This is a genomic window from Acidicapsa acidisoli, from assembly GCF_025685625.1.
In the GTDB taxonomy this organism is placed as follows: Bacteria; Acidobacteriota; Terriglobia; order Terriglobales; family Acidobacteriaceae; genus Acidicapsa; species Acidicapsa acidisoli.
The window spans coordinates 57,672-115,342 of the sequence record NZ_JAGSYI010000005.1 but is presented as its reverse complement, the minus strand read 5'-3'; the positions used below and the strand labels follow the sequence as shown (position 1 = coordinate 115,342).

Sequence of the window (57,671 nt, the reverse complement as noted above, 5' to 3'; positions counted from 1 at the left end):
CGGCCTGTCAACCACCGGCCTCAATACCAACGATTATTCGGTGCAGGCGCCCTTCACCGATAACGCCGATAAAGGCGATCTCCGCCTCGACTACCAGCAGAACGCCAACAACTCCTGGTTCCTGCGCATCAGCGACCGCAAGGAGACCGGCGTCAATCACGTCACCATCCCGCTGCCATTGGACGGCCAGACCAACGGCACCATCCGCATCCTCGACCAGCAGGTTGCCCTCGGTTACACCCACCTCTTCGGTCCCAACAAGGTCCTGGATGCCCGCGTCGGCATCTCGCGCACCAAGGCCGGCAAATTCAACCTATCCATCGGCGACAACGCGTTCCAGATTCCCGGACTCCCCACAAACCCAATCGTCGCCGGCGGTCTCCCATCCGTCGGAATCACCGGCTTCAGCGGCTTCGGCCGTCAGAGCACCAATCCCCAGTGGCAAAACCCGGCATTGCTCGATCCCAAAGTCAACTACACCTGGGTCAAAGGCAACCACTCCCTCAAGTTCGGCTACGAATACGAGCACATCTGGATGGCCGTCAACGACAACAACCCGCTCTACGGTTCCTGGACCTACGGCAGCGGCTACAGCCTCTGTGACGCCGCCACCTCGGCGCTTTGCTCCACCACCAGCACCGGCACCGCAGCCCCAACCGCGCCCGTCTCCGATACCTACTGGGCGGACTTCCTCTTCGGCACCACCACCAGCTACCAGCTCGCCAACTACTTCGTAGCGCACCTTCGCCAGACCCTCGACAGCGCCTACGCTCAGGACGACTGGAAGGTCAGCCCCAAGCTGACGCTCAATCTGGGCGTTCGTTGGGAATACGGCTCACCCTACTCTGAGTGGAAGAACAACATCTCCAACTTCGACCCGACCTCTCAGACCGTCCTCACCACCACCCCCGGCGCAGTCGCGGCCAACGGAATCACCCCCGTCAACTACGGCGGCGTCTACGGCAAGACGCTCGTCGATCCAGACTACGCAGACTTTTCCCCGCGCATTGGCTTCGCCTTTGCCGCGACTCCCAAAACAGCCATCCGCGGCGGCTTCGGCACGGGCTTCGTCCACTACACCCGCGCTGGCTCGGGCGACATCCTCGGCATCAACGCCCCTCAGGCGCAGTTCGCCGCTGTCACCCAGATCAAGCCCAGCACCACCGACCAATGCGCTTCGCCGCTTCCGTCGCAGATCATCGCTGTGGGCTCAACCACCCCAAGCTGCTACGCCACGGCCAGCCAGGGCTTCCCTTCAGGTCTCGTAACCACCTTCAACAAGGCCACCGACAACATCACCTGGGTTCCCAAAAACACCCGCGACAGCTACGTCGAGAGCTACTTCCTGAGCATCCAGCAACAGCTCGCCAAGAACTCCCTCATCGACATCGCCTACGTCGGCAACCACGGCGTCAAGCTGCAAGGCTTCCTCAACGGCAACCAGAAGAACCCGTCGCTCGGCTTCACCCGTCCTTACGGCAACTGGCCCAGCGACATCACCGAAGCGCTCAACGAATTCTGGTCCAACTACAACGCCCTCCAGGTCCGCTACGAACAGCGCATGGTCGCCGGCCTCACCCTGCTCAACTCCTTCAGCTGGGAGCACTCGCTCGACAACGCCAGCGCCTCGCTCGAAGGCAACACCCCCTCGCCCCAGGACGCCAACAACATCAAGGCCGACTACGGGCAATCGGATTACAACCTGCCCATCGCCAACGTCACCAGCCTCGTCTATGAGCTGCCCTTCGGACACGGCCGCAAGTTCCTCTCCGGCATCAACGGAGCCGAAGACACAGTCCTCGGCGGATGGCAGATCAGCGCCATCAACACCGCCCAGGCAGGCACCCCATTCAATCTCACCTACACGCCCAACAGCGCGCAGCAGGTCTCGCAACAGATCTCAGCCACCTACCGCGGAGCCAACGAGTATCGCCCCGATTTCGTGCCTGGCCAAAAGGTCACGCAGGGCCGTTCCAGCCGCGCCGCCAACACCGGCTACGTCAACTACATCAACTACAACGCCTTCGTGCTGCCGCCTATTCACGACGCAACCGGCGTTACCGTCCTCAGCCCCTTCGGCAATTCATCCCGCAACCAGGGCCGCACTCCGGCCTTCAATGAAACCGACCTCGACATCAACAAGAAATTCAGCACTCCCATCGAGAGCCTGAAGATCGAGTTCCGCACCGAGATCTACAACCTCTTCAACCACACCAACCTCTATCTGCCCAGCACCATCAGCGGCACCCAGGGTACCACCGGCGACACCCTGAGCACCGGCGCAACGCCAGGTCTCTCCGCGATCACCGGCGGCCTGCCCACCAGCGGTGGCCAAATCTCCAGCACCTTCGAGCCGCGCATAGTCCAGTTCGGCCTGAAGATCATTTACTAACAGAACAGCTCACAACAACCCGGCAAGACCACAACAGCCTGCGGCATCCGCAGGCTGTTGTGCATTGCAACCGTTGTTGCTTTTGCCGTTGCCTTTCTGTCTGTCATTCCCGGAGGGAATCTGCTTTTCCCCGTTACACGGAGCCTGTAAGTCGCCAGTACCCTCATGCAGCGCGTTCCTCTTTCGTCGCGCTGTTCCGGGCCTCGATTGCCTTGACACTGTTTACAAACGCCTTTTCCAAAACGCCCTTGCCGATGCTCCCAAGCACGAAGCCTAGCAGCCACCCCTTGAGGTTCTTGCCGTCGCGAACGACAACCACGTCAATATCGGTAGTGCCGTTGGGGCGGCGCGTGAAGGTGTAAACGTGGCCCGAGGCGCCTCCCCACACGTTGGAGTCTGTCGTCGTGAGAACGACGCGGCGAGGATCGGACCAGTCATAATGCAGTCGCTCCCAGACGCCGCCAGAGCCTTCGGTGACGTCAGCATGCGTGCGGTCTCGCTGATGCACCTCCAGGTACTCGTCGGCGCTGTTGCCAAACAGCTTCGAGCGGCCCGGTCCGAAGTCAGTGAGCCCGGCTATGTACTGCTCGGGCATGAGGGTAGTTGTATGGTGCAGATGAATCGTAGACATTGCTTCTCCCTTGTTGGTGAACACAGTTTGTCAGACGGCTGAGAAAGCCGTCCTCCGAGTAAATGAAATAGCACCGCCGGATTCTTTCGGCGACGCACTGATAATCAGGCGATCAGCGGGTTGCCGCGTTGCCCAATGGTTCCTTTGTCAACAAGCCATCGAAGACGTAGCGCATGAAGGTTTCGAGCGATGCGTCACTCTTTTCTGCCTGAGAACGTAAGAGCGCTCCTTCCCAGCTGTTGAGTAGAAAACCAGCCAGCAACTCGGGATCTGTATCCGCGGGAAGCTCTTTCTGTTCGACCGCCTGTTGTACGACGGCCGCGATCTTGTCTTGCCAACGCGCGAAAGAGACGCTGATCTGTTTCCTCAACTGTGGACTTTCCGCCGCCATCTCCAGAGTGAAGCGACCCATCATGCACCCGGGAATCCGTCCCTTCTGGCCGTAGGTCTTCACAAGATCGCTGAAATAACGCTTCAGGCGTTTCAACGGCGGCGTCTTCGAGTCGTTCAGAACGGTTGCCGTATGTTCTCCTTCGTGCGCGACATACCTTTCCAACGCAGCCGCGGCAAAGTCTTCTTTGCTACCGAAATGGTGATAAAAAGAGCCCTTCGGCACATCTGCCGCCTTCAGAATGTCGCTCAGCCCGATGGCGTTGTATCCGTTCTGATGCATCAGCGTAAGGCCCACGTCGATTAAACGATCACGCGTCGATTTTTCTGTCATAACAGGCTCCTCGCGGCTCTTCCTTGAGTGGCGTGGAAAGACCGAATGGCCCTCGCGGCGCAGCAGCGAGAGCCAGAACGGCAGAAGGCATCCTGAACAGGCTCAGCACTGAATCCCATAACGAGCCGCCGGTTTCTGACGGGAAAGGTTCGGACCCAGGGCTTTGCGTGCCGCCTCGTACTTCTCCCAGTCCGCAACATCAGGTAGAGATGGAATGGTAATCAGCTCATGCCGGTCGAGGCCGGCGAGGGCTGCATTCACCATATCCTCAGCCGTCATCACGATCTCGCTCGGCAGATGCTCTACCGGGCGGCCGGCCTTTTCCCACAAAGGCGTTGCAGTCGCTCCCGGTAACACCGCCTGCACGGTCACGCCCTTGCCTTCCACTTCGTTCTTCAGTGCTTGCGTGAAGTTCACAACGTAAGCCTTGGAGCCGCTGTAGCTCCCGTTCAGAAGCTCCGGCGCAAGGGCGACGACAGAGGCGATGTTGATGAGAAGTCCGTTTTTGCGCGCCACGAAACCCGGCAGAGCGGCATGGGCCAACCGCGTCAACGCGATGACATTTAGATAGATCATGTCCTCGAGATCGTCGATCTTTGCGTCGAGCAGCTTCGCTACGCTGGCCGCACCGGCGTTGTTAACTAGCGCAGTGATTGTGGGATCGGTGCTCAATCGCTCTGCCACGCGCTGAACGTCTTCCTTCTTCGTTAGGTCGGCAGAGATCGTCTCGATCCTGCGGCCGGTGGACTTCAATCGTGCGGCAACTTCAGCGAGCTTCTCCTCGCTGCGAGCAACAAGAATAAGATCGTAACCGCGTTTTGCAAAGCGATCAGCGTAGACAGCGCCGATGCCGGTAGAAGCGCCCGTGATAAGCGCTGTGCCTTTGAGTGCTGACATGGTGTAATACTCCTGAATTTCCGGGATTTTTTTCGTGCCGCATTGATAGAGTAGACCGGTCGGTCTAGCGATTCAGAAAATCCTTCTTCTCTGGCGCCTAATTTCTCAAGTCACACGCAATCCGTTGCCTCTGTTGACTTTCTGGATAAGGACTTTAGAAGCGATCTCAAATTCCGATGTCCTGAGCTCCCCCTGTCACTCATTCAGGCACAATCCAATCACGGCTCAAGTTGCGCCACGCAGAGCTCAGAGCGTTTTCAGCCCCAGACCCAACTTGCGTAGAATTACTTGCCAATCGGGCACACTGAAGTCAGGCGCCAGTATTTCGCGGGCCTGATCTTCGACCGAACTGCCCTGCCAATATCTTCAGGGAGGGAATTTTATTGTGCTTTTTAAGCGCATTAAACGCCCATAAAACGGCATTTTAGCGGCATAATTTGTTGTACAACTGGCAGAATACAAATGGCTTACGAGGAAAAATGTAGTACCCCCCTACCCCCGGGTAGTAGCATTCCATGTTTCCGCGCCAATATCCCGCTGGATCGCCCGCTCAAAACAACCCGGCCGCAGTCTCCTGCGCCATGTAGTCAACCACAGCTTTGAGGTCGCCAGTTTTTGCAAACACCTCTAGCTGCCGGTCAGCGCCAGTGCCGGTTTCCAGTATGTGGCGAACACCATTGATCGCGGTGCGGCTGCCCAACTCATCCACCACAGGATCTATCAGGTCGAGATATTCACGGATCAGGTCACGTTCCGGCACCTCGGCCTCTTTGCCGAAGTCGATCAGATTGCCATCCAGTCCATAGCGCACCGCGCGGAACTTGTTCTCCATCAGCAAGGGCCGTGCGTACTGGCGAAAGTCCTGATTCGACTCATGCAATCGATAAAGATACGCAGCCGTAGCCTGGATCAACGCGGCAACGGCAATCGACTCCGACGCGCGCAGCGGAATATCGCAGGCCCTCACCTCAATCGTGCTGAAGTAAGGATGCGGACGAATATCCCACCAAATCTTCTTCCCGTTATCGATGCAGTTCGTCTTCACCAGCAGATTCACATAGTTGTCGTACTCCGAATAACTCGCAAACGCGTCCGGAATGCCAGTGCGCGGGAAGTTCTCGAATACCTTCGCCCGATAACCCTTGTACCCGGTATTAAGCCCAAGCCAGAAGGGAGAATTGGTCGTTAGCGCCATGATATGCGGCAGAAAGTAGCGCATCGAATTCATGATCCGAATCGCCACTTCGCGATCCTCGATCCCCACATGCACATGCAACCCAAAGATCAGGTTGGACCGCGCAACTAACTGCAGATCCTTCACCACCTGGCGATAGCGCGGATCGGGATAAATCTCCTGCGTCCGCCAATCCGCAAAAGGATGCGTCGCCCCAGCCACCAGCGTCAGGTTGTTTTCCTTCGCCAGCCGGATCATCTCCCGCCGCAGGTCGTACAGATCCAGGCGGGCGCACTCGATGTTCTCGCAGACCCGCGTGCCGACTTCGACAACGGACTGGTGCATCTCAGCCTTGACCCGCTCCTCCAGCCGCATCTTGCCCTGCGAAAGCATCTCCGTCGCAATGTGAGAGCGCAGATCGCGGGTCACCGGATCGATAGTCTGGTACTCCTCTTCAATGCCGAGCGTGAACGATGGCCGCATTGCATCTCCCGAAGAACATTTTTCAGAGCTTTCGCCAATTGTAATGCCGCAACAGGAAAATTCTCCGCTAACGCCGCGTCAAAAGCCCGGCAACTGGGAACTCCACCCGACGATGCCCGTCCCGCATTTCGTCCTGTTTCGCAGGCGCGAGTGTTCCCAGAAGCGAACCGAGGAATGGTTGGTCAAGATGCTCGTCTGGGAATAACCCGAGTATCGACAGGAAACTCAAATCTGTCATCACATCAGCACTTGCGCGACACTGTCATAACTATGTAATATTTCGACTCACCCATCAAAGCTAGAGGGAAATAACTCTATCAGGGGGGTACTCGTGACTGAACTGTATGCTGTTCTGAAGTCTTTCTTTGCCTGGTCGTCCGAACCTGTTGTTCAATGCGCAATGTGCGGAAAGCATGACTTGAAATCAATCATGATTCTTCAGAGCAACGCCTTCTATATCTGTAAGCGGGATTGCTGTGAAGAAAAATATATGCGCCTGAGGGTCGGGTAGTCAGCCATCGTCTTCGTCGAGCATCCCGTCTCTTGGCGGCGGAGGCTAGGTCTCTGACCTATTAGGTCGCTCACCAAAGCCAGAGGGCCATGACTTTCCAGTAATTTATGGTTAAAGTGTGTTCTGGTTGGCAGTATTTCTTTGCCCGGTTTTCCTGCGAGTCAGCGAAATGGATGAGCTGCAAAAGATGACTGTCCGGTAGCTCAGTTCACCCCAGGCGTAAGCTCTGAAATTGTGACGCCCAGAGCCGCGGCCAGATCATAGATTGTCCGCAAGCCGGGCCCCGCTTTCCAGTTCTAGACCTCGACAGATTGATCCTCTTGACCCGCTTGATCCGCGCAATATCCGCCCGTCCGGAAGGAACTTCGTGGGGACGCAGCAGGCCGCCCTCAAATCACGAATCCTCTGACGTAAATTATTTTCGCCTAATTTTCGCCTTTTGGTTTATTCTTAAAGAGTGAAGCGATGAACCTCTTCTCCCAGCTCGAAGTGGAGCCAACACACGAGGAAGTCTTTCCGGGCGCGGTCCTGATGCGCGGATTGGCTCTCCCCGAGGACAAGGAGTTCTTCGCCGCAGTCGAAACCATCATCGCTGCAGCGCCTCTACACCACGCTGTAACTCCAAGTGGTCTGCCGATGGGGGTTATGGTGACAGATTGCGGCGATCCCCGCGCCTTCGCTAACCGCTGGGACCCGAACAATCCCCAGCGCGTCCTCTCATGGCCGCCCATGCCCCGATTGCTCTATGATTTCGCGATCCGGTGCGCAGTGCGCTCGGGCTTTCCGCGCTTTCGCCCAGATGCCTGCCACGTCAATCGCTATCAGGCAGGCACCAAGCTCGGCTTGCATCAGGACCGGCACGAATGCGACCTGCAGCAGCCAATCGTCTCTGTCTCCTTCGGGCTCGAATGCATCTTCCTGCTTGGCGGCCTGCAGCGCATCGACAAGCCCCGCCGCATCCTGCTCGAACATGGCGACGTGATCGTCTGGGGAGGCCCATCGCGGATGCGCTTCCATGGCGTACAGCCGCTAAAACCCGGCTGCCATCCACTTACTGGTCCATATCGCTATAACCTGACCTTCCGCAAAATCGCCTAGCTAGTTTCATGCGACCTAAGTAAAACGTTTGACTACGCTATCTACCGCTGCTAAGATTCCCGATCCATGGAGAGGTTTTCATGGATCAACTTGATCAACTGGATCGACGCCGCTTTCTTGCCGCTTCTTCAGCCTTAGCCGCTGGTTCGCTGTTGTCGCGCCATGCTTTCGCTGAATCCAGAGCGCAATTTCCGAAGGATTTCCTTTGGGGCATGGCGACTGCTTCCTATCAGATCGAAGGCGCATGGGATGAGGACGGTAAGGCCGAATCGATCTGGGATCGCTACACGCATACTGTCGGCAAGATCAAAGGCGCAGCGACCGGCGATGTCGCCTGCGACTCCTATCATCGATACCGCGAAGATATCGCCATTCTGAAACAACTCAATCAGAAGAGCGGCCGCTTCTCTATCTCCTGGTCGCGCATTCAGCCATCGGGCACAGGCCCAGCCAATCCAAAGGGGCTGGATTACTACAGCCGCTACGTCGATGCTCTGCTGGAAGCGGGCATTCGGCCATTCTGCACGCTCTATCACTGGGACCTGCCGCAAGGCCTCGAAGACCGTGGCGGCTGGCCCAACCGCGATCTTGCCGGCTACTTCGCTGATTACGCCGGAATCTTAGCCAAAGCTCTCGGCGACCGCATCGCTGTTTGGGCTCCATTCAATATGCCGTGGGCCTTTACTTACTATGGTTACGGAATCGGCATTCATCCGCCGGGCCGCGCCGAATATGGGCTGTTTATCAAGGCCGCGCACACCGTGGCGCTGGCGCAGGGCGAGTGTTCGCGAGCTATCAAAGCCGCTTCTTCCAAGGCAACAGTAGGCAGCGCCTACAGCATGGCTCCGGGTTATCCAAAGACCGACAGCGAAGCCGATATTGCGGCGACTGCGCGTTACCACGCCATGAATAACCTCTATTTCCTCGAAGCCGCGATGAAAGGCGAGTATCCGAAGGCGTTTGTGGGCGAAACTCCATTTGAACTGATGGGATATAAAGCCGGCGATGACAAGATCATGAAGGCGCCGCTGGATTGGGTTGGATTCCATTACTACACCCGGCGAGTTATTTCGGATGCTAAGAACACCGGCTCCGCAGGCCCGGCGCGATTTGGCACCGAGACGGAGTCGGACGCACCGGATGCAAATGGGCGCGATCCCTACACGCGCTTTCACGCGATTATGCCAACCGACCATCCACTAACTGAAGCTGGGTTGGAAATCTATCCTCATGGAATTTATGACTTAGTGATGCAGATTACCCGCGAATACAACAAGCCGATTATCGAAATTACAGAGAGCGGCTGTTGTTACAACGACACTCCTTACGACGCTGAGGGTGGGCATGTGCCGGATACGCGAAGAATAGCATTCTTTCGCGGGCACTTGAGCGAGCTGGCGCGCGCCATTCACGATGGAGCCAGGGTGCGTGCCTATCATGCATGGAGCCTGTTGGATAACTTCGAATGGACGGATGGTTACACCCAACGCTACGGGCTGACTTATGTGGATTACCGCAGCCAGAAACGAGTCGTCAAAGACTCCGGCCTCTGGTACGGGCAGTTAGCGGCCACGGGCCAGTTATAGATCACACCGTTATCCAACGCCGACTTCGGCTCGTTCGGCCTTGGCTTTCTTCTTCGCGGGCGACTTCTTTTTCAGCTTTGGAGCAGGCGCTGGAGTGGCGCCGAGAAAAGCTGACCAGCGCAGTTCGAGAACGTGAGGAGCCTTTTGGGCCTTCGCGATAGCCAGCGCTGCAACCTCTGAAACGATCCACTCGAAGTTTGCTTCACCGACTGAGTGCAGGTCGGCATCGGGTGCAGGATTCATGAAGTCGATGGCGTAGGGAATGCCGTTTTCGACGGCGAACTCGACGGTGTTCAGGTCATAGCCGAGGGCCTGGCAGAGTTTCAAGGCATCCTGCTCAACCCGCTTGAGCAGCTTCTTGTCGTACTTTGGCGGATTCAGGATGTAGCGTTCGTGGTGCGGATTACGCGGGTCGTAAGGCATGATGTGGACCTTCTTCTGGCCGACGACGTAACAGCGGAAATACTCTTTGAAATCGACGGCCTTTTGATACAGCATGCAGAGGTCGCGCGACTGGTCGTAGGCGTGGAAGAACTCTTCGCGATTGTGGATGTGATAGACGTCGCGCCAACCGCCACCATCGACTGGTTTCATGAAGCCGTGTTCGCCGACGTAGTTGAAAACAGCATCCCAGTTGAGCGGGTATTCGAGGTTGCGCATCGACCGATCCGTCGTGCCCTCGGGGTGTTTCTTGTGTGGCAGGATTACGGTTGGAGGAATTGCGACACCCATCTTATCGGCGAGCGAATAGTTGAAGAACTTGTCGTCGGCGGACCACCAGAAGGGATTGTTGATGATCACCGTTCCGTTGAGGGCGGCGTGCTTGAGATAGGCACGATAGAAAGGAATGTCGTGCGAGATGCGGTCGACGATCACGGAATAGGGTGGGGCTTTGTCGAGATGGACGGCGCTGGTCTCGACAAACTCGGCTGTGATGCCGTCGACGTGCAGGGAGTTGATTCGCTCTACCAATGCACCGGGAAAGCTGTTTTCCATTCCAAACAGAACGCCTATTTTTTTCATCGTTGCCGCCTCCGTGCCTCTAGTCTATGGCACGAAATTGGAAATATTGGGCAATTTGAGACGTGTGGAAGAGTGGCGTTGCTGGTGCGGAACAATGCGATGTTCCACGTGGAACAATTTGAGAGGTTGTTGAGGGGCGAAATAAGTCAAGCTGGAAGGGTTGTATGTGGTTTGTTTTCCTTGAGTTCTATTTGCGTAATATATGGCTGTTTGTGCCTAGGATTCTGGCGCGAATCCGGGAGATAGCGCTGGCGCTATGTCACGGATTCGCGTCTTGGATTGTGGAGTTATCGAGTAGCTTCAGGTTTATTGGGCTGCTGGGGTTGCGGCCGGGGAGTTCCACGCTATGTCTACGGTGAGAAGAGTCTGGCGGAGGGATTCTACTGCGGCTTTTTCTTTTTCTGTGAGGGCGGCGATTTCTTTTTGGGTGGATTGCAGGTTGTCTTCGGCTTGATTCAGTTCCTCCACGAAGCGCTTGGCGGCGTCGTTGCCTTTGAGTGCGGTGAGATTTTCGCGGGCGCGGGTTTCGTCGCTGGTGAGCGAGGTGCTCTTTTGCTCCAGTTCGTGGAGTCTGGCCTTCATTTCGATGATGGATTGCTGGGCGGAATAGAGCGGCTTCAGTTTGTCCTGCAAAGCCGGGACTTCTTCGGAGAGACGTTGGAGCGGGACGACCTGGTCGATGTCTTCGTTGATTTGCCAGTATTCGTACTCAGGGCCTTCGTCGGCGAAGAGGAGCGACGCGGTCTGATGCGATGCGACGGGCAGGCGGAACCTGTAGAGGCTGGGAGCTGTCTCGGCGGCTTTGCATTCGGGCGAGAGGTTGCGGTTGGGGCGGCGTTGTACTTCGATGACGACGACGCGTGGGTCTTCTGCAGAGTTGATGGCGTCATAGGTCATCCGGCTCTCGGCGGCGTAAGTCTTCTTGACGAGGCCGCGCGTGGTGATGCTGACGCTGCGAATTTCGCGTTTGCCTTCTTCGGGATGCTGCTTGACGCGGATGGGCTGATCGGCGGCGTAGGAAAGCAGGCGCTTTTCGCCGGGGTGGATGGGGTCGAGGAGGCCTTGGCCGGCGAAGACGCCGCTCTCGAAGATGGAGAAGCTGCCGCGGTCGAAGGTGAGTTTGGAGGTGTTTTCTAGCCAGATGGCGCGGAATGGGGTTCGTTCGGATTGGCTCCATAGGGTGACGCGCTCGGCGGGAAGGTTTTCCTGGAGGATGGGGACCATCGCGGACTCGTTTTTGTGGATGGTTACGGGTTGGGCGAGGTTGTACTGGAAGAAGTCGTCGAAGGTGTTGGTGTTGACGTCGCCTTGCGTCAGGGCGCTGGTTACGTCATATACGCCGCTTCCAATCCGGCGCATGCCGCCTCCAGAGTTGCCACCGTAGCCTGAGCTGACGGTGACGGGGGGTGCGTTGCTGAACAAGGAGCCAATGACGCCTCCCGCTGAGCCGGAGCCAATCCCTTGCATGCCTGCTACGCCGACTGAGGCTGGCGGGGCTGCATCCATCCCCATCTTGACCATATTGGGGACGACCTGCATCTGGTTCATCTCAGCGGCTTCGTGGGTTTGTGGGGTGGTCATGGCGGTGGTGGAGATGGCGATTTCCGGGCGACGGAGGTACAGGGGTTGGCTTAGAGGCTGGATGAAGCTTTGCGGTGCTCCGGCGACGAGCGAGAGTTGGACGTTGTCCCAGTCGGAGCCGATGGTGTTATCGACTACGGCCCAGCCTTGCAGGATGGCGTTGCTGGTGGAGTCGCGGGGAAAGACGATGCGGTAGGTGGATTTCCAGACCGGGACTCCGCTGATGTAGCTGACGCGCAGTTCGCGCTGACCCTCGCCGCGATCTTCGAGCGTGAGGTGGCGCACCTGCTGGTTCTGCGTCGAGGCGATGATGCCGAGGTAATCGGCAAATTGCTTTTGCAGGGATGGGTCGATCATGCGCACGGAGACGGAATCGGTGAGCTCGGCGGTGCGCAGCGCTCCCGAATCGGTCGCGACGATCAGGAAGTGATGATCCTCGGAGGTTGCGCCGTTCTTGTCCGTCTCCCTGCGAAATTCAATGTTCACGAGCCTGCCTGTCAGAGGCGTGCCTGCGCCGGTGACTTCGACGCGCTGCCCGCGAAGCGCGTGGTAGACAGCGATTGTGGGAGGATAATCCGGCAGGCCGAGGGCGAGCGTCTTCAATTGCTGGTCGATGGGCATCGTGGAGTTGTAGCTGACTGCGCTTACTTTTCCGTCTTTGCTGTCGAGGGCGGTCAGGGATTGCAGCACGTCGTTCAACTGTTCGGAGGTGAAATCGATGGCCACCTGCTGGTTGCCGGTGATGGCGCCGGAGTGCTCGAAGTAGCCGATGCCGTTTTTATAGAGGACGACCTGGTGAACTGGAAGGTCTTTGACCGTTGCGGGGGTGGCAAGCGCGTTTGCGACTAAGGAAGATTTGGTAATTGGAGCGGGCTGTTGGGCGATGGCGCAAGTTACTGATAAGGCGCACAAAAGGGCGAGAGCGTGGCGCATGAGGCCTCCTCGACAGCGGTTCGGCGATGTGGGTGAAACGAGCCTGGAACTGCTATTGGCTTGGACAACGCGCGACGAAAAATGGTTCCCGCTGGTGGAGATTTTCCTGAGTTGTGGGTGTGGTGGTTATGTTCTTCGCGGAGATAAACAGGGAATCCTAGCCGGTATTCCCTCAGGGGCTAAAGCCCGGCAGGTTTTGTGGTCTTTATGTACGGGCTGAAGCCCGTACCCTTCAAAGCTGAGGCCCGTACCTTGCAAAGCTGAAGGCCGTACTCCTCACAGCGTTACGCACACCCTTGAATGCGCTTATAGGACCTTTTCTGTGATGAACCCCTGTTACGACTCTCCGAACTAGACTTTTGCGGAGGTGATGGGGACGAGCTTTTGGAGTTGGGCGATGTGGTTCAGGTCGTGGCCGGCCATGGTTTCGATGAGGGTGGAGAAGGTCATGGTGCCGCGTTCGGGGTGGGTGACGGGCTTTTTGGCAGAGGATTGCGGGGCTTTGCGAATGAGGATCAGGTTCCACTCGCGCATGGCGGTGAATGCGTTGAGGGCTTGCCGCGCGGTGACGCCGTGGTAGGTGGCGGCCCATTTGTCCTGGTCGAACGGTTGGAGGATGTGGTGATCTTCGGCGAGGGTCTGGCGAAGGCGGAAGCCGAAGGCTACTTCGGTGTCGGCGAGATGGCAGAGGATTTCGGCCGGGGTCCATTTGCCGGGCGCGGGTGGGAGGGCGATGCGGTCGGGTCCGATGGATTCGGCGAGGGCTTCGAGGATTGCGGGGGTGGAAGCGATGATTTCAGGGACTGGACGGGAGTCGAGGAACTTGGCGTAGGGGTTGAGTTCGGGCATTGTTGGTTCTCCGCGATCGGCCTGATTTTAGAGTAACTCCGGGTGCGAGGGTGTGGATTTATAGATTCTGAGCCATTTCGGCGAGCTTGGCTACGGTGTTCATGTTGCGGGCTGTGCCGGTTTTGGCTGCGGGGATTTTGAGTTTGGAATTGCCCTGGCCGTCGGGGTAGTAGGCGTAGATTTCGCGCAGGCCGGGCTGGAGTTGCTCGGTGGTCTGGTTGGAGATGGTTTCGAAAGCGTTGGCTGGGGGTGGCGTGTCGAGGAAGATTGCTACGGTGCGGTTGCCGGGCATCTGCGCGAAGGGATTGGCGGCGAGGACGGCGGCCATTTCGGGGGCGGTTCGGACGAGGACGCCGACGGGTTTTCCAGCGTAGCCGGCGAGGGCGGCTTCTAGGGTCGATTTCACCTTTGCTTCGGTGAGTTTGCTTTGGAAGACTACGTTGCCGCTGGCGATGTAGGTCTTCACTTTTGTGAAGCCGGCTTGCTCGCACATGGATTTGAGTTCGGTCATGGGGAGCTTGCCGGTGCCGCCGACGTTTACGGCGCGAAGAAGGGCGATGTAGGCGGGCATGGCTGCTCCTCGTTGCGAGAGATGGTCCGAGATTATGCAAGCCGGGATGGGATGGTCAACCTCTGAATTGGCAGTGGATCATTTGAGGATATTGACCCTCAGGGGCTAAAGCCCCGATGATTGGCGATGGTTATGTACGGGCTAAAGCCCGTACCCTTCACTAAAGCCGGTATCTTCACTAAAGCCCGTACCCTTCAAAGGACTTTGCTGCGCCAAGACGGAGATCCTCTGATGTTTGACTTGCGGCTGGATGCAGTGGGTTCAGGTTAGCGCCACAGGCGGAGTCCGAAGACGAAGGTGGATGAGCTGGTGGGTTCTCCGGACTGACGCGTGTAGGTGGCGGTGTCGCCGTATTCGCCGGTGTAGACATAGCCGATGTAGGGAGCGAATTTGCGGTTGATTTCGTAGCGCAGGCGCAGGCCGGAGTCGAGATCGGAGAGGCCTGATCCGAGCTTGCGGCCGGGATCGTCTTTGCTGTAGAAGTTCAGCTCCGCCTGGGGTTGGAGGATCAATCGCTGCGTGATCAACAGGTCTTTGGAGCCTTCGATTCTTCCGCCGATATGGCCGCCGTCGCTGATGTAGAGAGTGGGCGCGATTTCGAAGGAGTACGGAGACAGGCCTTCGATGCCGAATGCGGCCCAGAGGCGGGTTGGGCCTGAGTCGAGGTCGGCGCGGAGGCCGGCTTGTGCGTCGAAGTAACGCATGTGCGGGATGGGACGGTCGTAGAGGGCTTCGTGATCGCCGTCGCTCATGGAGCCCTTGTCGATGGTGCCTTCGGACTTGATCCAGAGGCGGTTCATGTCGGTGCCGGTCCAGGCTTCGCCGTCCCAGCGGAATGCGGTGCTCTGGGTGTTGGTGCGGCCCTCGAACTGGTCGAGCATGGCGTGCAGGAAGACATGATTCTCCATTTCGGGCATGGACTTCATGGGCTGCGTGATGGCTGGCGTTGGTCCTGTGTCGGGGGCGTCGGGGGGTGTTGCCTGCGCGTTTGCGTGTTGGTTGAAGGCGGCCACGAAGAGGATGAATGCAGTTATCCGAAGGAGCTTGATCGCGTTCTTCACGAGACCACCACTTTTCTGAACATGCCTGAGGTCATGTGGAACAGAAGGTGGCAGTGGTAGGCCCATTCTCCCGGTGTGTCTGCGCTGACGAGATAGCTGACGCGCTCGGCGGGCTTGACGATGATGGTGTGTTTATAGGGGTTGAATTCGCCGTGGCCGTTTTCTAGTTCGCTCCACAGGCCGTGGAGGTGAATGGGGTGTTCCATCATGGTGTCGTTGATGAGGATGATGCGGACTCGCTCGCCGAGCTTCAGATTGATTGGGTCGGCGTTGGGGTAGGTCTGTCCGTTGAAGCCCCAGATGAAGCGTTCCATGTTGCCGGTGAGGTGCAACTCGATTTCGCGGTTGGGCGGTCTTTGATCGACGCCGCGGTAGCGGGCGCGCAGGTCGGAGTAGGTGAGGACGCGGCGGCCGTTGTTGTCGAGTCCCGCGCCGGGGTTGCTCAACTGACCGGAGGTGCTCGTTGCTACCATTGCGACTTTTGGCCCCGGGTGCATTTTCACTGGGGTTGAGTTGGCAGAATTCATGTTGGTGGCAGAGGTCGCGGCATCGGGGATGATGGGCATGGTGGATGGGCCGGGTTGCGGGAATGGCGTTTTGCCGTCTCGGCTGCCCATCTTCATTCCGGGCATCATTCCTAGTCCGGCGTTGTTTTGCATCTTCTTGTCTGGCATGTCGTGGCCGTCCATCTTCATGCCTTGCATGGAGGACATATCCATTCCTTGCATGTCTGCCTTGCTGTCCTTCTTCATGCCGGGCATCGATGACATGTCCATACCTGCCATCTTCATGCCGGACATTCCTGACATCCGCGCCATTTTTGACATGTCCATTCCCATGTCCATCATGGTTCGAGTCGGGCGGGGGTCCATTGCGGGAACGGGTGCGATCATGCCTTCGCGGGTGGCGAGGGTGCCGCGCGCGTAGCCGCTGCGGTCTTCGGTCTGGGCGAAGATGGTGTAGGCGGAGTCTTCTTTGGGTTGCACGATGACGTCGTAGGTTTCGGCCAGACCTATGCGGAATTCATCGACGGTGACTGGTTCGACATCGTTGCCGTCGGACTGGACGACGGTCATGGGCAGGCCGGGGATGCGAATGTCGAAGAAGGTCATCGAGGAGCCGTTGATGAAGCGGAGGCGGATTCGCTCGCCGGACTGGAAGAGGCCGGTCCAGTTGGTGTTTGGCGCTTGTCCGTTGATGAGAAAGGTGTAGGTGGCGCCGGTGACGTCGGCGATGTCGCCGGGGCTCATGTTCATGCGAGCCCACATGAGGCGCTCTGAGAGCGTGGAGCCGAAGCCCTTTTGCTTTGCTTCCGAGAGGAAGCTTGCGAGCGAGGGGCGATGGTAGTTGTAGTAATCGCTGTCCTGTTTCAGGTTGCTGTAGATGGTTTGCGGATTGGAGTCGGACCAGTCGGAGAGCAAGATGACGTATTCGCGGTCGAATTCGATGGGGTCTTTTTCCTTGCGATCGATGATGATTGCGCCGATGAGGCCTGTTTGCTCCTGAAAGCCGCTGTGGCTGTGGTACCAATAAGTGCCGTTCTGGAGCACTGGGAAGCTGTAGACGAAGGTCTGGCCTGGGGCGATGCCGGGGAAACTGAGGCCGGGAACGCCGTCCATGCCGGTGGGGATTCGCATGCCGTGCCAATGGATGGAAGTGGGCACTTTAAGCCGGTTGGTGACGGAGGCTGTAATGGTATCGCCTTCGCGCCAGCGAAGTGTCGGGCCGGGTGTCGAGCCGTTGATTGCGGTTGAGATCCTTTGATGGCCGGTGATGTTGACCGGGACGGATTCAATTGCCAGTTCGAAGTGGTTGCCCTCGATCATGCCGGGCCTGGCCTGGGGGGTATTTGCGAAGGCTGGCAATCCTTGCCAATCCAATGCTGTGATCGCGCCGGCGGAGGCGATGGTTTGAAGGAAACGGCGACGGCTTAAGGGTCTAGTTCTTGTACGTGATTTTAGGGTATTTCTGCTCATACAATTCCTTGGATGCCCGGAACTTTCCTGGGTCTTGGACTCGATGCGGGTTCCTCGAGTTACGGCGAAGGACCCTTTATTGAATGGATGCCCATGCCCCCTATGGGTATTCAGGAAAAATGAACTCCGCGCTTTCGCGTATCTGCTATCGGGATTCGAACTTCGACGAACCGGCCGTCAGAGGTATTCGTTGACCATTTTCATCCAGGTGGGCCAGTCGTGGGAGTTGAATGTGCCCCAGATGAAGAGCTTGTGGGGAATGCCTTTGTGGCTGAGGATGCCGTCGAGGTGCTGGTTGTCGCCAAGGCATTGGTCGTCCCAGCCGGTGCCGAGGACGTAGGTGTTCTGCCGGTAGCGGTCGAAGAACCAGGGATCGGAGAGGTTGGCGAGGTAGGCGGGAGGGATGTTGAAGTAGACGTCCTGGTCGTAGTAGCCCTGGAGGAATCGGGTCATGTCGAAGGCTCCGGACATGGAGAGCAGGCCCGTGAAGATGTCGGGATGGCGGAAGGCGATGTTGGTGGCGTGGTATCCGCCGAAGCTGCAGCCGAGGGCGACGAGGTGGGCGTCCTGGTTTTTCTGGCGGACGAGGGGGACGACTTCGTGGATGAGGTAGTCCTCGTACTGGATGTGGCGGGCGATTCGCCAGCGGGGCGGGACGTCGTGGTTGTACCAGCTTTCCATGTCGACGGTGTCGACGCAGTAGAGCTGGGTCTGGCCGGCGTCGATTTTTCCGGCGAGAGCTGCAACCATTCCGCGATCTTCGAACTCAAAAAAACGACCGCCGGAGGTGGGGAAGACCATGACCGGGACGCCGGCGTGGCCGAAGACGAGCAGTTCCATGTCGCGGCCGAGCCGGGAGGAATACCACTTGTGATATTCGCGATTCATGCGGGGTTATGCACCTCGGAGCGTATCGGTCGGGCTGCCGTTTTTGATACTGTAACATCCACGGGTCCGGGAAAAATGGACGACGGGCAGCGGCGCAAGCCGATCGGACGCCGATGAAGAAAAGTGTGCGGAGACGGAAAGGAAGGACGGCGGGCTTGGAGGCGGAACAAGGCGGTGAGCAGGATGCATCCCCGGAATCGCAGATATGGCGGCCGGGTTGGCATGCGCCTGCGGATGAGGTTCCGGCGCAGACTCCGCACCCGCGGCTGAGGGTTCATCGGGGATTTCGGAGCCGGATTCTGCCGGATCGGCGGGATCTGATTGTGTATCTGCCTCCGGGGTATGACGCGGAACGGGATCACCGCTATCCTGTGCTGTATCTGCATGATGGGCAGAATCTGTTCGATCCGGCGACTTCTTATATCAAGGGGCGGACTTGGATGGTGCGCGAGGCTGCCGATGCCGGGATTGAGGCGGGCGAGATTGAGCCGCTGGTGATTGTGGGCATCTACAACACCGGCGACCGGCGGCTGGCGGAGTACACGCCGGAGCGGGACTGGCAGATGGGCGGCGGCGAGGCGGATTCGTACGGAGAGCTGCTGCTGCTGGAGTTGATGCCGTGGATTGCTGAACACTACCGGGTGCGGGTGGACCGCGATGGGACGGGGCTGGGCGGGTCTTCGCTGGGCGGGCTGGTTTCTCTGTATCTGGGGTTGAAAAACGCGGAGTCGTTTGGGCGGCTGGCGGTGCTCTCGCCGAGCGTGTGGTGGAACCACAAGAGCATTCTGGGGATTGTGAACGAGACCGCACCACTGCTGGAACACAGGCCGCGCATCTGGCTGGATGCCGGGGATCACGAGGGGCGGATGACGCTGCGGGATGCCGAGCTGCTGGCCAAGCGGCTGCTGGCGAATGGCTGGCGGGATGGGGAGACGCTGCACTTTGAGAGGGTGCGCGGCGGGACGCATGATGAGGGGAGCTGGGCGCTGCGGGTTGGGCCGCTGCTGCGGTTTTTGTTTCCTGCCGAGAGCCGAGAGGCTCGTTGAACGCCAGTAGCGAACAATGCGTACGATCGGCCCGAAAACTTTGTTCGCGATTTCCACAAAGAAAGCAAAATTCGTCTTCCCAAAAACTAAACCGTTCAGTATTGTTATTGGCGGAGGCGGATGGGCCATGATTCGTGTGGAGAATCTGAGCAAGAGTTTTGGCAGCTTTACGGCGGTGGACAATATCTCCTTCGATGTCGGCAAGGGTGAGATTTTTGCTTTTCTGGGGCCGAATGGGGCGGGGAAGACGACCACGATCAAGATGTTGACGACGCTGATGCAGCCTACTTCCGGGAAGATCTGGCTGGATGGGCTGAATGCGATGGATGGGGCGGCGAACAAGCATCTGGCGCGGAAGAGTTTTGGCATTGTCTTTCAGGACCCGAGCCTGGACGGGGATATGACCGGGCAGGAGAATCTGGAACTGCACGGTGTGTTGTATCACGTGCCGCGGCGGCAGGCGCGGGAGCGAATTGAGAATTTGCTGAAGCTCTTTGAGCTTTGGGACAGGCGGGATGTGCAGGTAAAGAAGTATTCGGGCGGGATGAAGAGGCGGCTGGAGATTGCGCGGGGATTTCTGCATACGCCGAAGATTCTGTTTCTGGATGAGCCGACGCTGGGGCTCGATCCGCAGAGCCGGAACCAGCTCTGGGCGCAGGTGAAGCAGTTGAATGAGCAGGAGCAGGTCACGGTTTTTCTGACCACGCATTACATGGATGAGGCTGAGCGGGTGGCGCACCGGGTCGCGGTGATCGATCACGGCAAGGGGGTGGCTCTGGGCACTCCAGCGGAGATCAAGGAGCGGACTGGGACCGAGACGCTGGAAGAGGCGTTTCTGGCGCTGACGGGGACGGAGATTCGAGACGAGAGTGCCGATCCGGCGGCGATGATGCGGCAGTTTGCGCAGATGTGGAGACGGTGATATTCCCTCAGGGGCTAAAGCCCTCGGCGTAAGAGATGAGCCAATGTACGGGCTAAAGCCCGTACCCTTCAAGACTTACCACTCTGGACAATGGATCAGGGAACGCAGATCGGCAATTGGAGGAAGCGGGTTATGGGTGTGATTTACATTCTTTGGCTGCGGGAGTTGAAGCGGTATACGCGGTCGCGGGCGCAGATGATCGCTTCGCTGGGACAGCCGGTGTTGTATCTGCTGGCGCTGGGCTTTGGTATGGGGCCGGTCTACGCGCAGGCGGGCCATGGGAGCTATTTGCAGTTTCTGGCGCCGGGTGTGATTGGGATGACGGTGTTGTTTTCTTCCATCTTTTCGGGTATGGGGTTGCTGTGGGACCGGCAGTTCGGGTTTTTGAAAGAGACACTGGTGGCGCCGGTGCCGCGAATACTCATTATGGCTGGCCGCACGTTGGGTGGGGCGACCGTAGCTATGCTGCAGGGATTGCTGGTGGCGATTGTGTGCCTGGTTGCGGGATTTCGGCCGGTGAGTCTGGCGATGGTGCCGGTGGGGCTGCTGTTCATGTTGATGATTGCTGTTGTTTTTGCTGCGCTTGGGACGACGATCGGGTCGGCGCTCAAGGATATGCAGGGATTTCAGATGACGATGAACTTCCTGGTGCTGCCGATCTTTTTTCTTTCCGGGGCGCTGTTTCCGTTGAATAACCTTCCCCGCGTGATGGGCTGGATCACTTCGGCCGATCCGCTGGCGTATGGGATCGATGGGATGCGTTCGGCGCTGCTGGGGATGGCGCATTTTGGGCCGGTGACGGACGGTGCGGTGCTGGCGGGAGTGGCGCTGTTGTTTCTGAGTCTGGGGGCGTACAGCTTTTCCAAAATTGAAGTCTAGGGATCGAGATTCAGGTAAGGCTCAGGGGATACGACTGAAGGATGGGAAGAACGAGGAGTACGGACGCGCACAACCGGGTATTGGAAGCTGCGCTGGAGTTGTTTGTCAAAAAGGGTATTGAGGCCTCAAGCATGGACGCGATTGCCGCGGCCTCGGGGGTGAGCAAGGCGACGATCTATAAGCATTGGCGGGGACGGGATGCTCTGCTGATGGAAGTTTTGTTGCTCGTGGTGGGTATCGAAGAGAATGTCGCCGAGGAGGATTGCGGCGATCTCTTTACGGATCTGGCGAGAGTGTTGAATGACAAGCCGCGCAATGCGCGCCCTGAGGACCAGAAACGGCTGATGCCGCAGATGGTGGCGTATTCGGCGACGCATCAGGAATTTGGAGATGCGTGGCGGTCGCGGGTGATGGAGATGCCGAAGCAGCGGATTCGGCGGATTCTGATGGGAGCGATGGCCGGTGGACGACTGCCTGAAGGGATGGATATGGATGTCTGCTTCGCCCTGCTGCTTGGCCCGATGATGTACAAGCACATTTTCGGCAGGCATTTTGAGGGTGCCGGACAGGGTAAAGGCGGCGCAGGGCAAAGTATTCTGGGAACGGCAAAGTCGATCCGAAAGGCTAAGGAGGCAGGGTGCGAGCTTCTGAAGGAGACAGACGGAGTGGAGCTTGGGAGCCGGGTGGCGGAGGCTTTTTGCCGCGCATTTGAGATTCGCCATGACTGATTTGCCCAAAAAGGCAAATTTCAGCGATACTTAGACGTTGTGTTCTTTGCGGGTGGAGTCTCTGCCTGGCCGTGCGCGACTGACGCACGACGCAAATTACATCGGTACACAAACGAGATTCGGGAATTGAAAGGAAATGTATCGCCGTGGTCATGATTCGTTTGGCGCGCGTTGGCGCCACCAAGAAGCCGTATTATCGTGTCGTTGTAATTGAAAAGGATCGCGCTCGCAATGGGCGTTCGATCGAAGTAGTGGGCACCTACAATCCCCGGACCAACCCGGCGACGGTGAACCTCGAGCACGAGCGCATCAAGTACTGGGTGAGCGTGGGTGCGCAGCTTTCGGATCGCGTGGCGAAGCTGGTGGAGAAGTTCCCGGCTGCTGCTCCGGCAACTGTAGCTGCTTAAGGCCCAGGTCTCAAAATCGAGACCTGGAGCACCCGTTTTCCATAATTCTGAATGGACCTGATGCCAGCCGGAGTCGGGGCTGTTGCGAAAATCGGGATTTGCTGGCGGCGATGCAGTTCTGCTGATACTATTTCGCCCTAAGACAAAGCTCGTTTTTGTGCGGTATGTTTCTTAGGCGGAAATCGTCTGGAATATCCGGAAGCTTTGGGGATGGAGTACGTGCATGACCCAATTGGATATGCTTGCTGTGGACGATCTGGTGCGCGAAATTGCTCGGGCGCTGGTAGATGAGCCGGATGCGGTGGAAGTGGAAACTGTGAACCGCGAAGAGAACACTGTTCTGAGGCTGAAGGTTGCGCCGCAGGATGTGGGCAAGGTGATCGGCAAACAGGGGCGGACGGCGCGATCGGTGCGTACGATCCTGGGTGCGGTGAGCATGAAGGTCCATCACCGGTACACGCTGGACATCCTGGAAGAAGAGGACTAGCAGTCCGGAGCTGATTGCTCAGGGTGCTGACCGCTCGGGCGGCACTGGGATGACCACGGTTCGGGGCATTGTGACGGGGCGGATTGCTCCGGCTGGGTTTTGCTGGGAGTTCGTTGATGGCTGACCAGGTGAGTGGGCAGGCTTGGGTCTGGCTGGCTCGGATTCGCAAGGCTCAGGGTCGCAAAGGCGAGGTTCTGGCCGAAATTCTTACTGATTTTCCTGAAAAATTTGCGGAGCGTAAGCGGGTCTGGTTGCTTTCCGGGACGGGGCTTTCCGGAACTGGATCGGCTGGCGAAAGTGCGCGCGAAATGGTGCTCGATTCTTACTGGATGAACAAGGGGCAGGCGGGTGGGATTGTGCTCCATTTTACCGGGGTGGACTCGATTACCGAGGCGGAGATGCTGCGCGGCATGGTAGTGGCGATTCCGCGTGCGGAGCGGATGCCGTTGGGTGAGGATGAGGTCTATGTTGGCGATCTCATTGGATGCTCGCTTTTCGATGTTGCGGCGGATTCGGCGCGATGTATCGGCGTGATCGAGGATGTGGATCGGGATGCTGGGCCGGTGGCGCTGCTGGTGGTGAAAAGCGCAGGAGGTGCGGAGATTCTGGTGCCGTTTGCTAAGGCTTATCTGCGTCGGATTGATCCAGATGGGAAGCGTGTGGAGATGGCGCTGCCTGAGGGATTGGTTGAGGTGCAGGTTTCTACCGGTAGTTAAGCGGTTGCCATTGACCGTCGGCTGATTTGATGGCGAGGCTGATGGGTCGTGGTGGACCGCTGGATGGTACTGTGACTTCGACCCAGAGTTCCTGGCCCTTCTGGAGCGGGAAGGGCGATTTGGCGGTTTCTGAGAGGTAGAAATCGACTGGCGTCCAGAGAACGGCGTCATTGCACAGCGCGCTTTTACGCAGGGTAATCGACTGGCTATGCGCTTCTTCGTGCGATTTTGCGATGCGCAGCACGGCCAGCTGGCCGTTTTTAACTCCCACCATGACAGGGAGCTGGCCGGTGATGGTTCCCGTGTTTTCCGGATCAAAATAGGTCTGGTCGCCCGGTGGGACATTCGTATTTGTCTTCGCGATTGGGAGATTGATGCCGCAGGCGTCGATTTTGAGTTGGGTGCTGAGGTAGCGTCCGCGCATTATCATTGACGGGTCGTAGGCGACGGCGCTGGTCCAGACGCGGGGGCTGACGGAGCGGTCGAGCAGGTACTTGGCCGCGATAGACGAGACCAGGCCCAGTTGAATCACGAGGAGCGCGAGCGAGGTGCGGGCGAGGCTCATGCGGTCTCCGGCAGACCGGTGGATTCCGCAAAGCGGTCGATCAGGCGGCGGCGGGTTTTTTCGAGGAGCCAGCCGCCGGCGAGGAAGAGGATTCCGAGGCCGATGAGGCCGATGGAGCGGCCAACTTTGTCGAAGATGTCGCTGAAGTAGAAGAACATAACTACGACGGCAAACCCGGTCATACTGAGATTTACGAGTGCGCGGGAGGTGTTGCGTACGCCCCACCAGCTCATGAAGATTGCGAAGGCTGCTGTTAGCGCAAAGCCGGCGAGGTTCGGTGAATCGCTATAGAAGCGACGGTCGAACGGCGTCCAAAGAAGCCGGTTGCACCAGGGCAAGATTATCGCGAACAAGATCGCGGCGAGTACAGGAACCAGGCTTTCGCGACGACGGAACAAGGTGAAGAAGATCGGGACGGCAGCGATGACGCCCCAGTCCCAGATGCGGGCGCTGAGAGGCAGGAAGGTTGTGTGACCCGTCCAGGAGCGCCAGCTCCAAAACATCAAATCTGTGCCGACGAATGCGGCGATGGCTGCAGCGGTGAAGAGGATTCCGCGGACGGCTTTGCGGCGGGAACTAAGGAAGATTGTCAGATACAGGGTGGCCCAGACGATGAGGATTCGGCCGAGGTAGACTTCAGCCCCGACGTAGCCTTCGGCGGCGTAGGCTAGTTCGGAGATGAGCCAGGCGGGGAACAGGAGCAGGGTCAGGGTTTGCTGGGCCTGGTCGTGGAGGAGTGCCCAGCCGGCGAAGGCGGCGATGGCCCAGAGCAGGATGGCGGCTGGCCAATGCTCCTGCATGTTGAAGATCTGACCGACGAGGGCGATGGCTGCGCCCGTGGAGATGGTTCCCACGGCGTGGAGTGTGGTGGAGAGGCTGTGGAAATCGCTGCGGCTGATTGCGCCGCATAAGTGGAAGACGGATACCATCGCGAGGACGAGCGCGAAGCGGGCCAATGGGCTGATCTGGTCCCAGTGAGCGGAGACGAAGAGTACGACGCCGCAGGCGAGCAGGATGGCTCCCAGGATGAGTGCGATGAGGCCCTGCCAGCGGAGGCCAGTAGGCTTCTTTTCCGCTGCTTCGAGGGTGCGCATGCGGGCGATGAGGCCGGCGTCACTCTCGCGGTCGAGAATCCCGGCTGACTGCCAGCGTGCTAAATAGGTTTCCAGATCGGGCATAATGATTGGTCCTAAGTAGAGCATGGATGAGATAAATCTTGGAGCCCAAAATGCGTATATTCAAAGGAGTAACTAGGGTATTGGTGGTATTGACAGCGAATGCGATTTGAGATTCTTACGATTTTTCCGGAGATGTTTCGCGGGTTCTTTGAGCATGGAGTGGTAAGCCGTGCGCAGAAGAACGGACTGGTTGGGATTGGGGTCCGGGATCTTCGGGAATTTACCCATGATCGGCATCGGACGGTGGACGATCGGCCTTTTGGCGGCGGCGAAGGGATGGTGCTGAAGGCGGAGCCGCTGGCCGAAGGGTTGGCCGCGCTGGGAGTGGTTCCGGTGGCGGATCGGGACGATGCGACGCGATTGCGTGAGACCGTGGTCCTGCTTTCGGCGCAGGGACGGCCGTTTACGCAGACGGTGGCGCGGGAGTTGGCCGGGCTGGATCGCGTCGTGCTCATCTGTGGGCGGTATGAAGGTGTAGACGAGCGTGTGAATGAGATGTACTGCGACCGCGAGCTCTCGATTGGGGATTATGTGTTGAGCGGCGGGGAGCTGGCGGCTGCGGTGGTATTGGACGCAGTAATGCGGCTTGTGCCGGGGGTGTTGGGGAATGAGGCTTCGAGCGAGTTTGAGAGCTTTGGGGCCGGAGATGCGGCGATTACTTCTTCAGTAGATGTGGAGGGGGTTCCGCGGTCGCAGCATGGGGCGGGTGGGTTGCTGGATTATCCGCATTACACGCGGCCGGCCGAGTTTCGCGGGGTTGCTGTGCCGGAGGTGCTGATGGGTGGGGATCACGCGGCGGTGCGGAAATGGCGGCGGGAGCAGCAGTTGCGGAAGACGCTCAGGAACCGGCCGGATTTGCTGGCACAGGCTCAATTGAGTGCAGAGGACCGGAAGGTTCTTGAACGGCTGCGGGTTGAACTCGTGGACGAGATTTAGAGTGTATCCCTCAGCGGCTAAAGCCGCGCTGATTTCTGCTGGTCTATGTGCGGACTAAAGTCCGTACCCTTCAAATTCAGGATGTTTTGCCAATTCAAGGGATCATCCAGGGGAACCAGTAGGCCTGGGCGAAGGCGATGAGGCTGATGACGGCGGCGAGCAGGATGCTGTGCCAGAATGCCGAGCGGAGGATTTTGCCTTCCTGACCGATGAGGCCGACGGTGATGACCCCGACGGCGATGTTTTGCGGGGAGACCATCTTGCCTGCGACTGCTCCGGAGGAGTTGGTGACGGCGAGCAGGATGGGGTTTAGATGGAGCTGGTGAGCGGCGGCGACCTGGAGATTGCCGAAGAGAAGGTTGCTGGCGGTGTCGCTGCCGGTCAGGAAACAGGCGATCCAGCCGAGGAATCCGCTGAGGAGTGGGAATGCGGGACCGACGCGGGCGAAGGTTGCGCCCAGGGTGTAGGCCATTCCGGAATAGTTATAGAGATAGGCGAGTCCCACGATAGCCATGACGGTCATTGCGGGGATGCGCAACTGGCGAAAGGTTTTTGCGCCGGATATGAGGAACACTTTGCCGGGTACACGAAGGCAGAGCGCGGTGAGAATCGTGGCTGCGAGCACGGCCGTGCCGGGGCCGAGCGGCTGGAAGGTGTAGAGCGCGGCGTAGGGCTTTTGATAGAGGGTGATCAGAACCGCGTTGTGCAGGCTGGGGACTGGCAGGATGGACTGGGCCAAAGGCAGGAGCTTGAACCAGGACCATAGGATCACGACAACGGAGAGCATGACCCAGGGAAGCCATGCGGCGATGGATTCCCCTTGTGTCAATGGCGGGAATGGAGTTTCGGAAGGTACTGGCTCCAATACGCGGGCAGGTGAATTTGGCCCAAGCTCTATTGGAGGCCGGATTTTGAGGAATGTAACGGTCACCAAAATGGAGATGGAAGCTGCCAGCACATCGGTGATGTATGGACCCCAGAAGTTGGAGACGAGGAACTGGGTCAGGGCAAAGCTGAGGCCGGAGATGAGCGCAACTGGCCAGTTTTTGCGGAGTCCCTGGATGCCTGAGACAACGCAGATCAGGTAGGCGGGGAGCAGCAGCGACAGGAATGGGACCTGCCTGCCGGTCATGGCGGAGAGCTTCGCGAGGTCGAGTCCGGTGACTCCGGCGAGAGCGATGGTGGGGATGCCGAGTGCTCCGAAGGCGACTGGGGCGGTGTTGGCGATAAGTGCGACGAGGACGGCTCTGCGCGCGGGATGGCCGAGGCCAACGAGCAGACAGGCGGTGACGGCGACTGGTGCTCCGAAGCCGGCGGTGCCTTCGAGCAGCGCGCCGAAGCAGAAGGCTACGAGGACGGCCTGAATGCTGCTGTCGCGGGTGGCGTGCTGCTCCATCCAGCGGCGGAGGAGCTCGAATTTTCCTGTGTCCTGGGTGAGGTTGTAGAGCCAGAGGGCGGTGAAGACGATCCAGAGGATGGGCCAGAGAGCGTAGACGACGCCGTAGATGGCGCTCCACAGAACGAGGGACGCGGGCATGCGCCAGAGGAATAGCGCAAGAAGGATAGCGGATAGGAATCCGCAGAGGGAGGCGAAGAGGCCGCTCTTGCGGAGCGCGCCCATCAGGATGAGGACGACCACGAGCGGCAGGGAGGCTGCGAGCGCGGAGAGCGCAACAGAGTGGAGCGGGTCCAGAGGCTGGGGCCAGGGCGAGTTCATTGTGCTTTGAGCTGGAATGCGACGGGCAACCCATGCTAACGTATGCCGCGGGTTGAGAGGAAAGTTCTCTCCGGGATCGCGACAGAATGGAAAATGGAGCGGGATCGGCGGTGTAAATGATTATCGAAATGCGCACCTACAAGACGAAGCCGGGGAAACGCTCTGAGTTTCTGGAAGTGTTTCGGGCAAAGTCAGTGCCGGCGCATGAGGAGTTCGGGATGAAGATTCTGGGGCCATTTCTTTCGGTAGAAGACCCGGATGTGTTCTTTTTCATGCGGGGATTTCCCGATCTGGCGTCGCGGGAGCCGATGAAGGCGAAGTTTTATGAGGGCGAGCTCTGGAAAAGTGAGTTGGAGAATGTGTTGATGCCGATGCTGGAGAAGTATGACGTGGTCCTGGTGGACGATTCGGATGGGCGGATTCAGTGGTAAGTATGGGCGTGGAAGTGAATTCTCTGGTAAACTGAGAGTTCTGAATTCAACACTCAGCCTGCGAGATGCGTAGGCGAGCAGGAAAGTAGCAGAGCATGTCTATTCATCCCGTAATGCAGCGCTTGGCGGAGAAGCTGAAGCGTACCGATTTGCCGGAATTCAAGGCCGGTGACCAGATTCGCGTGCAGGTGAAGATCAAGGAAGGCGACAAAGAGCGTCTTCAGGCCTTCGAAGGACTCGTGATCGCCATCAAGAATGGTCCCGAGGGCAGCTTCACGGTACGCAAGATGAGCTTTGGCCAGGGTGTCGAGCGCATTTTCCCCTTCAACTCCAAGGTTGTGGACAAGGTGGAGAAGATTCGCAGCTACCGGGTTCGTCGCGCCAAGCTGTTCTACATTCGCGGATTGCGTGGTAAGGCTGCCCGCATGAAGGAAGTGGCGCGAGACCGGGCTTAGGTCTCCTCGCTCCTTTAGATTTCAGATTTTCGGAAGGCCTCGGCGTTTGCCGGGGCTTTTTCGCGTTTGCCCGAGTCTGAGTTCGGTAGCGGGGCAGTTTGAAAATAGACCGACCCTCAGGGGCTAAAGCCCTTTTATATTGCTGGGCTTAATGTACGGGCTAAAGCCCGTACCCTTCAGACTGACTCACCACACAGAGTTTTCCTCTTGGGGTGTTCTTATACTGGATGCATGGGAAGGCTGAGTGTCTCGAAGAAGGCTGCAGCGCCGGAGTGGGTCTGCGGGTGGGAGTTTGAGCGGGCGGCTCGGGCGGATGGCGCTCAGTGGATCGCGGGGGTGGATGAGGTTGGGCGCGGACCGCTCTTTGGGCCGGTGGTGGCTGCGGCGGTAATTCTGCCTGAAGGCTGCAGGCTACGAGGACTGACCGACTCGAAGAAGCTCAACGAGCGGGAACGGGAGCGATTTGACGAGCGCATTCGGGCCAAGGCAGTGGCATGGGCGATTGCCGAGGTGGATGTGGCGACGATCGACCGGATCAATATTCTGCAGGCTTCGCGGTTGGCGATGAGGCTGGCGGTTTCGCGGCTCGAACGGGAGCCGGATTGTTTGCTGATTGATGGAAATCAGCGGATCGAGTGGGACTGTTTTCAGCGGACCGTCGTCCAAGGAGATGAGCGGAGTCTTTCGATTGCCGCGGCGAGCGTGATTGCGAAGGTGTATCGGGATCGGATGATGTGTGAGCTGGACGGGCGGTTTCCGGGGTATGGCTTGGCGCGAAACAAGGGGTATGGTTCGGTTGAGCATCGGGCGGCTCTCAAACGTCTAGGAGTTACGGAGCTGCACCGGAGAAGTTTTGAACCGGTTGCACAGATTTGCGGTCAGGCTGGCTTCGAATTCACTCTGATGGGAGATTGAGCTATGGACGGATTGGCAATGGCCACGACGGCCGGCAGAATGGCCCTGACGTTATCGATATTTATGCTGCAGGGACTGAGGCGTCTGTTTCTCTGTCTGCTGCTGGGGTTCGAGCTGCTGTTTGTTTTTCGTTCCCTTTTTGACCTGCTTTCGGGCGGCTTCGAGAAGATGGTGGGCTGGTGGTGGCATTTGCAGGCGGCGAGTTCTCTTTCAGGGCGGGTATTCAGTTACTTTCATTGGGGCCGGTTTTTCATCGAAGAGACGCTTTTGCTGGCTGTTCTCTGGGGCTTGTGGTTCTTTGAAGGGCGGAGCCGGAGGGGATTAGGACGGTACGTGGCTGCGGCTTAGGAATTGCCTGATGTAACCCGGATTGAATGGATACAAAGTGCCTCATCCTTGACGCAATGCGCGTTAGGGATGGGGCACTGGCGTTTGTCGTGGATGGAAAGGGTCAGGCGGGGCGAATGACTGGGTTTCTTCGGGATTTCCACCAGTCGATGGCCGGACGGGCTAGGAAGAGGATGGCCATGATGATGGTGATCCAGAGCGGGGCGAGGACGCCGGTCTTGACTTGCCACCAGTAGTGCAGAATTCCCAGGCAGACAGCGATATAGACGAGTTTGTGGAGCTGGTTCCAGCGTTTGCCGCCCAGGCGGCGTATTGAGCCGGTGGTGGAAGTGAGCGCCAGCGGAACGAGCAGCAGCCATGCAGTGACGCCGGCGGTGATGAAGCGCCGTTTGGCGACGTCCTGAATGATCGTGTTCGGGTCGAAATAGGCGTAGAGGCCGATGTAGGCTACCAGATGGATTGAGGCGTAGAAAAAGGCGAAGAGGCCGAGGAGGCGGCGGAATTTGATGAGCCAGCTGAGCCGGGCGAAGAGCTTTCGCAAGGGTGTAATGGCGAGTGAGATGACGAGCAGATTCAGCGCCGTATTGCCGGTGGAGAACTCAATTCTGCCGGTGGGGTCGGGGCCGAGGTTGTTGGTGACGGCTCCGTAGGCGAGGATCGCAAGCGGGTAGAGGCAGGCGATCCAGGTCAGGACTTTCAGAGTGATCAGGATGGGTTTGTTCATGGCCCTTGGCGAAATGTGAGCGCTTCGAGTTTTGTGGTATCCCACCCTAGGCGCAGAAAACGCGCCAAGGATGGGGCACCCAGAGTTGTGGAATGGTCCGCTTCCTGGAGAACTTAGTAGTACTTGCGGAGGTCCATGCCGTTGTAGAGAGAGGCTACCTGGTCGCCGTAGCCGTTGAACATCAGCGTCGGGTGGCGTTGGGCGTAGAAGGGCTGGCCTATGCGGCGTTCGGTCTTCTGGCTCCAGCGAGGGTGGTCGACGTTGGGGTTGACGTTGGAGTAGAAGCCGTATTCATTGGCGGCTAGGTCATTCCAGGTCGTGGGGGGTTGTTTTTCCACGAACTTGATCTGGACGATGGATTTGGCGGACTTGAAGCCGTATTTCCAGGGGACGATGATGCGGACCGGGGCGCCGTCCTGTTTGGGGAGTTCGTCGTCGTAAAGGCCCATCGTCAAGAGTGTCAGGGGGTTCATCGCTTCGTCCATGCGCAAACCCTCGGAATAAGGCCAGAAGATCTGGCTTTCGCTCTGCCACTTCTCGACTTTCTTGTCGAAGTAGCTGAGGAACTGGACGTATTTGGCGTTGGAGAGAGGCTCGCACTCTTTGATGAGTTCGGACAGGGAGTAGCCGACCCAGGGAATGACCATGCTCCAGCCCTCGACGCAGCGGAAGCGGTAGGTGCGGTCTTCGAGCGGGCGGAGTTTGAGCAGAGAGTCGATGTCGAAGGTTTTGGGGCTTTTGACGAGGCCGGTGACCTTGATGGACCAGGGGCGTGTGGGCAACACCTGTGCGTTTTGGGCGGGCTGGTTCTTTTCGACGCCGAATTCGTAGAAATTGTTGTAGTGCGTGATGTCCTGGAGGCTGGTGAGCTCTTCGCCGGTGGTCGACAGCGGGCTTTTCACTGTCTGGAGCTTTCCTGCGGCGTGGACGGAGCCGGAGGGTGCGAGGATCTCGCCCAGGCGGTCGCTTGCGAGAGCGACTGCGCCAGCGGCGGCAGCGGCCGTGAGGAAGCTGCGCCGATTGAGCCATTTTTCTTTTGGAGTGATCTCGGAAGACGGAATATCGGAGCCAGAGAGCGAATTGGGTTTGCGGATCAGCATGGGGACCTCAGGGAACAGGGGCCAGGGAATAGGGAACAGGAAAGCCCCCTTTTTCCAAGGCTCGGAACACGTTCATTAGACTACGCGGATTGTGATCGCGTTACAGGAACGTCGAGCAGGAGCGGAAAGATTGCAGGAAAGGCTCAGGCAGGTAAAGGGGGAATCGAGGATGTCTTTTCGCCGGCGAGAAGGCGGTACAGAGTAGACCGGCTGATGCCTAACTGGCGCGCGGCGCGGAGCTTATTGCCGCGATTGAGATCGAGTACGAGTTTGAGATGGGACTGAATCGCTGCGTCGAGTGACAGGTTGCCGGGCGGTTCTGTTTGCGGCGACAAAATCGGGGCGGAAGATGCGGATGGAGCAGCTTCTCCGGGGATCAGGCGCGCGAGGTCCGTGGGCCGGATGATGCCGGAGGTTGAGTCGAGAACAGCGGATTCGATTACGGAGGCGAGTTCGCGGATATTGCCCGGCCAGGTGTGCTGGAGAAGGCGGGGCAGAGTTCCAGGGGCCAGTATGGCGGCTGGTTGCTGATAGCGGCGACAGACTCGGTCGATGAGCACTTGTGAGATGGGAGCAATGTCTTCGCGGTGGTCGCGCAGTGGCGGGATCGAGAAGCGGACGGCGGAGAGGCGGAAGGCGAGGTCAGGCAGGAACAGGCGTTGCCCGGCCAAAAGGCGCAATGGGCAGTGCGATGAGGCGAGGAGCAGGAAGTTCGGCAGGGCGTCAGCTTGCAGGGTTTTGACGAAGTTGAGGAGCAGGCCCTGACCGATGGGAGCGAGCAGGTCGACGCGATCAAGATAAAGAATGCCGGACATTTCGGTTGGATCGGTGTCGTTGGCCAGCCATTCGCGTGCATCGTGACGGCGAAAGGGAAGGTCGGCGCACTGCGAGAGGCGATGGATGGTCTGAGCGAGGAGGTATTTTCCAGTTCCGGCTTCGCCTTCCAGGGCAGCGAGCTGGAGCCGGGGAGCGGTGATTTCGGCCTGGAGCAGGAGGCGACGCAAGGGGGTGCTGACGCCGATGAACTGGGCGGACGCAAGGGGCGCGAATTGCCCAGAACCTGGGATGCCGGGGCGGTGTGGATTCGGCAGGTGGTTTGTCGAGAGAAATTGTGAGCCGTTGTCCATGAGAGCCGCACTTGCCGCCGATTTCAGGCGAAATTGAATGCCGTTAGCGGACGTATCGGCGAGGCTGGCGGGAACTTGAGAACAGGGAATAGGGATCAGGGAATAGAGGTGCGGACTTATTTCGGGAGTGGGATTACCCAGGTCTCAGAGTCGAGACCTGGGTAATCCTGAGCTGTGATTTGCGGTCGAATCGGGTTAGCGGAAGCGCTTGGAGGGTTCGTCGGAGGCGATTTCGCCATCGCGAATGTGGACGACGCGATGGGCGTATTCGGCGATGTCGGGCTCGTGGGTTACGAGAACGATGGTGTTTCCCTTGGCCTGAAGGTCGTCGAAAAGGGCCATGATCTCTACGCCGGTCTTGGAATCGAGATTGCCGGTGGGCTCGTCGGCGAGGATGATGGAGGGGCTGTTCACCAGGGCGCGGGCGATGGCGACGCGCTGGCGCTGACCGCCGGAGAGCTCGTTTGGCTTGTGGTTCATGCGCGCTTCGAGGTTGACGTTGCGCAAAGCGTCTTTAGCGCGCTCGATGCGTTCGGCGGCGGGTGTGCCGTTATAGATGAGCGGCAGTTCGACGTTGTGCAGGGCTGTGGCGCGGGCAAGCAGGTTGAAAGTTTGAAAGACGAAGCCGATTTCCTTGTTACGGATGCGGGCCAGTTCGTCGTCGTCCAGGGCGCTTACGAGCTGGTTGTTGAGCCAGTAGTTGCCTTTGGAGGGCGAATCGAGGCAGCCGATCAGGTTCATGAAGGTTGACTTGCCGGAGCCGGAGGGGCCCATGATGGCGACGTACTCATTGGCCTTGATCCTGAGCGAGATGCCGCGAAGGGCGCTGACCTGCTGCTCGGAGCCCATGTCGTAGGTCTTCCACAGGTCTTCGACGACTATCATGTCGCGCTGGGTTGAAGTGTCGGCGGCCGGCTCGATGGTGGTCATTGTTTTTGTTGCCATCCTGTCGATTCCTTCTCAGTGTAATGCCCGGTTCGGTTGAAGCTTTGACGTTCCCTCGCCAGTAACGGATTCTCCCCGTTCAGCTTGCCGGAGTTACTGCCGTGGGTTTGGCGACGTCGCGTTTGAGCAGCGCGCCGCTCTTGAGTGCGCGGAGGGTCTTGAACGGGCCGATTACGATCTCCTGGCCCTCCTGGATGCCGGAGAGGACCTCGATGTCGGTTGCGCCGGTGATTCCGGTCTTGACAGGAACGAAGACGGAACGCAGTTTGCCGTTGATGGTCTTGAGGACGTAGACGCCTTGTACGGGAGCGGCCGGTTTGTTGTTAGAAGAGGTAGTCGATGCGGCTAGTACGACCTTGCCGTTGGTATCCAATTGCTCGGGCACGGAGTTTGTGAGGGCCTGAATGGGCAGGGTGAGAATGCTGGACTTGCGTGCGGTGGTGATCTTGGCGGTGGTCGAGAGGCCCGGACGCAGATCCTTGTCAGGCGCGTCGAGGGTGATAACGACCTTAAAGTCTTTGGCCTCTTCGGTGCCTGTGGTGCTTTGCGATGTGGCCACGCCGGTGGAGCGCAGGATGGCCTGATCGCCGACGAGGGTCACGTGGCCTTTGAAGACGCGGCCGGGCAGGGCGTCCACGGTGACGTCGGCGGGCTGGCCAAGCTGGATGTTGACGATGTCGGTTTCGTCGACTTTGACCTCTGCGGTGATGACGCTCATGTCGGCGAGCGTCATCAGCGTGGAGCCTTCGGCGTTCTGGATGCCAACGACGACGGTTTCACCCTCGCGCACGGGAAGATTGGTCACGATGCCGTCGAAGGGTGCGACGGAGACAGTCTTGTCCAGAGCATCCATGTTGGAGCGGAGGGTGGCCTGGTTGTTGGTGACCTTGGCTTTGGCGGACTCCGTCTGGGCCTTTGCCTGGACCACGGCTGCGTTGCACTGCGACAGGGTGGCGACGGCGAGATCGTAGGCGGCTTTCTTAGCGTCAAAATCCTGCTTGGCCATAATGCCGCCCTTGTACAGGGCCTGGGCGCGCTCCCAATCCAGCCGTTTTTGCTCGAGATCGGCCTGGGCGTGTTCCACGTTGGCCTTGGCGGTTGCTTCGGCGGCGATATAGGAGGCGACGTCGGTCTTGGATGAGGCGATCATGGCCTGCTGGGCGTCTACGTTCGCCTCAGGCTGCACGTTCTCGACGCGGGCGAGGACCTGACCCTTGGTGACGTGGTCGCCTTCCTTCACTTCGAGGTGGGTGATTCGCCCGAAGGAGGTTGCGCCGACGTTGACGTAGGTTTTGGGCTTGATCTGACCGGTGCCGCTGACCACGGTCGCGAGGTCCTGCCGGACCACTTTGCCTGTGAGGACGCTGGTGTAGCCGGACTGGGCCTTCCAGACCATGAAGGACACAAGGCCCGCTATCACCAGGACCGCAAGAATGATGCCAATGACTTTTTTCATATCTCGATTGTGGTAAGGAAGTCTCCGCTCACAGTGTACGCAATGAATAGACTGAGGGTTCCCGGAAAAAGACAGGGAAATGGGGGACAGCCAAGGGTTAAGTGCGCCGGAGCGGCCTCTCGGTGAGCGGGATTCGCGGAATTTGGGCTTTCCGGTCGTCGAGGGGGTGACGTTTCTCCCACATAAGTGTCAAACAGGTACTCCAATCCTTGCCCGACCCCGCGCGCGACCGTAGAATAAGGGGATTGCAGGAGTAGGACAACCGTATGAAGCAGACTGTTCGAAGGACTTTTCGCGGGGCGGCAAGCAAGGCGTCGGTATTTGCAGTTGGAGTTGGTTTGCTTGGCTTTGCGCCGGCCTGGCTCCTGGGATCTGGCATGCCCGGCGGAGCGGGGTGGCAGGAGCCGGCTACGCCTGCGGTGGGAGCAAGCGCGCCGGCCGGGGCAGCCGCGGATGCGGGTTCGGACAGCGCACAGGATGCTTCGCGGAAGAAACTGGACAAGCCGGACGACGCCGATCCGCTGAAACGGCCGCTCTCGGATAAGCAGCGGTTTAGTCGCCAGAAGCAGTTGAAACAGGAGCTTTCCACTACCTACAAGACATGGCTGAACGAGGATGTGGTCTGGATCATCTCGGATGAGGAGAAGAAGGCGTTCAAGAACCTGAGCAACGATGAGGAGCGGGATGCTTTCATCGAACAGTTCTGGCTGCGCCGCAACCCCGATCCGGATTCGCAGGATAACGAGTTCCGTGAGGAGCACTACCGGCGCATTGCTTATGCGAATGAGCACTTTGCGGCGGGCAAGCCGGGTTGGAAGACCGACCGGGGCCACATCTATATCTCGTTCGGGAAGCCGGACTCGATCGATTCGCACCCCTCGGGCGGCAGCTACGAGCGGCCGATGGAAGAAGGCGGCGGCGAGACTTCGACGTTCCCGTTTGAGGTCTGGCATTACCGCTATCTTGAGGGCATCGGCGACAACATCGACCTGGAATTCGTCGATACCTGCCAGTGCGGTGATTACCACTTTACGATCGATCGATCGGAAAAGGATGCTCTGCTGCGCGTGCCAGGCGGCGGCGAAACGCTCTACGAGCAGATGGGCATGGCCAAGAAGGCCGATCGCTTCAAGGGCGGGATCGAGAACCTGGGCAACGGGCCGCTGTCGGCTGGCCAGGAAGGCAAGGAGTTCGACCGCATTGAGCTGGCGGCCAAGATCTTTGCTCCTCCTCCGGTCAAATTCAAGGATCTGGAGAGCTTCATCTCGGATCACAAGCTGCTCACCGGGCCGATCTTCCCGTTTGATGTCCGCACAGACTTTGTTCGCGTGACCGAGGATACGGTGCTGGTCCCGATCACCTTGCAGATCAAGAACAAAGACGTGACCTTCAGCACGAAGGACGGGGTTTCCAAGGGCGTCGTGAACATCCTGGGCAAAGTCTCGACGATCACGCACAAGCCGGTGCAGACATTCGAGGACACGGTGGAGATTACCGAACCTTCGGAGCTGCTTTCGCAGACGCTGGAGAAGCAGTCGGTTTACTGGAAGGCTCTGCCGCTGCGTCCGGGAGCGTACCGCGTCGATATCGGCATCAAGGACGTGAATAATCCGGATCACGTGGGAATTTACGCGCAGAGCATCAACGTGCCCAAGTATGACGACGAAAAGTTGGCGACCTCTTCGCTGATTCTGGCCGACAGCATGTATGCGGTTCCGAGCCAGACGATTGGAACGGGCAGCTTTATCATCGGCAACATGTATGTTCGTCCGCGCGTGAGCCCGAATCCGGCGACGCCGGTGAAGTTTACCCGCAGCCAGAAGCTGAATTTCTGGATGCAGGTTTATAACCTGGGCATCGATGACAAGACCAAGAGCAACGCGGCGACCGTGACTTATGAGATTCGCGATTCGGCGTCGGACAAGCTGCTTCTCGAAACGCACGAGGAATCGAAGGATCTGAGCGCGCACAGCGACCAGTTGACGATGGAGCGAAGCGTGGCTTTGGCAGGATTGCAGCCGGGCAAGTACAAGGTGACGATCCGGGTGAACGACGAAATCTCGAAACAGGAGATTGCGCAGTCAGCCCCTTTTGTCGTGGAATAGATGACACCCCCGAACGGTATGACCGGGCAATGGATCAGGTCGACCGAATTGATGCGCCACTTGAGGAGAAGTCTTTTATCGGAAAATGCCGGGTCGCAAACTGTTAACCCAAAACCGTGAAGAGTACTTTCCAACAACTCGTAACAGCGCGATACGTAGCGACGCAAATGCTAGTAGCGTTTTCTACGCTGGCCATCCTGGGGTGTCTAAGCTATTCCGAAGCCGCGTTCGGGGCGAGCACCGTCACAAGTGGAACTGTGGCGGGAGTGGTTTGTGACACTGCGGGGACGCCGCAGGTGGGGATTGCGGTCGAGCTGTTGCGCGGCGACTCGAGCCTTGCAGCCCGTGTATTCACTGACGGCAAAGGCAACTACAGCATAGCTTCGATACTGCCAGGCCAATATGCTCTGAAGGCGATGGGCGGCTCGTTCATTCCGACCCTGAAGCAGAATCTGCGTATTCGCGCCAATACCATTGTCAATTTGACCATGGAAAGCCTCTACGACCTGATGCAGTTTGCTCCGCAGATGCGCAGGGCGCGGCCTCGGGGCGACGAGGATTGGGCGTGGACGCTGCGAACGGCGGAGAGCCGTCCGTTGCTGCGCTGGCAGGAAGATGGTTCGCCGATTCTGGTGTGGGACGGCTCGGCTGAGACGAGGCGCGGCGCAGCGAGCAAGCGGCGTGTGCGCGTAATTACCACGGCAGGTGACAAGCGGTTTGGGTCTGGTTCGCAACAAATTTCGATGGCGATGCAGGAGGACACTTCCGCACGGCGCCGGATTGCTTTGAGCGCGGAGGCTGCTCCGGACGCTGCAGGGCTGATGGATGCGATGCTTGGTTTCCGACAGGAGATGGCGAACTCCGGGATGGGATCCAGTTCGGTGCAGACACTGGCGGCTGTGATGGTGGATCCGGAGGCGGGGTCGGGCAGTCAGCAAGGGCTTGAGGCGGTGGCGCTGCGTTCGTGGGAATCACTGCAACTGCTGGACAGCCTAGAGGCCGAGGCGGGATCTGACCAGGTTATGGCGCGAGTCGGCGATGGGTTTCAGAGCGGATCGGCGGTGTTTGCCGCTCTGCCGTTTGCCAGCGTGACGCTGCACCATGGACAGGGCGCGCTGGAATATAGGGTTGCCACGGCGCGGACGGCCGATCCCGAGGGTGGGGAGTCGCTTCCGGGGCAATGGCTGCCGGTGCTGAGTGAGCGCAATGGCGCACTGGTGCTAGAGCATGGGCTTCACCAGGAACTGGGTTGGTCGACCAGTGCGGGGCCTGCTGAGGTGCAGTTGGTGTTCTATGGGGACACGCTGGAGAATCCGATGATCGAGGGATTCGGCCACTTGAACGCGAGTGCGGATGCCGGTCAGTGGATGCTGGTCGATGGCGCGAGCGGGCTTCTGCGGACGGCGGGACCGAACTATTCGACGACTGGAATGCTGGCTTCGGTGGAAAGCCGGCTGCCGGGACACAATCGGGTCAAGCTGAGCTATGCCAGTGGCGACGCGCTGGTGATGCAGGCGACGACCAAGCCCGAGGATGTGGCGACTATTGTTCAGGGGGCGCACTCGCGCCGCGCACAGATGTATTCGATCGCCCTTTCGGGAACGGCGGAGGGGACTGGCACCCGCTGGCGGGCGAGCTACCGGTGGCAACCGGAATCGACGGTTACACAGGTGGCCCCGTTCGCGGTGGACGCCAGTGAGCCTTATCTGAATGTTTATATTCGCCAACCGATCTGGGTGAACCGGCAGGGGCCGGGAGGCGTTGAGGCTCAGGTGGATCTGCGCAACCTGCTGGCCGAGGGCTATCAACCCTTCCTGACAAGCGATGGGTCTCGCCTCTACTTCGCGCAGGCCCAGCGGTGCGTTCGGGGCGGCTTGGCGTTCACGTTCTGAGCGCCGTTTCTGGCCCAGATTGGATAGGAAAAAAGAATGTGGTAAACTCTTCAAGTGGACGGCGGATTCGGGCCGTTCGCGCTGAGGCTGGCCTCCCGGCTGCCTGCTTCATCCTTCCAAATGGACCTGTAGCTCAACTGGCAGAGCATTCGACTCTTAATCGACAGGTTGTGGGTTCGATTCCCACCGGGTCCACCATCTAATTCCCAAAATAAGTGGTTTTACTTGCGTTCCCGGTGGCGTTCTTGCGCTTTCAGCAATGGAACGTAAAACATGACGTGTGTCGATTTCCTGACTGCGGGGATTGATTGCATCCCGCCCCCGGAGTCGAGGCGGGTGTGCTGGTATGGGTTTCATTGACTGAAGGTTGGCTTTGCTCTGGATTCTCTGAAACCTACTTTGTCTTCAGCACGAGCACTGTTGCGATTGGATCGAGCGCCTGCACCGGTAGTGCGATGTCGATTCCGCCTGCGCTGTTTGTGATCTTGAGAGGCTTCTTCGATTTATCGGCGAGTAGATACGCGCTGGTGACCGTGCGCGGAAGCTTGTCGAGGTGGAAGCTGCCCTTGGGCCAACTGAAGAGTTCGATGTAGATGGCGTCGTCCGTGGTCGTAGAGCGCCAGTTCCATGTGGGGATGAACTTCGGCTTGCCTTCCTTGTCCTTTTCGGCTGTGCTGAAGCTGCCAGCTTCGCTGCCGAAGAGCGTCGCGTGCGTGCCGTAGATCGCTTCGCCGTTCACGGCGAGCCATTTGCCAACCTGCTGGAGCCGTTCGATCTCGGCGGGTGGAACATTGCCCTTAGAGTCAGGACCGATATTCAGCAGATAATTGCCGCCCTTGCTGGCGATGTCGATGAGGTTCCGCAGAAGCGTCTCCGTGGACTTGAAGTTGGTGTCGTAGGACTTATATCCCCAGGTGTCGTTCATGGTCATGCAGGCTTCCCAATCGCGTCCGGGATAGCCCTGGGCCGGAATGAATTGCTCCGGTGTTTCGGTGTCACCCTTGTAGCCGCCGCCGAGGCGGTTGTTCCAGATCAGGTTGGGGTGCTGATTAAGCAGAGCAACGATCTCGCCCGCCAGTGCAGGCGTCATGTCTGGCGTGGGCGTATCGAACCAGATGACCACGGGAAAGTCGCCATAGTTGGTGAGCAGTTCCTTCATCTGCGGAATCGCCTTGGTGTGGAGATAGGAAGCGAAGTCGCCGTCCTGTGAGGGGTCCCAGTGATGATTGGGCCGGTCATGATTGCCCCTCTTGTAGGCCGCGCCTCCGGGCGCTGTCCAGTCCTGGTCCTGCGAGTAATAAAAGCCGAGCTTGACGCCTTGCTTTCGGCATTCCTCAGCCAGTTCACGAAGAGGATCGCGATGGAAGGGCGTCGCCGCGACGATGTTGAAGGGATCTGCCTTTGAATCGAACATCGCGAAGCCATCGTGATGCTTTGCCGTGATGACGATGTACTTCATGCCGGCGGCCTTCGCCAGCGCAACGATGTCGTGTGCGCTGAATGCCGTTGGATTGAACTGGGAGGCGAGCGCCTTGTAGTCGGCGACCGGAATGGAGGCTGAGTTCATGATCCACTCGCCGATGCCGGGGATTTGTTTGCCGTTCCAGGTGCCGGCGGGAATGGAATAGAGTCCCCAGTGGATGAACATGCCGAAGCGGGCCTCGCGCCACCATGCCATGCGGGCGTCGCGCTGCGCGGCGGTTTCTGTATCCTGAATCGCGGCTACGGAATGATCCTGATTAGTGGCGATGCGATGGCCCTCTGTCTGTGCGGGCGAGTGGAGCGCGTGTGAGGCTAGCAGCAGAGCAACGGCCGCGACTGTGCAGCGATATGTCTTCAAGGTTCCTCCCGGTGGCCTGGCGATGGCGCGAGAATTATATATGAAATAGTTTGTTCACCAGCGGAACTGGCAAATTATCGAGAGAATCCGCAGAAGCGCGCGCGAAGATCGAAGGAAAGTCCTATTCAGGTGACGGGTCGGTCCTTCCTCCGTTTAGGATGTTGGGATATCACAGAGGCAACGGATGAGTATGACGGTCAAACGAGTGGCAAAGTCCGCTACGGGTGCAGCGAAGGCAGTGAAATATGCAACTCCAGCGCTGGACAAGGGGCTGGATATCATTGAGTATCTGGCTCACGATTCCGCGGGAGCGACGAAGAGTCAACTGGCTCGCGAATTGAACCGGACTGTCTCAGAGATATTTCGGATGCTCGTTTGCCTTGAGCGCCGAGGATACATCGCCCAGATAACGCAGGATCGTTACTCTCTGACGCTCAAGTTATTCAAGCTTGTGCAGGAGCATCCGCCGACCGAGCGCCTGATCGCGGATGCGTTGCCGATCATGCAAAGGCTCGCGCACGATACCGCTCAGTCCTGTCACATGGGGAGCATCGAGAGCGATCACGTTGTCATTCTGGCTCAAGTGAATGCGCCGTCCAATCAAGGGTTCTATGTGAAATTGGGCTCCACGGTTGACATCATGGATTCATCCAGCGGCTACGTGATCATGGCTCACCAGGACGCTGCGGAGCGTTTGCGCACGATCGACAATTGGAGACGCGAGACGGGGAAGAAGTCTCCTCGTAATCTGGCATTGCATCTTGATCGTCTGCGCAAGGTCGGATACGAGCGCCGTGCGAGCTATCTTGTGAAAGGCGTGATTAATATCAGCTTCCCGGTTTTTGATGATCGAGGCAGGCCTCTTGGCGCGATTACTGTCCCTTACATCGAACATCTTAGGGGTTCCTGCCGTGAGGCTGATGTGATCAAGGCGCTTCATCGGGCGGCGATGGATATTACGGCCGCCATCGGCGGTAAATATTCGAAGCCTGGTTCGAAACAAGCAATATCGAGGCGCAAAACAAGCGCAAGACAAGTTAGTTATTGAGGCTTGTTTGACGGCTCCAGAAGGCGGAGCGCCTTTTGAACGTCTTCGTCGCCGGGTGACAGTTTTTGTGCTGCGAGCAGTTCCACGCGGCCATTCTTGTAGTCGCCTGAGTGGCAATAGATCAGGCCCAGATCCTTGTGGAGCTGGGGGAGTACGCTGCATTTGCCGCAGGTCTCGATGGCCTCTTTGAGTTGCGACACGGCCTGCGGCCAGTCGTGTGCATCTGCGGATGCAAGCGCGAAGTTGCCCAATGTTTGAGCGCGATCCATGATGTGCTGCTGCGTTTGCAACTCCTGAAATCGCTCCTGAAGCCGCTTGGCCTCCTCCGGGTCTGATTTCATCAGCAGCCGGGAAAGGCTGTAGTAGGCTTCGTTGTATTGCGGACGGATCTCGATGGCTTTGCGCCAGCGCTCGATGGCTCCGGCAGTGTCGCCCTTGCGCTGCAGTTCCTGCCCCAGCATGAAGTCGGCCTCGGCGTTGTCCGGGTTTGCGGCGAGCGACTTCTCAAACTGGCGGATCGATTCGTCTGTGCCCCCTGCCTGCCTGGAGATCAAGCCCAGCAGATACCATGCATCGGCCGAGCTGGGATCAAGCCGCGTGGCCTCTTCCAGCTCCGGTTTTGCCTCGCTGTTTCGTTGCAGATCGAGAAGCACACGGCCCTTGTTGTAGTGCGCCACGGCGTTGCTGGTGTCCAGTTGAACGGCCTCGGAGAACTCCGCGAGTGCGTCTTTCAGATCGAACTGATCTGCCTCGGCGATGCCCAGGTTCAGATGGGAACCGGGCGATTTTGGATCCAGCTCCGTCACTTTACGAAAGTAAGTCAGCGCCTCGCTGGCCCTGTTCAGGCGCACCAGGACCATGCCGTAGGCGCTGAGCGCGCCGGTGTTGCGGGGATCAAGCTGTACTGCGTTTGCGAGCGTCTGGCCAGCCTCGGGAAACCTCGATTCGCTGGCCAGAATCAGGCCCAGATTGGCGAAGGCCTGACCGTACTGAGGATTGTTCTCTGTGGCCTGACGAAACAACTGCTCCGCCTCGGTGCTCTTGCCTAGCTGCCCGTAGAGAACGCCCAGGTTGTTTTGCGCTTCAGCATATTGCGGGTCCAGCTCGATTGCTTTCTTGAACTGCTTTTCGGCGTCTGTGGCCTGATTTGACGCGAGATCGAGCACCCCGAGTTGATTGTGGGGTGGAGCAAGCTGTGCATCCAGTTCCACCGCTTTTTGGAGCGCATCTCGCTCGCCGTTGTAGTCCGGCACGCGATCCAGAGCGAGGGCCAGGTTGTAGTAGGTGCGTGCGTTGCTGGGGTCTTTGGCAATCGCTTCGCGATATAGCTCGGCAGCCTTTTGCGGCTCTCCAGACTGCAAATCCTGATTGGCCTGGTTGGCCTTTACAGTGGCAGCGACCTGCTCTACACCTTCCTGCTTTTGCTGCTGGAAGCGGCTCAGTTCCTTGTCGGCTTCGTCCTTCAGTCCGAGCGCGCGAAGCACCGATGCAAGCTGATAAAGCGCCTTGCTTGAATCCGGATTGAGCTTCAACGCTGCTTCTAACTCGGGCCTCGCCTCGGCTGGCCGGTCGAGGTGGGCCAGAACGAAGCCGAGGTTGTAGCGGGCGTCGAAGTGATTTGGGTCGATGGCGACGGCCTTGCGCAGGAATTTCTCAGCTTCCGTGTTGTTGCCCAGCCCCTTTGCCACCACGCCGCTGAAGTACAGCGCGTCGAAATCGTGCGGCTTGCGCGACAGATAATCGCGAATCACTGGTGCGGCCGCATCGAACTGCGCAAGGACCACCAGCGCCTTGACGTATGACAGGCGCGCCACGTCGTCGGAGGGATCGAGCCGCATGGCCTCATGGAACTCCTCTGCTGCCTCGCCGTACCGGTCTTGCTGGGTGTAGACGATGCCCAGGTTTAAATGCGCCTCGGCATATGTCGGATGTTCTTTGACGATGGCTGATAGAGCTTTGAGTGCGTCGTCAAGATCACCGTTCTTCGAATACGCGACGGCCAGGTTCAGTTGCAGGACTTCATCCGGAGGTGCGCTCTTCAACTCCTCAATCGCGGCTTTATATCGCTTCTGGGCGATCAGCGCCTTGGTCAATCCATCCAACGCCTTGATTGACTTGGGGTCGACTTTCAGAACAGCCCGGAAGGCATCGATTGCCTCGTCCTGCCGATTCAATTCACTGAGCGAAGCCCCCAGAGGCAGAAGAATTTGGGGCGAGGCAGGTTTGAGGCTGGATGCGGTCTCGAGTTCATGGGCGGCGCGCTGGGGATTGCCGCTGCTGAACAGAGCGATGCCGAGATCGTAGTGGCTCTGCCACGACTTTGGATCAAGGTGAATCGCGGCTTCGAAATCGGAAAAGGCGCATGAGAACTGACGCCGAGCCGCGAACCAAGACCCCAGCGCTTCGTAGGCTCCGGGTGAAGGGCTTGCGGCGAGCGTCTGCTCCATGGGCGCGGGGCCTTTGCAGATGGACGCTTGCTGTGCGGCCGCGGAGAGCGGCGCTGCGCAGAGCAGGGTGAGCACCGGCTTCAAGATTCGCTTGTCGAGAAGCTCGGTCATACCCTGACGCAAAACCATGCTGGCTCCGTAACGCAATTTTTCGATGGTATTCACTCTAGCGCCTAGGATTTCGCTTGCCCTCCCGAGCCGTGCAATTCGCATGAACAGGATAGACCAGGAATCCCGCGCGGGCGAGGAGCCGATATTCTCCATCGCCGGTTCAGGGAGCGCGGAGGGTAGACGTGCATTGGCTCAGTAGGCCGAAGATTGTAATCTCCTAGCATGGAACGCTTGTCTCCTCTAAGTTGGGAAGTCGTAGAGGCCCAACTCGCATTTGTGCTAACTCAAGCTCCATTCGATCAACGCACAATCGACAACGCCCGGGATCTAGTGAGTATTTGTCGGGCTCGGTGTGCGCCTCCGAGAGCTGTAGCGAAGGGATACTGGGCCACTGTCTGCCTGTCATGGCCAATGTCGGAGGTAGAGGTCTTTTCTGATGGATTCGAGCTTTATCGCTTTCACGACAAACGTACTGATATCTCTGAGTTTCCTCGCCAACCAGGAGAACCGATACCAAAGACCCTGACTGACGAGATTTCCAAGCTTCCTCGAGAAGTGGGATAGTTGCGAAGCCGCTGCTGTTCGACCCGACGGCGGACATCTCAAACTGAGAAACTACTGGCAGGCGAGGATGCGGAAGCGGCTGCGTGTCCAATGCTACAATTCGCCTGAATATGGAGATACACCGTCTCGTTGCTGCGCCCGGCCGCATCCGTCTGTTGATTCTTCCCATCGCATTGTTCCTGAATCTGGCCATAAGCGGCTCATGTTATGCGCAAATGGGTGTGGCCACCGGAAACGGAACGGCCACGCCTGCCAAGCCGCTGCCGCCGGGAATGAAGCCCCCGGTGGTTCGCTTTGAAGACATTGCGGCTAAGGCTGGGTTGACTGGCGTGAACGTCTCCGGCGCGGCGAAGAACAAACAGTACATCGTCGAGACGACCGGGACTGGAGTGGCGATTTTCGACTACGACAACGATGGCTTGCCGGACATTCTTCTGGTCAATGGCGATCGCTTTCAGAAGGATGGTACTTCGCCGACCCCTTTGCTCTACCACAACCTCGGTAATTTCAAGTTTGAGGATGTCACCGCGAAGGCTGGGTTGGCTCACTCAGGCTGGGGGCAGGGAGTTTGCGCCGGGGATATCGATAACGACGGAAATGTCGACGTGTTCATGACGCAGTGGGGCCAGAACGTTCTTTACCGCAATCAGGGGAACGGCACCTTTCGCGATGAGACGGAGGCTCGTGGGCTTGGCATGGCTAAAACCCGCTGGAGCACGGGCTGCGCATTTCTGGACTTCAATCGGGACGGCGCCCTGGATCTCATGGTGGTGCACTATATCGAGTTCGATCCTGCCAAGACGCCGCATCCGGGAGAGAGATCGCAGTGCGAATGGAAGGGATTGCCGGTTATCTGCGGCCCGCGTGGCCTGCCTGGAGAGACGATCTCTCTGTATCAGAATGACGGGCACGGCCACTTCACCGACGTATCGGACCGAATGCACATTACGACCCCTAAGAATTACTACTGCTTTACGCCGCTGGTGGCGGATTTCGACAACGATGGCTGGCCCGACATCTTCGTCGCCTGCGATTCCACGGCGAGTCTTTACTTTCATAACCTGAAAGGAGAGCGCTTCGAGGAGATCGGGGTGCAGGCGGGAGTGGCGTACAACGACGAAGGCCGCGAGCAGGCAGGAATGGGCGTAGCGGCAGCAGATTTCGACCATAGCGGGCGATTCGATATCTTTAAGACCAACTTCGCCGATGATACGCATACTCTCTATCGCAACCAGGGAGATAACAACTTTACAGATGCAACGATCGACAGCGGCCTTGCGGTCAACACCAGATATTTGGGATGGGGTACTGCGGCGATCGATATCGACAACGATGGATGGCAGGATCTGATTCTGGCTAATGGTCATGTATATCCCGAAGTAGATTCCGGGCATACCGGCGAGACGTTTCAACAAAAGCGATTGGTCTACTGGAACCGTGGCGACAAGCAGTTCTATGATCTGTCTCCCATGGCTGGCAGCGGCATCGCAGAGGCACATTCGTCTCGCGGCCTGGCCACCGGAGATCTGAACAATGACGGCAACGAAGAGATTGTGATCGTCAACATGGGGGAAGCTCCGTCCCTGCTCAGGAACACTGCTCCATTGATGGGGCATTCAATCCTGATTCGTGCACTGACCGCAAGCAATCGCGATGCGATCGGGGCGCGCGTTACTGTGACTGCGAATGGTCAGAAGCAGATGGATGAAGTCCGCAGTGGCGGATCTTACATTTCGCAGAGCGATTTCCGGCTGCACTTTGGCCTCGGCAAGGCGACTTCGGCGGATCTGTCGGTCCGGTGGCTCGATGGGAAGACCGAGGCATTTTCCGGAGTCGCCGCAGGGCAGGTCGTGACTATCCAGGAGGGCAAAGGCATCGTCAAAAAACAGCCTTACGCGGTTCCGAAACCCTAGCAGAGGGTTACGGCTGCGGATTCTTTCCTTCGGCGCGGGCCAGCATTTTGCGCATGAAATCGTCCTGGGGGAAGATTTCGAGGTAGCGTTCGAGAGCGTCGTGCGCCTTTGCATATTGCTTTGTTTCGATCAGGCGGATCACCAGCATTTTCCGGATAACGGGATTGAATGGGTCCAGGGTGATCGACTGCTCGATCAGGGACAGCGCTTCCTCCGTTTGTCCTAGATGAGCGAGAGCGTCGGCTAGATCGGCATACGTGGTTGCTGCTGGCGTTCCCAACTGCAGGGCACGCCTGAGATGCACGACAGCGGTCTGAAAGTCTCCGCTCTTCAGGGACTTACGTCCTAGCGATGCCTGGACGAGCGGATCGTCCGGTTGTTTCTGCTCCAACTGGCCGAGAACTCGAAGATAGGGCGCGACGTATTCCGGGCTGCTTTCTGCAAGTTCTCCGTAAGCCGACAACAGGGATAGCAACGGAAGAGGGACTGACTCCTTTCCCGGAGCTGGATTGAGATGGATCAGGTCAGGCAGCGCTGTGGTTGTCTGGCGGAAGGTGATGTCTGGGAACGGTTCGTCTGGTGTCGCTACGATGCGGTGGTTGGTGGCGCTGGAGTGGGAGATGACCTGTATATCGCGCTTCGGCATATGGCAGCCGATGCAGTCGTTGACGGGTTTTCGCTGCATACGGGTGGCGATAGGCGCCTTGCAGCTTTGATCGGTATGACAAGTGAGGCATTTGCTGGCGAAATACGCGGAGGCCCCCTCGCGGGACGGCTCGACATGAGGATCGTGGCAGGTAATGCAGCTCATGCGGCCCTGGCTTGCGCGGTAGCACTTGCTCAGTGTCATGGAGTAATAGTGCTCGACATGGTTCGCAGACGGTGGTGATTCGCGCGTTGGCGGAACCAGCAGGATCGAGAGCGTGTCGTCGAGTGGAACTCCGGGGTGGACATCCTGATACGTCTTTCCTGGCTTGAGAACTCTCACATCGCCGGTCTGATGGCAGGCCATGCAGATGTTGTCGGCAAGGTAGGGAGTAAGGTTGGCTGGATTCACAATCCGGCTGATGAGAGGTTTCGCAGATGCGGATTTGGTTTCAGCCAGAGCACTCGTTTGGCGCATCGATTGCGCGTGATCGGCTCCGGGACCATGGCATCGTTCGCACCCAATGGCGAGCTCCGAGAAAGATTCACTCTCGAATTTTCCGTTGGTTCCGGCTACGGAATTTGGCCGGCCACTGTGACAGAAGATGCAGCCGGGCGTGATCGGGCGGTTGAATCCCAGATCGGTGAACTCATATCCGGGCGTTGGCAACCAGTTCCTCGGCTTGGAATAGAACGAGAGAGGTGCCTGAAAGAGGAAGTTGTCCTTGCGGACAATGGCCCCGAATCCATTCATGCCCGCTCCGATGATCCACTCGATCTGGTGGGTGTCTCGAAAGCTCTCCTTCCCGTCTGCGTCGGTTCCGGATTCGGTCTGATAGAGCTTTCCCTCTTGGGAGTAGACCTCAAAGCGCCGGTTGAGTCTCTCGTGGAGGAACGATGCGGAGGTTGGTATGTTTTCGAGAAATGCCGGTGTAACCAGGGACATAGAACGCCCCATGCTGGTTTGCGAATATCGCCGATAGATCTCCCCATGGCACCGCGCGCATGCCTGTGAGCCGATATAACCTTCCTCGGACTGCCCTGTATGAGCTGCGGAGGAGTCGTTCTGTCCCTGCGCCGGGCTTGCCCAGAACAGAAATGTCAGGGTGACGGGCAGAAACGCCGCCGATACTATCCGCCGTAGTTTCAGACAAGTACCTCGCCGAGGAGAAGCATCTTTCCAGCTCATGATCAGACCATGCTTCGATTCTCAACGAGTTTCACATGACTGGGACCAGTTTTCTTTGGGTTGAGGAGCGAGCCACCAGCGTCGGTTCAAGAATAATGGTCCGAGCGCGAGGTATCTGTTTGGATTCAATGAGGTTGAGGACCAATTCGGCGGCGCGCTGGCCGATCATCTGGCTCTGTTGGTCGATGCTCGAAAGCGCAACTCGAAGACAGTGGTTATTGGGCAGATTTCCGCAGCCGATCAGCGCGATGTCTTCTGGAATCCTCAGACCCGCTTCGAGGATGGTACTCATCGCTCCAATGGCGAGCGGATCGTTGAAGCAGAATACGCCGTCGGGCATCGGATCTCGTTCTAAAAGAAGCCGCATCGCCTCTGCGCCCTGCCGTGTCGTTTCCGTATCCACGTAGCTTCTGCGCACGACGTAGTCTTCCCGAAAGGGAATCCCGTGATGGCGCAGAGCCTGTTTGTAGCCTTCGAATCTGCCAATGCCCGTGCTGTTATCCTGCCCCCGAATGTGCGCCACGCGGCGGCAGCCCATATCGATGAGATGCTCCGTCGCCAAGCGTCCGGCCTTCTCGTCATTGATGCCGACGAAATTAGCGGTCAGGCCGGTGAGGTCGCGATCAATGAGCACGTAGGGCTGAGCCTTGCTGTCCATTCTCTCGAACTGCTCGAGATTCGCCCCGGAGGAGGCAATGATGAGCGCGTCCAAACGGCGTCCCAGCAGCCGCGAAATTTCTTCTTTCTCGAGTTCCGGATCTTCCTCCGATGAGGACACGATCAGAGAATAGCCCTTGTCCCGGACTGACCTTGAGAGCGCCAAGGCAATTTCAGCGAAGAATGGGTGGAGCAGGCTGGGTGCAACAAGGCCAATCAGATAGCTGCGCCCGGTGACCAGGCTGCGCGCGAGGGAATTCGGCTGATAGTCCAACTCTTTGACTCGTTCGAGCACCCGCTGGCGGGTCGTCTCGCCAATATCAGGATGATCGCGCAAGACCTTGGAAACCGTGGCCTGGGAGAGACCTAGTTCCTTCGCTATGTCTTTCATTCTAATCGTCATTTCAAGAGAACTCCGGCTCTGCTCTTGAGCTTGCGCCCCAACCTCAAGCTTTAGAATCCCCGGGCGCAACCGCCAGACGATCCCAATTTCTCTGGTCGATTTCCGAGGCACGATTGAACGAAACTTTGACTCAAGCGGTCACTATAGCGAATTAGCTGGCAGAACTGCAACCGCCATCTTCAAAGTTTATTTCCGGGAACGAAGACCACTCTTGCCGGTTTTCGCGCTTCAGGATGAAAAGATAGTCCACCGAAAGTTGGATTTTTTCTCTTGACAATCGCCGTTCGTTTTGGCTAAAAGTTGATCGCCCCACCTAAGTATACGGAATAGTCACCGTATTCGTAACTTCGAAAAAACCGGATGGGTGAACGGTCACCGAACGACACTTTTTTGAGACCAACGACGCTCTGAGAGAGGTTTCCCATGCAAGATCGTACAAAGGGTTTTCTACGGCAGGCCGGGAGTGTGTTTCCCGGACTGCGCCTGGTCAGTCTCCTCAGCCTTCTTTTCCTGCTGGTTGCGGGTTCGGCACGAGCTCAAGTCTCAACCGCCTCCGTGAACGGTGTGATCCGAGACCCCAAAGGGGCAGTGGTTGCCGGCGCAACCATCGTCCTGCAGAACACAGACACCTCGGTCGAGCACACTTCGATCACGAATAACGCCGGCGAATACGTAATTCTCAACGTCAGTCCGGGTAGATACACCATCCAGGCCAACGCCAATGGTTTTAATCCGCAAAAGACCGATGCCTTTGTCCTCACCGTCGATCAAACTGCGACCTTTGATTTTTCCCTGACCATTGGTACAGCGACGCAGGTGGTCACGGTCGATGCAACCACCTCGGCCCAACTGGATGTATCCAGCGCCAGCCTGGGTACGGTGATCGAGACCAAGCAGGTCAACGATCTCCCTCTGAATGGCCGTAACTTCACCGCGCTTCTTTCGCTCACTCCCGGCGTGGTTCCCATCATGGTCGGGCAGAATTCGGGAATGAACGGGAATGGCGGCTTTGGCGCTGCTGTCGCTATCGGATCGGATTACTCTTTCCCCGCGATCAACGGGCAGACCGGCCGCAGCAACTTCTTTCTGATGGACGGCTTGTATAACTACGGGTCGATCGAAAGCACGTATGCAGTTGCGCCGATTATCGACGCCATTCAGGAATTCAAGGTGGTTTCGCACACCGATAGTGCGGAGTTCGGCGGGGTGCTCGGCGGCGTGGTCAATGTGGTCACCAAGAGCGGCACCAATGAGCTTCACGGAACGGCATGGGAATACATCCGCAATACGGCCTTTGATGCAAAGAACTACTTCCTGCCAGTGGGCACCCCTAAGGCCTTCTATCATCAGAACCAGTTTGGCGCCTCGGGCGGCGGACCTGTCGTGATTCCCAAGCTCTATCACGGCAAGAACAAGACCTTTTTCTTCGGCGCATATCAGGGATACCGGTATTCAACGCCAAGCAATAATGAGTTGCTGGTGCCAACCGCGGCGGAGTTGGCCGGCAATGAGGCGGACAATCAGCAACTACCGATCTACAATCCCTTTGATACAACATGCGTTGCGACTTCCGGTGACCCCTGCGGCACTTTCTCGCGTCCGGCGTTTGCGGGCAACCAGATTCCCTCCAACCTGATTAACCCAGCCATGGTCGCCTGGGCAAAGTTTGTCTTCCCGGCGGCAGGTCCTTGTTTGAAGCTGGAGACGAGCGGCTTTTGCGCAGCTAACGCTCTCGATACCACCCCGACAACTCAGGTCCAGAATGAATTCAATGTCCGCGGTGACCAGAATTTTGGAGCAAGGGATTCGGCGTGGTTCCGCTATAGCTTTATCAACAGCACGGTCAACCAATCTGGAGGACTGCCAGGTCTACCGACTCACCACATTATTGACGCGCGCGACTGGGGCGGCAGCTACGTCCACATCTTCAGCCCGACCCGCATTGGGCAGATACAATTTGCACGCGCAACCGTTGTCGACGACTCCACTACGCGCTTTACAGCCTCGACGGCGGATGTTCTCAGTACTGTTGGCTTTTCAAGCGGCTTCGTGAGCGGCTTTGCCGCGGCTCACGGAGGTTCCTTGCTCCCAGGTCCGGGTGTCAGCGGATTTGCGAACGGAAGCGAAAGCATTGACGACACCCCCAAGGCCACCGACACCGATGAACTGCGTGGCACTTTTACGGAAATCCGCGGAAGCCACGAAATCAAGTTTGGCATCGGATTCGATACCGCCAACTTTGCCAGTCCGCTGGCCCAAATTGGAATGGGCTTTGGATCTGTGCAAACAGCCGATCCCGAGCTTTCTACCCCCACGGGTGACGCCCTTTCCTCCTTTCTGCTGAACGTTCCCAATAGCGGAGCCAGTCGCCGCGACGTGAATGAGCAGGAGCGGCCCGGCGGTCTCCTGAGCGCCTTCCTCCAGGATTCCTGGAAGACAACGCGTCGACTCACTTTGAATTTTGGATTGCGTTACGACTATCCCTTCCTGCCGAGGTATGGAACCGCCGCAACCGTAGGCCAGCATGGAGGGCCCGAAACCGGCGATATGGATTGGGATACCGGTAATTTCATCGTGCAGCAGTTGCCCCCTCTCTGCGCAGTTCGAGGCTATGCGCCCTGTATCCCTGGAACGGGACTGCCGGCCCATGTGATCGTAAGCCAGAATGGAAAGATCACCCACAACGTCCATACCAACTACGGGCCACGGGTGGGCTTTGCCTACAAAGTCGATGAGAAAACAGTAGTCCACGGCGCTTTCGGAATCGTCTACGATGACTGGGCTGCGGTAACTCAAATGGCCCAGAATTTTGAGGGTTCCTGGCCCGATATCGGGCAGGAGATCGCAGGCTCCCTTACCAATGTTCCAACCTCCACCCAGCTTACGCCGACTGTGACCGCGCAGAATCCGTTTGCGGCGAGCGGAAACGCACTCTTCCCGCCTGCGACACCATTCGGCAGTAACCAGTGGTACTTTGATCCTCACATCAAGAACCCCTATTCCGAGCAGTGGAACTTCGGTGTGCAGCGGCAGTTGAGTGGTTCCCTGGCATTGCGGGTGGATTACGTCGGGTCCACGACGCATCGCGCCAACGTCGGAGGCTTGTATAACACGGCGCTCACGCCGGGTCCCGGAGATACACAACCGAGAGAGCCTTATCCCTACAGCATTCCGACTTTCTACGACCACAGTGTCGGCACAGGCAGCTACAACGCCCTCCAGGTGCAATTGGACAAGCGCTATACCAGCGGCTTCTCGTACCAGGTAGCCTATACATGGGCCAAGTCGTTGACGGTAGACGACGGCTGGTTTGGCATCGAGGGGCAAGTGCCGCAGAATCCGTACGATCCGCTGGCTTCCCGTGGGCCGTCCTCGACCAATATTCCCAATTTGTTTGTTGCGAATGGTCTCTATGCCGTCCCTGTCGGCCCCGGCCAGAGGTTTTCAACGGGCAACCGGATAGCCGACTACATACTCGGTAACTGGCAACTGAACGAGATATTCACCTGGCGCAATGGGCAGAACTTTACTGTGCTCGACGAAACGGATCAAGCCAATACTGGAAACAGTGCTTCCTATGAGCGCGCCAATGTAGTGGGAGATGTCCACAGGAGCCCACACACCCAAGCTGAATGGTTCAATACGGCAGCCTACGCGGTCCCTGCGCTATATACGTATGGAAACGGGGGCACCAATACGCAGCAGGATCAAAGGTGGATCAATCTCGATTCCTCGGTCATCCGATCGTTCCCCATATGGCACGAGAAGCAATTCGAATTTCGCGCAGAAGCCTTCAACGTCTTCAACCATCCGATCTTTGGCCAGCCTGGCAACGATATCAACAACCCCAAAAACTTCGGTCAGATTGGCACCAGTCAGGCGAATAGTAATCGACAACTTCAGTTGAGCGGCAAGATCGTATTCTGAGCCAGCCGGAGCATCGCTCCGGTCACAATCGGCAATCATGCGCGGTCGACCGTCCCCGGTTGACCGCGCGCAATATCTTAGCTTGATAGATCGTCGCAGATTCGCAACCACTTTCATGCACGTTCGTTAGAGTCCTACGGAGATACCCAGAGGAGGGTGATAAGCCATGGATCGAATAAGTCAAATAGAAGATATCGATCAAATGAATCAAGACTCGATGACACAAGGCTTACTTACGCGCCGCAACATCCTGAAAGGAACTGGTGCAGCCATGCTGGCCATTGCTGCAACAAGCGCTCCTGGAGTGACCGCAATGGCGTCTGCACAGGACACCAAGAGCTCAACGCCGGAACCGGGAGAGGGGACTCGTGCGCAACGCCTGGTCTGGTGGAGGGCCTCGCGCTTCGGTATGTTCATCCACTTTGGCGTGTACAGCACAATTGGGCGGCATGAGTGGGAGATGGAGGATGAAGCCATCCCGGTGGCGGAATATGCGCCTCATGCGGTGACGTTTCATCCCCGAGCGGGTTCACCGGCTGCATGGGCCAAGTTGGCCAAGCAGGCAGGCATGCGGTACATGGTGCTGACCACCAAGCATCATGAGGGATTTTGCAATTTCGATACGAAGTTGACCAATTACAACGCCGCGAAGCAAGGTCCGGGACGGGACGTGGTGCGCGAATACGTCGAGGCCGCGCGTGCTGAGGGTTTGCGCGTAGGTTTCTATTACTCGCTCATGGACTGGCATCATCCCGATGGTGCGAAGTGTGCAACGGATGAAGAGGCGCGCAAGCGGTTTGTGGAATATACGCACGGACTCATTCGCGAGTTGTTGACGAACTACGGGAAGATCGATGTGCTGTGGTATGACGTCGCGTGGCCCCTGGATGCGAATGGCTGGGAGTCCATTCGGATGAACAAGATGATCTTTGAACTGCAGCCGGAGATTGTGGTGAACAATCGCAACAAGCTCACGGGAGATTTCTCGACGCCGGAACAAAGAATCGTTGCGGAGACTGGCGGGCGCGCTTGGGAGTCCTGCATGACGATGAATGATAGCTGGGGCTATCAGGCGGCGGACGACAACTGGAAGAACTCCCGGATTATCCTGCGCAACCTGATTACTTGTGCGCGCGACGATGGCAATTATCTGCTAAATATCGGCCCCAAGCCGGACGGCTCCATTCCGGAGCCGAGCGTTCGTGCTCTGCGCGAAGTGGGGGAATGGCTGCAAACCAATGGCCATACGATTTACGAAACCGATATCTGCCAGGTGCGCCGCTCCAACTACGCTAGCTTCACACGCAAGGGCAACACGCTCTACATGCACGTACATTTCTGGCCCGGTGAGTATGTGGCTATCTCTGGTCTGCGGGTCAAGGTAAAGGCAGCTAAGCTGGTCAAGACTGGAGAAGCCGTTGCATTGAGCCAGGATGAATTCCGGGTGCGTTTTACCGGGCTGCCGATGGAGGCTCCGGATTATCCGCTGACAACCATCGCCATCGAATGTGACTCGGAACCGCATCAGGACACCGACTATGTGCGAGTGAACAAACCGCGCATGGGTGTTTAAAACGATTCTTCGACTCTAGGATTGGGTAGTTACGTATACCGCAGCCGTGAGCTAATAGGTCTTAAGTGCAATCACAGAAACGTTAGGATCGGGCGCTTTCGAGGGGAGATCGATTATTAGTTTCCCCTCGGTCTGATGAAAGGTCAAAGGCATCCCATTTGCCAGCAGGCGAGCGGAAAGGACTCTTGCCTCGATGCCTGGAATCTCGCAGGCCGCAGTTGGCCAATCGAACAGGTGCACATATATCGACTTGTCATTCGCGGTCGTGCGCAAACCTGCGATGCCCTGAATCGGTCCATAGGTGGTGTCATAGATCGAGTCGCCATTGAGGGTGAGCCAATCTCCGATGGCTCGCAACCGTTGCTGAAATTCCGGCTGGATCTGACCGTCCGGTTGAGGCCCGACGTTTAGAAGAAAATTGCCCCCGCGACTTGCCACTTCAACGAGGCTTCGAATCAGCGTCTGCTCTGACTTGAATTCGTGATCGTTCTTGTTGTAGGCCCAAGTGTTGTTGATAGTCATGCAGGTTTCCCATAGCCTGAAGTCTTCGGGCCTCGGGACTGTATTCTTCAGACGCTTGGAGACCTCCGGGTCGATGCCGGTAAGCTGAATGCCCTTGGTCGGAATGGCGGTGGGGATGAACTGCTCCGGGGTCTCGTAGTCGGCATCGACTCCAATCCGGTCGTTGACAAGCGTCGCAGGCTGCATCTCATGGATCATTTCCAGCACCTGAGCGCCGTTGTACTTCTTCTGGTCGTTGAGGCCGTCGAACCAGATGAGGGCTGCGGGACCGTAGCGGGTCAGTAACTCTGTCAGTTGCAATTGCATGTACTGGAGATAGGTGGGCCATTCCGGACGCTGAGGTTCGCCGTGCCAGTTTTCCGCAGCCAGTTTTGTCGTATCGCGGAATCCTGGGTGGTGCATGTCCGGCGGTGAGTAGTAGAAACCGAGAGGCATACCGTCTTCGCCACAGGCTTTGGCCAGTTGAGCGACGATGTCTCTGCCGTAGGGCGTGTTGGTGATCTTGTAGTCCGTGTATGCGGAGTCGAACATGCAGAATCCGTCATGGTGCTTGGTGGTGAACACCATGTATTCCTGACCCGCCAACCGCGCCAGATCGACAAAAGCGTGGGGATCAAATTTCACTGGATTAAAGGTCTGTGGCAGAGCTCGGTATGCGGCCTCAGTGATCTCTCCGGGCTTGGGTCGCATGATGGGCCAGGAAGCTTCGACGCTGGCCTGGGAGTACGGCCCCCAATGGATGAACATCCCGAATTTAGCTTTGCGATACCAGCTTGTTCGGTCGTCGGCCAAGGCCTCTGCCCAACCCGGACCGGGCAAAAGCGGGAGACAGGAAGCCGTCAATGCAAGTCTGAGAAACTCGCGACGATCACGAATATAAGCGCTCATATTCGGAATACATTATTGATCGAAAGAAGCGGATGTCAAGAGCGATTTTCCTAAAATATCGCGGGTATTCGTGCAAATTGTTCGCTCTGGCGAACTGTGTCGAGTTCTTTATATAAGTGCTTAAATTTGACACGGTTTTGCATGCAGAATCATGCTGTTCAGTCCAGGTGGAAGACTTCTTCCATGTCTGCCCACCATTCTCCGCTCTTTCGCGTCTCCAGGGGATCCTGTAGAGGCTCGATCACTGCCCACCACTCCTGGGTTTTGGTGTGTGCAGCCATCTTCGCCCAATCCGCTTTCAGATCGCTGCCGTGATATTCAAAGTAGGTGAAGAGCAGGTTGTCTTTAAGGTAGATGGAGTAGTTTCGGAGGTTGCATTCCAGAATCTTGTCCAATACCTCTGGCCATGCAGCCGCGTGATACTTCCGGTAAGCATCGGCGCTGCCCGGCTTGAGTCGGATTACCATCCCGAATCGCTTCATCTTCT

General features: G+C 58.0%; 46 protein-coding genes and 1 tRNA gene (1 of these 47 only partly in view). 22 read left to right on the top strand and 25 right to left on the bottom strand.

Annotated features, from left to right (window positions below; translation table 11 throughout):
* Positions 1-2,392 carry the 3' portion of a TonB-dependent receptor gene (locus OHL23_RS25635; protein ID WP_263354897.1) on the top strand. The gene continues 1,175 nt to the left of window position 1, outside the view, so 2,392 of the gene's 3,567 nt are visible here — the last part of the coding sequence; its start codon lies off the left edge, out of view; it ends in the stop codon at positions 2,390-2,392.
* 163 nt (positions 2,393-2,555) lie between these two features.
* On the opposite strand, the gene OHL23_RS25630 is transcribed toward OHL23_RS25635, so the two are convergent.
* From OHL23_RS25630 to OHL23_RS25615, 4 genes are all read right to left on the bottom strand, one after another.
* Positions 2,556-3,023, bottom strand: a complete 468-nt coding sequence (locus OHL23_RS25630) for a hypothetical protein (protein ID WP_263354896.1) — start codon at positions 3,021-3,023, stop codon at positions 2,556-2,558.
* 112 nt (positions 3,024-3,135) lie between these two features.
* Positions 3,136-3,747, bottom strand: coding sequence for a TetR/AcrR family transcriptional regulator (locus OHL23_RS25625; RefSeq protein WP_263354895.1), 612 nt, complete (start codon positions 3,745-3,747; stop codon positions 3,136-3,138).
* A 102-nt stretch (positions 3,748-3,849) separates the two neighbouring features.
* On the bottom strand, positions 3,850-4,644 hold the full coding sequence (locus tag OHL23_RS25620; protein ID WP_263354894.1) for an SDR family NAD(P)-dependent oxidoreductase: 795 nt from the start codon (positions 4,642-4,644) through the stop codon (positions 3,850-3,852).
* 550 nt (positions 4,645-5,194) lie between these two features.
* Complete coding sequence (locus tag OHL23_RS25615) at positions 5,195-6,301, bottom strand: carboxylate-amine ligase (protein WP_263354893.1); 1,107 nt, start codon at positions 6,299-6,301, stop codon at positions 5,195-5,197.
* Between the two features lie 976 nt (positions 6,302-7,277).
* Here OHL23_RS25615 and OHL23_RS25610 point away from each other — a divergent pair.
* Both OHL23_RS25610 and OHL23_RS25605 read left to right on the top strand, forming a co-directional pair.
* Complete coding sequence (locus OHL23_RS25610; RefSeq protein WP_263354892.1) at positions 7,278-7,910, top strand: alpha-ketoglutarate-dependent dioxygenase AlkB; 633 nt, start codon at positions 7,278-7,280, stop codon at positions 7,908-7,910.
* An 80-nt stretch (positions 7,911-7,990) separates the two neighbouring features.
* Positions 7,991-9,496 (top strand): glycoside hydrolase family 1 protein, encoded by a 1,506-nt coding sequence (locus tag OHL23_RS25605; RefSeq protein WP_263354891.1) that lies wholly within the window; start codon positions 7,991-7,993, stop codon positions 9,494-9,496.
* A 9-nt stretch (positions 9,497-9,505) separates the two neighbouring features.
* Here the strand turns inward: OHL23_RS25605 and OHL23_RS25600 are convergent, their stop codons facing one another.
* The 7 genes from OHL23_RS25600 to OHL23_RS25570 all read right to left on the bottom strand — a co-directional run bounded on the left by OHL23_RS25600 (position 9,506) and on the right by OHL23_RS25570 (position 18,378).
* A complete protein-coding gene (locus OHL23_RS25600) occupies positions 9,506-10,519 on the bottom strand; it encodes an ATP-grasp domain-containing protein (protein ID WP_263354890.1) in 1,014 nt (337 codons plus the stop codon).
* Between the two features lie 306 nt (positions 10,520-10,825).
* A complete protein-coding gene (locus OHL23_RS25595; RefSeq protein WP_263354889.1) occupies positions 10,826-13,033 on the bottom strand; it encodes a hypothetical protein in 2,208 nt (735 codons plus the stop codon).
* A gap of 351 nt (positions 13,034-13,384) precedes the next feature.
* Positions 13,385-13,882, bottom strand: coding sequence for a DinB family protein (locus OHL23_RS25590; RefSeq protein WP_263354888.1), 498 nt, complete (start codon positions 13,880-13,882; stop codon positions 13,385-13,387).
* Positions 13,883-13,940: 58 nt separating this feature from the next.
* Entirely contained in the window at positions 13,941-14,453 is a 513-nt protein-coding gene (locus OHL23_RS25585; protein WP_263354887.1) for a DUF1697 domain-containing protein, read from the bottom strand.
* 266 nt (positions 14,454-14,719) lie between these two features.
* On the bottom strand, positions 14,720-15,514 hold the full coding sequence (locus OHL23_RS25580; RefSeq protein ID WP_263354886.1) for a copper resistance protein B: 795 nt from the start codon (positions 15,512-15,514) through the stop codon (positions 14,720-14,722).
* Positions 15,511-17,490: a copper resistance system multicopper oxidase gene (locus OHL23_RS25575; RefSeq protein WP_263354885.1), complete on the bottom strand. Its 1,980-nt coding sequence runs from the start codon at positions 17,488-17,490 to the stop codon at positions 15,511-15,513. Before OHL23_RS25575 ends, OHL23_RS25580 begins: the two co-directional genes overlap by 4 nt.
* 177 nt (positions 17,491-17,667) lie before the next feature.
* A complete protein-coding gene (locus OHL23_RS25570) occupies positions 17,668-18,378 on the bottom strand; it encodes an esterase family protein (protein WP_263354884.1) in 711 nt (236 codons plus the stop codon).
* Between the two features lie 155 nt (positions 18,379-18,533).
* Between OHL23_RS25570 and OHL23_RS25565 the strand changes: the two genes are divergently transcribed.
* From OHL23_RS25565 to rimM, 7 genes are all read left to right on the top strand, one after another.
* A complete protein-coding gene (locus OHL23_RS25565) occupies positions 18,534-19,424 on the top strand; it encodes an alpha/beta hydrolase (protein ID WP_263354883.1) in 891 nt (296 codons plus the stop codon).
* A 127-nt stretch (positions 19,425-19,551) separates the two neighbouring features.
* Complete coding sequence (locus tag OHL23_RS25560) at positions 19,552-20,346, top strand: ABC transporter ATP-binding protein (RefSeq protein WP_263354882.1); 795 nt, start codon at positions 19,552-19,554, stop codon at positions 20,344-20,346.
* Between the two features lie 132 nt (positions 20,347-20,478).
* Entirely contained in the window at positions 20,479-21,225 is a 747-nt protein-coding gene (locus OHL23_RS25555; protein ID WP_263354881.1) for an ABC transporter permease, read from the top strand.
* Between the two features lie 41 nt (positions 21,226-21,266).
* Positions 21,267-21,953 carry a TetR/AcrR family transcriptional regulator gene (locus tag OHL23_RS25550; RefSeq protein WP_263354880.1) on the top strand — a complete coding sequence of 229 codons (687 nt, stop codon included), beginning with the start codon at positions 21,267-21,269 and terminating at the stop codon, positions 21,951-21,953.
* A gap of 152 nt (positions 21,954-22,105) precedes the next feature.
* Positions 22,106-22,360, top strand: coding sequence for a 30S ribosomal protein S16 (gene rpsP, locus OHL23_RS25545; RefSeq protein ID WP_263355058.1), 255 nt, complete (start codon positions 22,106-22,108; stop codon positions 22,358-22,360).
* Positions 22,361-22,583: 223 nt separating this feature from the next.
* Complete coding sequence (locus tag OHL23_RS25540; protein WP_263354879.1) at positions 22,584-22,847, top strand: KH domain-containing protein; 264 nt, start codon at positions 22,584-22,586, stop codon at positions 22,845-22,847.
* Positions 22,848-22,963: 116 nt separating this feature from the next.
* Positions 22,964-23,563 (top strand): ribosome maturation factor RimM, encoded by a 600-nt coding sequence (gene rimM / locus OHL23_RS25535; protein WP_263354878.1) that lies wholly within the window; start codon positions 22,964-22,966, stop codon positions 23,561-23,563.
* On the opposite strand, the gene OHL23_RS25530 is transcribed toward rimM, so the two are convergent.
* Entirely contained in the window at positions 23,550-24,128 is a 579-nt protein-coding gene (locus tag OHL23_RS25530) for a hypothetical protein (RefSeq protein ID WP_263354877.1), read from the bottom strand. The two genes, rimM and OHL23_RS25530, sit on opposite strands and share 14 nt — an antisense overlap.
* Complete coding sequence (locus OHL23_RS25525) at positions 24,125-25,306, bottom strand: DUF2157 domain-containing protein (protein WP_263354876.1); 1,182 nt, start codon at positions 25,304-25,306, stop codon at positions 24,125-24,127. The genes OHL23_RS25530 and OHL23_RS25525 overlap by 4 nt, the downstream gene beginning before the upstream one ends.
* Before the next feature lie 99 nt (positions 25,307-25,405).
* Here OHL23_RS25525 and trmD point away from each other — a divergent pair, with 99 nt between their 5' ends.
* The gene (gene trmD, locus OHL23_RS25520; RefSeq protein ID WP_263354875.1) at positions 25,406-26,242 is read left to right on the top strand and encodes a tRNA (guanosine(37)-N1)-methyltransferase TrmD; all 837 of its coding nucleotides are present in this window, start codon (positions 25,406-25,408) and stop codon (positions 26,240-26,242) included.
* A 94-nt stretch (positions 26,243-26,336) separates the two neighbouring features.
* Here trmD and OHL23_RS25515 read toward each other — a convergent pair whose 3' ends face one another.
* A complete protein-coding gene (locus tag OHL23_RS25515; RefSeq protein WP_263354874.1) occupies positions 26,337-27,959 on the bottom strand; it encodes an L-lactate permease in 1,623 nt (540 codons plus the stop codon).
* Positions 27,960-28,075: 116 nt separating this feature from the next.
* Here OHL23_RS25515 and OHL23_RS25510 point away from each other — a divergent pair, with 116 nt between their 5' ends.
* From OHL23_RS25510 to OHL23_RS25495, 4 genes are all read left to right on the top strand, one after another.
* Positions 28,076-28,390, top strand: coding sequence for an NIPSNAP family protein (locus OHL23_RS25510; protein WP_263354873.1), 315 nt, complete (start codon positions 28,076-28,078; stop codon positions 28,388-28,390).
* Positions 28,391-28,485: 95 nt separating this feature from the next.
* Positions 28,486-28,845 (top strand): 50S ribosomal protein L19, encoded by a 360-nt coding sequence (gene rplS, locus OHL23_RS25505; RefSeq protein ID WP_396127422.1) that lies wholly within the window; start codon positions 28,486-28,488, stop codon positions 28,843-28,845.
* 231 nt (positions 28,846-29,076) lie between these two features.
* The gene (locus OHL23_RS25500) at positions 29,077-29,760 is read left to right on the top strand and encodes a ribonuclease HII (RefSeq protein ID WP_263354872.1); all 684 of its coding nucleotides are present in this window, start codon (positions 29,077-29,079) and stop codon (positions 29,758-29,760) included.
* A gap of 3 nt (positions 29,761-29,763) precedes the next feature.
* Positions 29,764-30,108, top strand: a complete 345-nt coding sequence (locus OHL23_RS25495) for a hypothetical protein (protein ID WP_263354871.1) — start codon at positions 29,764-29,766, stop codon at positions 30,106-30,108.
* A 103-nt stretch (positions 30,109-30,211) separates the two neighbouring features.
* On the opposite strand, the gene OHL23_RS25490 is transcribed toward OHL23_RS25495, so the two are convergent.
* The 5 genes from OHL23_RS25490 to OHL23_RS25470 form a co-directional block, all read right to left on the bottom strand.
* Positions 30,212-30,832 (bottom strand): protein-methionine-sulfoxide reductase heme-binding subunit MsrQ, encoded by a 621-nt coding sequence (locus tag OHL23_RS25490; RefSeq protein WP_263354870.1) that lies wholly within the window; start codon positions 30,830-30,832, stop codon positions 30,212-30,214.
* Positions 30,833-30,945: 113 nt separating this feature from the next.
* On the bottom strand, positions 30,946-31,932 hold the full coding sequence (gene msrP, locus OHL23_RS25485; protein ID WP_263354869.1) for a protein-methionine-sulfoxide reductase catalytic subunit MsrP: 987 nt from the start codon (positions 31,930-31,932) through the stop codon (positions 30,946-30,948).
* A gap of 143 nt (positions 31,933-32,075) precedes the next feature.
* Positions 32,076-33,059, bottom strand: coding sequence for a helix-turn-helix domain-containing protein (locus OHL23_RS25480; protein ID WP_263354868.1), 984 nt, complete (start codon positions 33,057-33,059; stop codon positions 32,076-32,078).
* Between the two features lie 195 nt (positions 33,060-33,254).
* Entirely contained in the window at positions 33,255-33,989 is a 735-nt protein-coding gene (locus OHL23_RS25475; protein WP_396127425.1) for an ABC transporter ATP-binding protein, read from the bottom strand.
* Between the two features lie 94 nt (positions 33,990-34,083).
* Complete coding sequence (locus OHL23_RS25470; RefSeq protein ID WP_263354867.1) at positions 34,084-35,460, bottom strand: efflux RND transporter periplasmic adaptor subunit; 1,377 nt, start codon at positions 35,458-35,460, stop codon at positions 34,084-34,086.
* 266 nt (positions 35,461-35,726) lie between these two features.
* On the opposite strand from OHL23_RS25470, the gene OHL23_RS25465 reads away from it, so the two are divergent.
* The 3 genes from OHL23_RS25465 to OHL23_RS25455 all read left to right on the top strand — a co-directional run bounded on the left by OHL23_RS25465 (position 35,727) and on the right by OHL23_RS25455 (position 39,655).
* Positions 35,727-37,565, top strand: coding sequence for a GWxTD domain-containing protein (locus OHL23_RS25465; protein ID WP_263354866.1), 1,839 nt, complete (start codon positions 35,727-35,729; stop codon positions 37,563-37,565).
* Positions 37,566-37,732: 167 nt separating this feature from the next.
* Positions 37,733-39,457: a carboxypeptidase-like regulatory domain-containing protein gene (locus tag OHL23_RS25460; RefSeq protein ID WP_263354865.1), complete on the top strand. Its 1,725-nt coding sequence runs from the start codon at positions 37,733-37,735 to the stop codon at positions 39,455-39,457.
* Between the two features lie 122 nt (positions 39,458-39,579).
* Positions 39,580-39,655, top strand: a tRNA-Lys gene (locus OHL23_RS25455).
* A gap of 196 nt (positions 39,656-39,851) precedes the next feature.
* Here OHL23_RS25455 and OHL23_RS25450 read toward each other — a convergent pair.
* Entirely contained in the window at positions 39,852-41,297 is a 1,446-nt protein-coding gene (locus OHL23_RS25450) for an alpha-L-fucosidase (protein ID WP_263354864.1), read from the bottom strand.
* 190 nt (positions 41,298-41,487) lie between these two features.
* Here OHL23_RS25450 and OHL23_RS25445 point away from each other — a divergent pair, with 190 nt between their 5' ends.
* A complete protein-coding gene (locus OHL23_RS25445) occupies positions 41,488-42,345 on the top strand; it encodes an IclR family transcriptional regulator (RefSeq protein WP_263354863.1) in 858 nt (285 codons plus the stop codon).
* Here OHL23_RS25445 and OHL23_RS25440 read toward each other — a convergent pair.
* On the bottom strand, positions 42,339-44,957 hold the full coding sequence (locus OHL23_RS25440) for a tetratricopeptide repeat protein (protein WP_263354862.1): 2,619 nt from the start codon (positions 44,955-44,957) through the stop codon (positions 42,339-42,341). The genes OHL23_RS25445 and OHL23_RS25440 overlap by 7 nt on opposite strands.
* Before the next feature lie 593 nt (positions 44,958-45,550).
* On the opposite strand from OHL23_RS25440, the gene OHL23_RS25435 reads away from it, so the two are divergent.
* Positions 45,551-47,380, top strand: a complete 1,830-nt coding sequence (locus OHL23_RS25435) for a CRTAC1 family protein (protein WP_263354861.1) — start codon at positions 45,551-45,553, stop codon at positions 47,378-47,380.
* Between the two features lie 7 nt (positions 47,381-47,387).
* Here OHL23_RS25435 and OHL23_RS25430 read toward each other — a convergent pair whose 3' ends face one another.
* Positions 47,388-49,214: a tetratricopeptide repeat protein gene (locus OHL23_RS25430; protein WP_263354860.1), complete on the bottom strand. Its 1,827-nt coding sequence runs from the start codon at positions 49,212-49,214 to the stop codon at positions 47,388-47,390.
* A gap of 31 nt (positions 49,215-49,245) precedes the next feature.
* The gene (locus OHL23_RS25425; protein ID WP_263354859.1) at positions 49,246-50,274 is read right to left on the bottom strand and encodes a LacI family DNA-binding transcriptional regulator; all 1,029 of its coding nucleotides are present in this window, start codon (positions 50,272-50,274) and stop codon (positions 49,246-49,248) included.
* 423 nt (positions 50,275-50,697) lie between these two features.
* Here OHL23_RS25425 and OHL23_RS25420 point away from each other — a divergent pair, with 423 nt between their 5' ends.
* Positions 50,698-54,201, top strand: coding sequence for a carboxypeptidase-like regulatory domain-containing protein (locus OHL23_RS25420; protein ID WP_263354858.1), 3,504 nt, complete (start codon positions 50,698-50,700; stop codon positions 54,199-54,201).
* Positions 54,202-54,367: 166 nt separating this feature from the next.
* Positions 54,368-55,774, top strand: a complete 1,407-nt coding sequence (locus OHL23_RS25415) for an alpha-L-fucosidase (RefSeq protein ID WP_263354857.1) — start codon at positions 54,368-54,370, stop codon at positions 55,772-55,774.
* Between the two features lie 51 nt (positions 55,775-55,825).
* Here the strand turns inward: OHL23_RS25415 and OHL23_RS25410 are convergent, their stop codons facing one another.
* Positions 55,826-57,184, bottom strand: a complete 1,359-nt coding sequence (locus OHL23_RS25410; RefSeq protein ID WP_263354856.1) for an alpha-L-fucosidase — start codon at positions 57,182-57,184, stop codon at positions 55,826-55,828.
* Positions 57,185-57,342: 158 nt separating this feature from the next.
* Positions 57,343-57,666 carry an L-rhamnose mutarotase gene (locus tag OHL23_RS25405; protein ID WP_263354855.1) on the bottom strand — a complete coding sequence of 108 codons (324 nt, stop codon included), beginning with the start codon at positions 57,664-57,666 and terminating at the stop codon, positions 57,343-57,345.
* Positions 57,667-57,671 lie beyond the last annotated feature (5 nt).

Coding starts and splice junctions, on each gene's coding strand:
- OHL23_RS25630 (WP_263354896.1), bottom strand. CDS start 3,023: ATGTCTACGATTCATCTGCACCATACAACTACCCTCATGCCCGAGCAG.
- OHL23_RS25625 (WP_263354895.1), bottom strand. CDS start 3,747: ATGACAGAAAAATCGACGCGTGATCGTTTAATCGACGTGGGCCTTACG.
- OHL23_RS25620 (WP_263354894.1), bottom strand. CDS start 4,644: ATGTCAGCACTCAAAGGCACAGCGCTTATCACGGGCGCTTCTACCGGC.
- OHL23_RS25615 (WP_263354893.1), bottom strand. CDS start 6,301: ATGCGGCCATCGTTCACGCTCGGCATTGAAGAGGAGTACCAGACTATC.
- OHL23_RS25610 (WP_263354892.1), top strand. CDS start 7,278: ATGAACCTCTTCTCCCAGCTCGAAGTGGAGCCAACACACGAGGAAGTC.
- OHL23_RS25605 (WP_263354891.1), top strand. CDS start 7,991: ATGGATCAACTTGATCAACTGGATCGACGCCGCTTTCTTGCCGCTTCT.
- OHL23_RS25600 (WP_263354890.1), bottom strand. CDS start 10,519: ATGAAAAAAATAGGCGTTCTGTTTGGAATGGAAAACAGCTTTCCCGGT.
- OHL23_RS25595 (WP_263354889.1), bottom strand. CDS start 13,033: ATGCGCCACGCTCTCGCCCTTTTGTGCGCCTTATCAGTAACTTGCGCC.
- OHL23_RS25590 (WP_263354888.1), bottom strand. CDS start 13,882: ATGCCCGAACTCAACCCCTACGCCAAGTTCCTCGACTCCCGTCCAGTC.
- OHL23_RS25585 (WP_263354887.1), bottom strand. CDS start 14,453: ATGCCCGCCTACATCGCCCTTCTTCGCGCCGTAAACGTCGGCGGCACC.
- OHL23_RS25575 (WP_263354885.1), bottom strand. CDS start 17,490: ATGAGCAGAAATACCCTAAAATCACGTACAAGAACTAGACCCTTAAGC.
- OHL23_RS25570 (WP_263354884.1), bottom strand. CDS start 18,378: ATGAATCGCGAATATCACAAGTGGTATTCCTCCCGGCTCGGCCGCGAC.
- OHL23_RS25560 (WP_263354882.1), top strand. CDS start 19,552: ATGATTCGTGTGGAGAATCTGAGCAAGAGTTTTGGCAGCTTTACGGCG.
- OHL23_RS25555 (WP_263354881.1), top strand. CDS start 20,479: ATGGGTGTGATTTACATTCTTTGGCTGCGGGAGTTGAAGCGGTATACG.
- OHL23_RS25550 (WP_263354880.1), top strand. CDS start 21,267: ATGGGAAGAACGAGGAGTACGGACGCGCACAACCGGGTATTGGAAGCT.
- rpsP (WP_263355058.1), top strand. CDS start 22,106: ATGATTCGTTTGGCGCGCGTTGGCGCCACCAAGAAGCCGTATTATCGT.
- OHL23_RS25540 (WP_263354879.1), top strand. CDS start 22,584: ATGACCCAATTGGATATGCTTGCTGTGGACGATCTGGTGCGCGAAATT.
- rimM (WP_263354878.1), top strand. CDS start 22,964: ATGGCTGACCAGGTGAGTGGGCAGGCTTGGGTCTGGCTGGCTCGGATT.
- OHL23_RS25530 (WP_263354877.1), bottom strand. CDS start 24,128: ATGAGCCTCGCCCGCACCTCGCTCGCGCTCCTCGTGATTCAACTGGGC.
- OHL23_RS25525 (WP_263354876.1), bottom strand. CDS start 25,306: ATGCCCGATCTGGAAACCTATTTAGCACGCTGGCAGTCAGCCGGGATT.
- trmD (WP_263354875.1), top strand. CDS start 25,406: ATGCGATTTGAGATTCTTACGATTTTTCCGGAGATGTTTCGCGGGTTC.
- OHL23_RS25515 (WP_263354874.1), bottom strand. CDS start 27,959: ATGAACTCGCCCTGGCCCCAGCCTCTGGACCCGCTCCACTCTGTTGCG.
- OHL23_RS25510 (WP_263354873.1), top strand. CDS start 28,076: ATGATTATCGAAATGCGCACCTACAAGACGAAGCCGGGGAAACGCTCT.
- rplS (WP_396127422.1), top strand. CDS start 28,486: ATGTCTATTCATCCCGTAATGCAGCGCTTGGCGGAGAAGCTGAAGCGT.
- OHL23_RS25500 (WP_263354872.1), top strand. CDS start 29,077: ATGGGAAGGCTGAGTGTCTCGAAGAAGGCTGCAGCGCCGGAGTGGGTC.
- OHL23_RS25495 (WP_263354871.1), top strand. CDS start 29,764: ATGGACGGATTGGCAATGGCCACGACGGCCGGCAGAATGGCCCTGACG.
- OHL23_RS25490 (WP_263354870.1), bottom strand. CDS start 30,832: ATGAACAAACCCATCCTGATCACTCTGAAAGTCCTGACCTGGATCGCC.
- msrP (WP_263354869.1), bottom strand. CDS start 31,932: ATGCTGATCCGCAAACCCAATTCGCTCTCTGGCTCCGATATTCCGTCT.
- OHL23_RS25480 (WP_263354868.1), bottom strand. CDS start 33,059: ATGGACAACGGCTCACAATTTCTCTCGACAAACCACCTGCCGAATCCA.
- OHL23_RS25475 (WP_396127425.1), bottom strand. CDS start 33,989: ATGACCACCATCGAGCCGGCCGCCGACACTTCAACCCAGCGCGACATG.
- OHL23_RS25470 (WP_263354867.1), bottom strand. CDS start 35,460: ATGAAAAAAGTCATTGGCATCATTCTTGCGGTCCTGGTGATAGCGGGC.
- OHL23_RS25465 (WP_263354866.1), top strand. CDS start 35,727: ATGAAGCAGACTGTTCGAAGGACTTTTCGCGGGGCGGCAAGCAAGGCG.
- OHL23_RS25460 (WP_263354865.1), top strand. CDS start 37,733: ATGCTAGTAGCGTTTTCTACGCTGGCCATCCTGGGGTGTCTAAGCTAT.
- OHL23_RS25445 (WP_263354863.1), top strand. CDS start 41,488: ATGACGGTCAAACGAGTGGCAAAGTCCGCTACGGGTGCAGCGAAGGCA.
- OHL23_RS25430 (WP_263354860.1), bottom strand. CDS start 49,214: ATGAGCTGGAAAGATGCTTCTCCTCGGCGAGGTACTTGTCTGAAACTA.
- OHL23_RS25425 (WP_263354859.1), bottom strand. CDS start 50,274: ATGACGATTAGAATGAAAGACATAGCGAAGGAACTAGGTCTCTCCCAG.
- OHL23_RS25420 (WP_263354858.1), top strand. CDS start 50,698: ATGCAAGATCGTACAAAGGGTTTTCTACGGCAGGCCGGGAGTGTGTTT.
- OHL23_RS25415 (WP_263354857.1), top strand. CDS start 54,368: ATGGATCGAATAAGTCAAATAGAAGATATCGATCAAATGAATCAAGAC.
- OHL23_RS25410 (WP_263354856.1), bottom strand. CDS start 57,184: ATGAGCGCTTATATTCGTGATCGTCGCGAGTTTCTCAGACTTGCATTG.
- OHL23_RS25405 (WP_263354855.1), bottom strand. CDS start 57,666: ATGAAGCGATTCGGGATGGTAATCCGACTCAAGCCGGGCAGCGCCGAT.